Below are 42,919 nucleotides of genomic sequence, written 5' to 3'. Positions count from 1 at the left end.
CCTCTTTAGACTGGCTAAGATTTATGCATACCCCCAATGATTATCGGGTGAGCCCTCTTCCCAGTACATGTGTCAATCACCCTTTAATAACTGCCATTGGAGCAAGTTCCACCAATGGTTTCACCAAATCCCGCTCATTCGCTATCACTTGCGCAATATCTTTATAAGCTCCCGGCGCTTCATCCAATTCATCCTGCGAACGAAGTCCGTGAATGATTCCTTGCTGGTTCATTCGCTCTTTCTCTTCATCCAGTGACAAACGGCGACAAGCATCCTTTCGTCCCATCAATCGGCCGGCACCATGCGAACAGCTTTTGAAGCTCTCCGGATTACCCAGTCCTTCAACGATATAGGATTTAGTACCCATAGATCCGGGGATAATACCAATCTCACCTTCATAGGCACGCGTAGCTCCTTTTCGGTGCACAATCACATCCTGATCGAAATGGTTCTCCCAGGCTGCATAGTTGTGGGCAATATTAATCATAGGCTCAAAGTCCGCTTCAGGTTTCACTGCCTGGATGGCTTCACAAATACGGGTCATCATCAACTGACGGTTGGCAAAGGCAAAGGCCACACAGTAGTTCATTTCACGGAAATAATCCTTTGCCATCTGCGTCTCCATTGGCAGGTAAGCCAGTCCCGATACCATTTCAGAATACCATTTCTCATTCCAATATTGCGCAATCTTATTATAGTGATTGGCAACCTTCAAACCAATGTTACGGCTTCCGGAGTGAATCATCACCCACACATCAGACGTTTCGGTATCTTTCTGAATCTCAATAAAGTGGTTTCCTCCTCCCAAGGTTCCTATCTGCTTCAAACAAGCCTCGTACTGATTCTTCAATATAGGCATCTCCTCAAGGTCGAATCCTTGTGGAAGTAATTCCTGATCTTGCTTTTTAGTATGATGATCGAATCCCAAGGGAATGGCCGCACGAATCTTCGACATGATGGAAGTCAAATCCGTATAACTAAAATCGTCCGCTTTTCGATTGGTCTTAATCGCACACATTCCACAACCGATATCCACTCCCACAGCATTGGGAACAATCACACCCTTCGTAGCCAACACACCGCCAATTGGCATTCCTTTTCCCGCATGGGCATCAGGCATGATGGCGATATGTTTAAACGCAAAAGGAAGTGAAGTTAAATCCATAATCTGCGACATACAAGAGTCTTCTACTTCATTCAACCAAAGCTTAGCGGGCAAACGTGTTCCCATAATTACTTTTTCCATACTTCTTTTCTTTTATCCATTCATATAAATCTCGTTATCGGGAGCAAAGTAAGATGGGAAGTACGAAATCTATTTGCGCAATGGATATTATTTTCTATTTTTGTAGAAATATATGCAAAAAAGTCGTGTCTCCGCAATGATTGTATCATCAAAAAGTCCGGATATGGCGCCTTGATATCTATAACACTATATATAATAGAACCTAATGAAGAAGATATTGATTATCGGCGCCAATGGATTCACCGGACGCCAAATATTAAATGATTTGTCTGTTCATGCACAATATAAGGTAACGGGGTGCTCTCTGCATCCGGATATTTCTCCGAATGATGCAGGGAAATATCGTTTCATTGAAACAGATATACGGAATGAAGCGGACATTAAGCGTCTTTTTGAGGAGGTTCAGCCTGATGTGGTCATTAATTGTTCCGCCCTGTCCGTACCGGATTATTGCGAGACGCATCATGAAGAGGCTTATCTTACCAATGTGACCGCAGTGAGCCAACTGGCTGTTTTTTGCGAAGAATATAAAAGCCGGTTCATTCATCTATCGACGGATTTTGTTTTCGATGGAAAGATGTTTGTTTTCGATGAAAAGATAAATGAAGATGCCGGACTGTTGTACACAGAAGAAGACATCCCCGCTCCCGTCAACTATTACGGATATACCAAGTGGAAAGGAGAAGAGAAAGTGGCAGAAACTTGCAGCAGTTATGCTATTGTCCGTGTAGCAATCGTTTATGGCAGAGCGCTGCCGGGACAACACGGTAATATCGTCCAGTTGGTAATGAACCGTTTGAAAGCCGGGCAAGAAATCCGTGTCGTATCCGATCAATGGAGGACACCGACTTATGTTGGAGACGTATCGGATGGTGTACAGCGTTTGATAGCACATACAACGAACGGTATCTTTCACATTTGCGGAGATGAGTGTATGAGCATTGCGGAGATTGCTTATCAGGTAGCAGATTATATGGGACTGGATCACTCTTTTATCCATCCTGTCACGACAGAGGAAATGAATGAAACCACTCCCCGTCCTCGTTTTAGCGGAATGAGTATCGATAAAGCACGAACAATGCTTGGATACGAGCCACAGAAGCTAAAAGAAGTTCTTGCGAACTGGGAACATTTATAAGGAAGAGGACAGATTACCAATTATTCAAGGATTATCCATCATTTTACGTAAACAGAAAACTACAAGAGGAATTCTGTGGTTTCTATTTATATAATAAGAGAGTCCTCAAATGGTGAACAGTGGCTATTTACACAAAATGCGGGATAGTGCCCAAATTGAAGACAGTGGTAGAATTGGAAACAATACTACTTTTTACAACAATCTATTTCATTCCGAATAATTCTTTCGCTTCATTTATTGCATATTTATTTTGAAAATATGCAATAAGTTATTATCTTTGCACCAAAATCAAAAAAGACCAATGATGAATCAAACATTACAACTACATAACGCTAATCTTTTTCTTGCAGGAATACCGACTTTCTGTAAGTCTTGCTGCGTGCATGTACATTGGTTCAGTGGATTCATCTAAATTACCCTATTATTTCTTAACAGGAACTATCTGCTGACTTGTTTCACTATTCACAGCAGTATTCCTTTCCGATTTTCAAGCAGATGTATCATCTTCTTTGAAAATTCTCTTGTGTGTTGTCAATAATCAGTTTAACCTAACCAAAAATATATACATTATGTTCTCTATTATATCTACTATGTTTTTAGGAATCGGCATCGGTTATGTATTGCGTAACTGGAGTATCTTGCAAAAGACAGAAAAGACAATTTCTCTTACAATATTCTTGTTGCTCTTCATTCTCGGTGTGTCTATCGGTTCTAATAGCCTGATTGTAAACAATCTCGGTAAATTCGGATGGCAGGCAATTGTTCTTGCCGTGTCCGGTGTATTGGGAAGCCTGATCGCTGCCCGTTTGGTACTGCAATTGTTTTTTAGAAAAGGAGGCGAATAATAAAAAAAGGAGTCTGATTTCTTTTAAGAGGAAAAAAGACGCGTTTATTCAAGAAGGAGGTGAACAATGAAAGGAAGTTTGATCGTTATATTATTCTTTTGTGTAGGTTGTGTCATGGGAGCTTTCAACAAGTTCCAGTTTGATACGCACACAGTTTCAATGTATATACTTTATGCGTTAATGCTGCAAGTGGGAATCAGTATCGGTTCTAATAAGAACCTGAAAGCGATTGTTTCACATTTGCATCCTAAAATGCTGTTGATTCCGTTGGGAACGATTATCGGTACGTTGCTGTTTTCTGCTTTAGCAAGCCTGCTATTGCGCCAGTGGAGCGTGTTCGACTGTATGGCAGTGGGAAGCGGATTCGCATACTATTCGCTCTCTTCTATCCTTATCACCCAGTTCAAAGAGCCTTCTATCGGGCTGCAACTGGCTACGGAATTAGGAACTATCGCACTGTTGACTAATATTTTCCGTGAGATGATGGCACTTCTCGGTACTCCAATCATCAAGAAGTATTTCGGGAAACTGGCTCCTATTTCAGCGGCAGGAGTCAATTCGATGGATGTACTCCTGCCCTCCATCAGCAGATATTCGGGAAAAGAAATGATTCCCATCGCTATCTTACACGGTATTCTGATTGATATCAGTGTTCCTGTTTTCGTTTCATTTTTCTGTAATCTCTGATATTGCTTGCGATGGTTTGACAAGAGCAAGAATGAGCATTGTGAACGAAAGACAGAGATATTTTTATGTTTGGGGCTAGGTCCAGAGATAATTAGTTAATGCCCGGAAACAGCCAATACAAACTTTATATCAGCATAGGAGACATCGTCTCCTAATGCTGCCTTAATGGCAAATATTCCCATGTATTCATGTTCTTCCAGATGCTTACGAATCTTCGCCAGATTTTCAGCTTTCACTACTTTCTCCACTTTAATCTTTCCTAAACGGACATAATATTCCAAATGACCGGCAATGGTTCCCGATACCAATTCGCGAGCTTTGGCTATTTCATCTATGCTCATTCCCTGGCAGAACATTTCATAGCTGACTAATTTTGTATCTTTTTTCTTCTCCTTCTCCGCTTCTTTTTTCTGTTTCTCTGCTTCCTTCTTCTGTTTTTCTTCCTCTTTCCGTTGCTTCTGTTCTTCTTTCCGTTGCTTCAGCTCTTCCCGTCGGCTTGCGGCTTCCCTATTATCAGAGATGAGCATATCCATTATTTCCGGTCTTTCCAATTGATTTTCCGCCATATACTTACGGACAATGCCTAATATTTCAAGTCCATACCTTTCCACCCCTTTTGCTCCGAAATAGGGTATCGCTTCCAGAGCTCTTGGATTATCCGGTAGCAGATTCACAATTCCCATCAACGCTTTCTGCTGCATAATAACATACGCAGGAAGATTCACCTCACGTGTTTTGGCTGTCCTCCATTCAGACAGGGCGCGATAAAGCTCCGGATGCAAAATATCCGTAGGCACTTCCACTTTCACCTTTTCAGCACCGCTACGTGTACGCTCTTTCCGTTCCTTCCGCTCTTTCTTTTCTTTCAACGCTTTCGAAGAACCGGAAGAAGAAGAATCATCCTCAAGACTCAACATTACTTTAGCCTTCAACTTCAAATAATCCGTAATAGCGAATCTCTCTCTTGCAGACACAGCCTCCAACAAAGACTCTTTAATCCACAACGCATCATCCAACGCCTGCATACGTTCCGCCAACAGCTTTCTCAACTCTTTATTATCAAGAGGCATATTAGTCTTATTATACAAAGCCCGAATCGGCGCCAACTCTTTATGAAAATATCTGGCCCCGGAACGAATCCGCTCCTGTAACTCCTGATTCGTCGCATAGTCTTCACTCTCATGTATCAACCGGGTATACTGGTTACGAAAACGCTGGGACACTTCCACTATTTTCTCTTTGATGCGAGGTTCCAATGCCTTATATTCTGCCAACTGCTTCGGAAAGAGCTTATACAAATCTTCATCTATCAAACGAAGCAATCGTTTATAAGCCTGATCGATCGAATAGAAATTAAACAAATCACTCAACAAATCAAAGAAATACGCCTTTTGCATATCGTTCAACTGCTGACTGCCCGGCTTATTCTGCTCTACCGCTTTGGTGAAATTATCCACCGTAGCATCACTAATAATGGCTTCCCTCCGCAAAGGAGACTCCAACACCATCCCTTCCAAAGTCTTGCAACGGCTCAACGCTACATAAGTCTGTCCGTGCGCAAAAGAGTTACGCGCATCAATAATGGCACGCTCAAACGTCAACCCCTGACTTTTATGTATCGTAATGGCCCATGCCAGACGGATAGGATATTGACGGAACGTTCCTTCTATCACTTCCGTGATTTCCTTTGTTTCCTCATTCAGTACGTACTTATAATTTCCCCACTCTTCCGGCAACAACTGAAATTCTGATTTATTCCCCTTCCCCCGCACAATAATACCTGCATCATTAACAGTGACCACCTCACCAATCATACCGTTATAATATCGTTTCTCGGACGATGGATCATTCTTCAGGAACATAATTTGCGCTCCTTCCTTTATTGTCAGGAGTTCATCCGCAGGATAGGAATATTCGGGGAAATCTCCTTCTATCTCGGCACGAAAATGATACGCCTTGCCGGACAAAGATGCCAATTCACGGTCATTTACTTTCTGTGCCTGATAATTATGTGTCGTCAGCCGAATATATCCTTCTTCTTTTTGTGGCTGGAAACCGGGCTGATAACGACGGTTCAGTTCATTCAGCACTTCATCGTCAGCCTTATTTTCCCGGATTTTATTTAATAAAGACAGGAAGAATGTGTCACTCTGCCGGTAGACTTTTTTAAGTTCAATGGTCATATATACCGTTTCTTTCAACGCATGGCTCGCAAAGAAATAAGGGGTTTCGTAATGCTTCCTCAACAGTTCCCACTCATTATCTTTCACGACGGGAGCCAATTGCTGCAAATCTCCAATCATCAACAGTTGCACCCCGCCAAACGGTTTCTCTCTATCGCGATACCGCCGCAGAGTTGCATCCACCGCGTCCAACAAATCGGCACGCACCATACTGATCTCATCAATAACGAGCAAATCCATGCTACGAATTATGTTCCGCTTTTCTTTACTGTAACGGTAATGTGTTTGGGAAGAATTAAAGGTAGTTTCCGGCACAAAAGGGGCAAAAGACAACTGAAAGAAAGAATGAATCGTTACTCCTCCCGCATTGATGGCTGCGATCCCTGTCGGTGCTAATACAACCATGCGCTTAGGGGTGTGTTCTTTCAATCGTCTAAGAAATGTCGTTTTTCCGGTTCCGGCTTTTCCGGTAAGAAATAAATGTGTGCCTGTATTTTCTATGAACTGCCAAGCTAGCTGCAGTTCCGGGTTATTTTCCATGAAAGTTATATTGTTTTGTGCAAAGGTACAGAAAACTATATAGAGATTGAAATAAAAGTAGCAAACTTTTTCTGGTAGAGATGAGAAGCAATCGGATAAAAGAAAGTCCCGGTCGTTTTCATTAAATAACGACCGGGACGAGAGAACAATAAAAACACCAAATGTTGTGTTATATGCTTTGAGAGTTAATTTACATGATTGTTATACCAATCCGTATATTTTTCTCCTTTAGAATCTGCCCAAGCTTTAAAGTTAGGATATTCGGTATCAATACTCTTTTTTTCAGTTACTGAAATAAAGTTCAAGATAGGAATATCAATAGCAAACGGATAAGCTCCTTCTTTATCTATGTAATAAGCATCCTTTTGAGTACCTGCTAAAGACAAGTCCGCAAGAGATGTTGCCTCATGCTTAGGCAGATGCACTTCTGTACGACCTTTTTGCCCTTCGGCATACTTCACTATGATATAAGGATTATATGACTTTAAATCTTTCTTATTGAAAGAACCGCCTGTAAATTCACGGGTTATAGTATATACCTTTTGAATAGCTTGCTTCACATTCGGACAAACAATAATAGAAGATGTTGCAGATTCCGTATGTATCCCTTCCGTAGTAGCGGAAAAAGTCATTTTACCGAATTGTCCCTTATCTACCTGATAAGCAAAAGCATTCGCAAACACTGCACCATCATGTACAGGAGTAAATGTATCTACAATTTTAGTTACCTGGTTCTTTTTATCAAAAGATACGGCACGATTATATTCTACGATTACGTCATTCATATCATAATCTCCACCGCCAGGCCATATATCTTCAAAAGCTAATGTACCGGTCTTCGTTTCAGTTACATCCGGTTTTTCTGGTTCATTTCCATCATCCGGAGTTATAACAGGTCTGTCATTGGGTTCCTCAATAGTTTTTGATGCATTTACATAGAATAAAAGATCACAATAACTATTATTTGCCCCATCTTCTACTCCGATAATAACCTTGCCGCTTGTCTCGTCCTTTACAGATACAAAATTCTGTCGCTGCTGTCCCAACACCTGATTAGAAGCTAATAAATTAGAGAAACCTGATGCAACTTGTTTTGTTATATCAATTTCATTCTCACTCTGATTATATCCATCAGCATACATAAACCATCCTACCGTATAACCGGCTGGAAATTCCTCTTTAGCATTACCTTGTTCATCAAAATAGAGCAAACGTACTTTACTGCCACATTTCAAAATAGGCAACTGACCTCCATATACAGAGAAAGAAACATTTGGAAATATGATATACTTCTTCATATCTGACATTCCGCGCATATCAGGTTCCTTAGATGTTTTATAATAATAATACCCGAACGAATTATTATACATGGCATCCCGATTCAGGAAAATAACATCCAATGCAGTCCCATCTTGTGTTACCGTAATATTTGTAGTTCTGGATTGGGTGACTAAATTCATATTATCAACATTCGCTATTCCATCAGGATTAAAGAAATTCTTCAAACGTTGCGTCAAACTTCCAACCGTTTCATCACCAACGTTCTCTTCAAATGACATATATTTACTGTCAAGACTTCCTCCCTCTCCCCATTTACATAAGGAATACAGTTTATTATTTCCATTCAAGACATAAGGAACCGTCCCTTGAAAACCATAAGACCGTGTATTATTTTTTGCTTTTACAGTAGAAGCTCCTATATTTGACATATCAAAACTAACCATACCATCCTTTATTTCCAATGGCATACACCTTGGTAATCCCCAACTTTCCGTATATAGGTATATCGATTTTACAGAAGTAGGAATATTCATCTTTCCATTAAACTTTCCGCTTTCATCTGTGTAAATCTTGAATAAAGCTTCCACTCCTTGTTTTTTTACAGGTGTATTATCCACAATTTCCATCGGATCAATGTCATAGACTTCAATAAGAGCCGCAAATCCGGGTAATGCATAATTCACATCAAGCGACACATCTCCACGTGTTTCGAATCCAAAATATTCTTCAGGACCTTTTACAGGTTCTTTCCCATAATTAGGATCATACAAATCCTTTTCTGCACATCCTACTGCCACACCGATAAATACCGTTGCAACGAAAAAGTTCAATAAATGCTTAATTCTCATAATCTATATATATTTTTAAGTTTGTTTTGTCTAAGCATAAACCCATAATCAAGCCTAATTATGCCACAAATATATATACAAATATCCCATTTTTAAGGCTTATCTTAAAAATGGGATACCGAATCAAAAAATATTGTTATTAATCCTTGGAATCTATTTCATTGTCCCCCCTACAATATCCAGCAACTCATTCGTAATTGCTTGCTGACGACTCTTATTGTACTGCTTTGTCAAATCCTGAATCAGCTCGTTTGCATTGTCCGTAGCCACTTGCATAGCTAGGGTACGTGCAGCATGTTCCGATGCATTAGAGTCGACGGCAGCGGTAAAAATCTTCTGGCTCAATACTGTTGGTATTAAGCTGGCGATCAATTCTTCCGCGTTCGGTTCGATGATATAATCATTGGCAATTTCATGCTCCTCTACCTCCTCCTTATTCATTCTGTCCTCTTCACTTACCACATTCGTCATATCAATGGGGAGATACGTCTCCCGGAGAAGAATCTGTACCCCCATTGACTTGAAGTGATGATAGATTATTTCCACGCGGTCTACTTCTCCTGCCACATACATATCCATTAGTCGGTGAGCCAATTCGGCAGCCTCCTGATACGTCGGTTTGTCGGAGAGCGTCGGAGAAGTCTCCTGCGGTTTGAATCCCATTCGTTTGACCGCTTCATCCACCTTCTTGCCAATTGGGAATATCAAGATATTATCCTGTCCCAGGGTGCGGAACTCTCCGATCGTTTGCATCATCATTTTGATGACGTTGGCGTTGAAAGCACCACAAAGAGAAGTGTTTGAAGAAAAGACGACGATTGCTACACGTTTCACTTCACGCTCCTGCACATAAGGAGATTCGATGGGCAGGTCAGCGCTTAGGAAGTTGGTCAGAATCTTGTTCAACTTCTTCTGATAAGGCAGCATATTCTCAATGGCTCCTTGTGCCTTGTGTAATTTGGCAGAAGCCACCATCTTCATTGCTGAAGTGATTTTTCGGGTACTTTTTACCGAATTTATTCTGGTTTTTACTTCTTTCAGTGAAGCCATTTTTTTTAGTGGTTAGTGGTTAATTATTAATAGTTGGTGATAGTGATTAATAATTGGCGGTTAGTGGTTGGTGACAGTAAGCTAATCACTTATCACTAACCAACTAATCACTATTATAAGTACTGTTTCGCCACCATAGCGGCAGTCTCTTCGATAGCTTTAATCACGTTATCGTCGATCACGCCCGTTTTCAGTATGTCCAATACATCCTCCTGGTGGTTCAGTTGCAGAGATTCGATGAAACTGCGTTCAAAGTCCTGCACCTTATCCAATGGGACATCATGTAGAAGTCCGTGCGTACCACAGTAGAGGATAGCAATCTGCTGCTCTACGGGCATCGGGCTGTATTGCGGTTGAATCAATAATTGTCCGTTCTTACGTCCTTTATCAATAGTCAGGGCAGTAATCGGGTCCATGTCGCTGCTGAACTTAGAGAAGGCTTCCAACTCGCGATATTGCGCCTGGTCAATCTTCAATGTTCCGGCCACCTTCTTCATAGCCTTAATCTGCGCGTTACCACCTACACGGGATACGGAGATACCGACGTTGATAGCCGGACGCGTACCCTGGTTGAACAAGTCAGTCTCAAGGAATATCTGTCCGTCGGTGATAGAAATCACGTTCGTCGGGATATAAGCCGATACGTCACCTGCTTGCGTTTCGATGATAGGCAATGCTGTGAGCGAGCCGCCACCTTTCACAATCCCCTTCAGACTTTCCGGGAGATCGTTCATTTCGCGTGCCACTTCTTCCTGACTGATAATCTTGGCAGCACGTTCCAACAGACGGGAGTGCAGATAGAAGATATCACCCGGATAAGCCTCACGACCGGACGGACGGCGAAGAATCAGCGAAACCTCACGATAAGCCACCGCCTGTTTGGAAAGGTCATCATAAACCACCAACGCATGACGGCCGGTATCACGGAAATACTCGCCGATGGCAGCACCTGCAAACGGAGCGTAATACTGCAACGCAGCCGGGTCACCAGCCGTGGCAGCTACAACCACCGTGTAGTCCAGTGCTCCATACTCACGAAGCGTATTAACGATAGAAGCAACGGTAGAACCCTTCTGACCGATAGCTACATAGATACAATATACAGGGTCGCCTGCCAGGAAGTTAGTGCGTTGGTTGATAATCGTATCAATCGCAATGGCAGTCTTTCCCGTCTGGCGGTCGCCGATAATCAACTCACGCTGTCCGCGGCCGATAGGAATCATGGCGTCCACAGCCTTCAATCCGGTCTGCAACGGCTGGTTCACAGGCTGACGATAGATTACTCCCGGAGCTTTCCGTTCCAAAGGCATATCATACAGTTCGCCGCCAATCAATCCTTTGCCGTCGAGCGGTTCGCCCAGCGGGTCAATCACACGTCCCAGCATGCCCTCTCCTACACGGATGGAGGCGATACGTTTGGTACGCTTCACGACGAATCCTTCTTTGATTTTGTCCGTCGGGCCCAACAGTACAGCACCCACGTTGTCCTCTTCGAGGTTCATCACGATTGCTTTGATACCATTGTCAAACTCCAGCAATTCATTGGCCTCGGCGTTCCGTAGTCCATAGATACGCACTACGCCGTCACTCACCTGGAGCACCGTACCGATTTCGTCAAGTTGCACATTGGCATTGATTCCTTCGAGCTGCTTGCGCAATATATCGGATACTTCGCTTACTCTTATATTTTCAGACATTATACAATTCTCCTATTCTTATCAATAAATTGTTGTTTCACTCGCTTCAACTGCGTGGCAACGCTTGCATCCAACCGATAGTCGTTGATATCAAAGATAAACCCACCTTCGATAGAAGGATCTATCACCGTTTCCAGCTCCATCTGGGCATGCAGGATATGTGCGGCAGCCGACCGGATCCGGTCTTCCGTCTCTTTATCGACGGGAACGGCCGTAATCAATTTGCCGGTTCCGATATGTTTCAGCTTCCGGTAGAGATCCAGATACATCAGGCTAATAAATTGCAGATAGCCTTCACGCCTGTTTCGCAGTACCAAAGTGATAAAACGGACAAACTCTCTGGTCGATTTACCGTCACCATCGGCAGCTGTGCAGACTAACGCCAACTTTTCCTTGGTCGTGATGACGGGATTATCAAGCGCTTCGCGCAGACCGGGCTGTTCACAAAAGCTGTGCGACAGGGTCAGAAACTCCTGATACAACCTGTCTTCCAGACCTTTTTCCTGTGCGTATTCAATGATAGCTTTTGCATAACGCATTGAGAGTATTCCGACTTCCATCTTCCTTAGTTCTTATTCGGGGTTAGTACTTCATCCAGCATGCGGTCGATCATGCCCATCTGTGCATCCTTGTCCTCAAGACTCTTGCGGAGCACTTTCTCGGCGATGTCAACAGAAAGCACGGCCACCTGGCGACGGATGTCGCGAATTGCTTCGTCTTTCTCCATCTGGATTTGTTGTTTCACCGCATCAAGTTCTTTTTGTGCGGCAATTTCGGCTTGTTTACGGGCCTCGTGAACAATCTTGTCACGTTCTTCCATTGCTTCCCTCAAGATGCGTCCTTGCTCTTTGTTGGCGGCTGCCACCAATGCGTCGCCTTCTTGTTTCAGTTTAGACAACTGGGCATTAGCTTCCCTCGCCACCTCCAAAGACTGGTCGATATAGGTCTTACGGCCTTCCACCATCTTGATGATGACGGGGAAGCCGTATTTCGCCAATATCACGAACACAATCCCGAATGAGAGAAACATCCAGAACAGCAGGCCACTATCAGGTAATAGTAATGACATAATCTTTATTTACGATTTTACGATTTACAATTTACGATTTCGCGGCTGCTCATTGTATGAGGATCTCCCCCATTTAGAAACAGGGTTTTACGCCTGCGAAATTCGCTTGTTATATACCTGATTAGAGGAAGAACACCAACAGACAAACTACTACCGCCAACAGGGCCACACCTTCAATCAAGGCGGCGGCGATAATCATGTTCATACGAATGTCTCCCGATGCTTCCGGCTGGCGTGCGATAGCTTCCATTGCCGAACCACCAATCTTACCAATACCCAAACCAGCTCCGATTACTGCAAGACCTGCACCGATAGCTGCACCTAATTTACTAACTCCTACTGCTGCTGCAGTGGCTTGTAACAATACTGATAGTAACATAATTTTCAGTTTTAAAATGGTTTATATTTTCTCTTGTTTTTATTATTTAATTCCTCATTCCGCGCGTTTATTCCGTATTCGTTCAGTCACGTTTTCACCGCGTTTCATTGATTATTCTTCTGTTTTCACTCTGGCTCCTTCCTGTGCCAGTCCGATAAACACTGCCGACAACATCGTAAATACGTAAGCCTGGATGAAAGCCACCAGCAGTTCAAGCGCATTCATAAAGATGTTGAACAATACGGAAGCCACCGTGAGCGTGCCGTTCAGCGCAGGCCCCATGCTTGCCGAGATAAAGATCAGGCAGGTGAGCACCAGCATCGCCATGTGTCCGGCCAGCATATTGGCAAAAAGACGGATCATCAAAGCAAACGGTTTCGTAAAGATTCCGAAGAACTCGATGAACGGCATCATCGGCACAGGCACTTTCAGCCACCAGGGTACATCGGGCCAGAAAATATCTTTCCAATAATGTTTCGTACCGAAGATATTGACCGCGAGGAACGTGCAGACTGCCAGCACCATCGTGATAGCGATATTTCCCGTCACATTCGCGCCTCCGGGGAAAAACGGAATCAATCCCATCATGTTATTGATAAAGATGAAAAAGAACGCTGTCAGCAGATAGGGCGCAAACTTCCGGTAGTTAGGTCCGACACAACTCTTGATGATGTCGTCGTTCACCATCATGATGAACATCTCCATGAATCCGATAAATCCTCCCGGTGCTTTGGCTCCTTGCGGACGTTTCCTGTACCAATGTGCCACACACAACACGATAACGAGCAGCAATACGCTGTTGAACAACAAGGCAAACGTCACTTTCGTAATGGAAATATCCCAAGGGCGAACCTGTTCGCCTGCGGCGTCATACTCTACCAGTTTGCCTTCATACTTGCTTCCTGCGGGAGCGATGGAAAGTCCTTCATACGTACCTCCATTCTCTTCGAGACGGGAAGAAAGGAACGTATGCCAACCTGAAGTGCTACTATAAACAATAACAGGTAACGGTATAGTAATATGCGTGTTACCCCATGTTGTAATATGCCATTCGTAGGAGTCACCGATATGCCCGAACACAATTTCTTTCACATCAACCGTGTTCTCCTGTTCCTCCTTCGGAGTAATCTCGTCCTGCGTCTGCTGCGCCACCACTTCCCCCTCTTGCTCTTGCGCAAGAACCGGAAAACTGACCGCTGCCATCAGGCAGAACAGAATCAACGGAGCTACTATGTTATGCAACTGTTTCATGTTTCTTCTTATTTTTCTTTTTCCGTTTCTGGTTCATCTCAAAAGAGAAGAAAAACCAGGTTTCGAATATCAGATATATCAAATAGAACGAGATAAACGTCAGTAAAAAAGCTCTAGCTTCTTCGCGTACAGCAAGGCAATAAATCAAGACCAGAATCAGCGAAAGAATCATCTTTATCATCTTCATTGCCAAATACAACAGTAACAATCTCTGCGGAGCGTGCCGCCGGCAAGCGTCGAACATATAGATGCTGGCCAACCCGAAGAAGTAAAAATAAACCGGTATAAACGGATACCCTCCGAAATAATGCCCCGGCAGAGCGAAGTGTAGGATAACAGCTCCGAGCGCCGCACTAATCACTGCAAATAAGGTATGCCAACAGATAAAGCTCCGTTTAGTTTTACTAATATTCATCATGTTACTGTGTTTTTCTGTAAGGTTATTATCTCGTTTTTTTCAATCTTTAGATACTTGGTCTTTGTGCCGGAAGGCTTCCGTCAGGAAACACAGGCAGAAACCGTGCCGTCACTCATTTCAACAAAACCGCCCTGAATATCCATCGTGTGCTCTTCTCCCTCCATCGTCGTATAACTCAACGTTCCCGCTTTCAGCGACGATACAATGGGCGCATGCCCCGGCAGAATAGAAAACGAACCGATCATGCCCGGCAATGTGACAATCTTCACATCTCCGTCGAATATGCTCTTTTCGGGCGATACTATACTCAAATGCAGTTCTTTCATCACTCTATATTTTTATTTTTTCGCCTGTTCCAGCAATTTCTTACCTTTCTCTATTGCTTCCTCAATCGTACCGACATTCAGGAAAGCCTGTTCGGGAAGATAATCCACTTCTCCGTCCAGAATCATCTTGAATCCCTTGATGGTATCTTCAATACCCACCATCACACCCGGAACACCTGTAAACTGTTCGGCTACGGCAAACGGTTGCGAAAGGAAACGCTGCACACGGCGGGCGCGGTTCACTACCATCTTGTCTTCTTCCGAGAGTTCTTCCATACCGAGGATAGAGATAATATCCTGCAATTCCTTGTTACGCTGCAAGATTTGTTTTACGCGCTGCGCTATGTCGTAATGTTCCTGGCCTACAATGTGCGGGTCGAGGATACGTGACGTAGATGCCAACGGGTCGACAGCCGGATAGATACCCAGCTCGGTGATCTTACGGTCGAGTACGGTAGTTGCGTCCAAGTGGCTGAAAGTCGTTGCAGGAGCCGGGTCGGTCAAGTCATCGGCAGGCACATACACCGCTTGTACGGAGGTGATAGAACCTTTGCGGGTAGACGTGATACGTTCCTGCATCGCACCCATTTCCGTGGCCAGCGTAGGCTGGTAACCAACGGCGGAGGGCATACGTCCCAAAAGGGCGGACACTTCCGAACCTGCTTGCGTGAAACGGAAGATATTATCGATAAAGAACAGGATATCGCGTTTCTCACCTTCTTTACCGGCGTCGCGGAAAGATTCCGCTACCGTCAGTCCGGACAGTGCCACAGAAGCACGTGCGCCCGGAGGTTCGTTCATCTGACCGAAAATCAGCGACACTTGCGATTTCTCCAGTTCGTTATAATCTACTTTCGAAAGATCCCAGTGACCTTTCTCCATGCTTTCCTTGAATGCTTCGCCGTAGCGGATAACGCCGGATTCGATCATTTCGCGCAGCAAGTCGTTACCTTCACGGGTACGTTCACCTACTCCGGCAAATACGGAGAATCCGTTATGTTTCTTGGCGATATTATTGATAAGTTCCTGGATCAATACGGTTTTTCCCACACCGGCGCCGCCGAACAAACCGATTTTACCACCTTTGGCATACGGTTCGAGCAGGTCGATCACTTTGATACCCGTGAAAAGCACCTCTTGCACAGTTGTCAAATCCTCAAATTTAGGGGGGTCCCGGTGAATGGAATACGCACCGTCGCGGTTGAGTCCTTTCATACCGTCGATCGAATCACCGACTACGTTCATCAGTCGTCCTTTAATCTGTTCGCCTATCGGCATAGTGATCGGGCCTCCGGTGGGATACACTTTCATGCCTCTCTGAAGTCCGTCGGTACTATCCATCGCTACGGTACGCACCGTATTTTCGCCGATATGTTGCTGAACTTCTACAACCAGTATTTTGCCGTTTGGCCTCTTTATCTCCAGTGCGTCGTGGATGCTTGGCAGCACCAGTTCCGCATCCGTACCTTCAAAGTACACATCGACCACAGGGCCGATCACCTGCGAGATATGTCCGATAATCTGTGACATAAGCAATCTCTTTTATTTATATTATTCTTTTCTCTCCTTTTTGACCTTATAATATGATAAGGAATAAACATTTTCGCGTTTTACCTAATTTCAATATTATAATAAACAGTTGAATTAATTTTTTGTTCAACTATTTTCTATATCCTAGAAACTTCTACCACTAGAAATAGTTAAAGAAACAACTGCACAAATGTAGAAACAATTCCATATCGTTGTTACTCCTTTTTCATTATTTGTCGTTCGCTAACACTTATTAGACTAATAATAGCTACAGATTGACCAATTTAGGCGAATTTAGACTACAAATCAATAGCAAAATAGATTTTGAGATAATAATATATCAATAAACCGGATTTTCGCGTCCAGTTTCCTTTCTCTTTGTTTTAAATCAAGGATTTAGCCGTAATACAAAATAGTAGCACAGACAACTAGTTTTGTGCTCGAACACAGCGAACGCTGTTTTTTCATGTTTTCCTTAAGAAAGTTTAAAGCCGTATTTTCTATTTTTCTACGATCCATTTCTCTATATTTCGCGTCTCCGCACTAAAATTCACAGCAATTTTCAGGAGGTTCTGGTTGTCTTTTTCAAGGATACGCTTTTCAACTAAAGAAAACACCAAATCCTGCACGAAAGTTTTTCATGCAGGATTTACATTGCACCTTATATTATATAGAAGACTATTCCTTATTTATATAAAAGAGAAATATAATCAACGCCTATACAATTATTATCTCATTTTTTTGCTGTAATTTTGCACCACTAATATAAAACACTCAAAATGATGAAGAAAATACTGTTACTCGGTTCTGGAGAACTAGGAAAAGAATTTGTAATTTCAGCTCAACGTAAAGGTCAACACATCATTGCCTGCGACTCGTACGCGGGAGCACCTGCTATGCAAGTGGCTGATGAATTTGAAGTATTCGATATGCTGAACGGTGAAGAACTGGAGCGTGTCGTAAAGAAACACCAGCCGGACATTATCGTTCCGGAGATTGAAGCGATCCGCACAGAACGTTTGTATGACTTCGAAAAAGAAGGCATACAGGTAGTGCCCAGCGCCCGTGCCGTGAACTTCACGATGAATCGTAAAGCTATCCGCGACCTTGCCGCCAAAGAGCTCGGACTGAAAACAGCCAAATACTTCTACGCCAAAACATTGGACGAACTGAAAGAAGCTGCCGCTAAAATCGGTTTCCCTTGTGTCGTTAAACCGTTGATGTCATCCTCCGGTAAAGGACAGTCGCTAGTGAAGAGTGCCGACGAACTTGAACACGCCTGGGAATACGGATGCAGCGGAAGCCGTGGCGATATCCGCGAACTTATCATTGAAGAATTTATCAAATTCGACAGCGAAATCACCCTGCTCACCGTTACTCAAAAGAACGGTCCCACCCTGTTCTGCCCTCCTATCGGACACGTGCAGAAAGGTGGCGACTATCGCGAAAGTTTCCAGCCTGCACACATCGATCCTGCTCATTTGAAAGAAGCGGAAGAGATGGCAGAAAAAGTAACCCGCGCGCTGACAGGCGCAGGACTTTGGGGAGTTGAGTTCTTCCTAAGCCATGAAAACGGAGTCTATTTCTCCGAACTTTCTCCACGTCCGCACGATACCGGCATGGTGACTTTGGCAGGAACACAAAATCTGAATGAATTTGAATTGCACCTGCGTGCCGTGCTCGGTCTGCCTATTCCGGGCATCAAGCAAGAACGGATAGGCGCAAGTGCCGTCATCCTCTCTCCGATTGCCAGTCAGGAACGCCCTCAATATCGTGGACTGGAAGAAGTGACCAAAGAAGAAGATACCTATCTACGTATATTCGGCAAACCGTTTACACGCGTCAACCGTCGTATGGGTGTGGTGCTTTGCTACGCTACGCTCGATGCTGATTTGGATGCGTTGCGCGACAAGGCTAAGAGAATTGCAGAGAAAGTAGAAGTTTACTAAATAAGAAATTTAGAGATAAGATGAATAGAATCCGCCAAGTAAACCTGTCTGATATTCCAGCACTACAAGAGCTATATCAGCACACAGTTCTGACTGTGAACCGAAAAGATTATACAGCCGAAGAAGTAGCAGACTGGGCTTCGTGCGGAGACGATACATCACATTGGGGTGAGCTTTTCGAAGAGCAACATTATGTGGTTGCAGAAAATGAAGAAGGTGTGATTGTAGGCTTCGGCTCTGTCAACGATGACGGATATATGCACACGCTGTTTGTCCATAAGGACTTTCAGCATCAAGGCATTGCGACATCTTTGTATAAATATCTCGAAGCATACGCACGAGAAAGAGGTGCGAAAAGATTAACATCGGAGGTTAGCATCACGGCAAAACCGTTTTTCGAGAAACAAGGTTTTCAAGTTGATGAAGAACAAAAACGAAAAGCTAATCAATTACGTCTTATCAACTATAAGATGAGTAAACAGCTCTATTAGAAAATACGAGATAAAAAAGCCTACCAAAGAGGCCGTCTAACAAGTCTCTTTTTAACGATTTCACCCCTATCAGAATTTGAACTGACAGGGGTGATTTCTTTTTTCCGAACCTGTTAAGACAGCCTCTTTTCCTTTCAGACTTGGTTCCATCCGGTTTCAGCATCGAAGCAAGGACAAGCCTTGATCCATTCCTCCGGCTCTATCTCACCGTTCCCGTTCAGGTCAGGACTTAAATCCCGATGCCCGCATACCCGGCAACCCGGATAATCACGCAGCAACGTAAGAATCAGTACGCGCAGAGAGTGTTTCTGCCACTCTGTACGGGTATCTTTGGGCTGCCCTTCACAATCGAGTCCACCCTCATAACAGATACCTATACTTTCACTATTGAAGCCACGGACGTGCGCACCAATCTTCTCTATCGGCCGGGTAGATTTTATATCACCGTTCTTACGGATATAAAAATGATACCCCGTTCCATTAAATCCCCGCCTGCGATGGCAGACGTCCAAATCGTACTCCGTAAAACTCTTGTCCTCGCGTGTGGCGGAACAATGGATCACTATCAGGTTTATAGATCGCATCATACTATATGACATCTACCCCCCTTCAGGCTTCCAGCGCATTACGCTGTACACATTCCTTCTTGACGCACTGCAAAGCAGAAGCCTGCGCAAGTTGACCTCTCAACGAGAAAATCTCCGTATGCATCTCTTTCACTCTCGAACTAAGGTCGAAATAATCCTTCAACACCTTTTCCAATTGTTCCATTAGAAAAGAATATTGATCTTTCACCAGTTCGCTGAACTCTTTGACTTCCTGCGCCATTTCTTTGCGCTTCTTACGATTACCACCCAAGAAAGGCAAAATCGTCATTATAATATCGAGAATTTTATCTAACATGATTTTTTCTATTAAATGAAGAATGAAACATAAAAACGAATGAAACGAACGAAAAAAGAGAATTGAAAAAGAAGAAATCCCAATGAGGACAATAAAGCCTATGAAATCAATTAAGCCCATCAAGATAACAAAAAACAATAAAGACAACAAAGCCTACAAAACCCAAGAATCAAACCCATAAAGAAAGAGAACCGGAAACCATCCCCAAGCCTTTCATCCCTGGTTCCCAGTTCCCGATTCTCAATTCTTCATCCAGCCTTATGCCGCCGGGTCCGGGGCCTCTCCGCTTCCGCCGCCACCGGGATTTCCACTGCCGCCGGGATTTCCGCCCCCGTTCTCATCATCGGAGCCGTCCACCCCTTTTCCTGCAAGAACGAAATCCACATTATTCTCCCCCCGGGTCGTGGTATGACTGGTATTCACCAGACGAAGCGCCTTATCAGCGACGAAACGCACATTCACCCGGCGAATACTGCGCACCGTGCAATCCTTCTCCTTTTCTGTCCCCTCGCTGCTTAACGTGATATGAAAGGTTCCCAACCCATCAATCTTCACCTTATCACCTTGTGTGAGCGACAAACGCAACTGCTCCACAAAAGCCTCGATGGAATGTTTCACATCTCCTGCCGTCAGCGAAGAATTCGCCTCGATGGCATCCGCCAGCTTATTGACATCCATCACTCTCACTGTACCCGATTTCTGGCGTACATAATACAACATCTGCGAATCTTCCTGATTCACATACTTTCTGCGCTGATAGCGCTCCACCAATACATTCATAATTTAAAAAAGTTAAGGTTTAAGTAATAATATTTTCTCTTCTTTCGACATCACAAAGATACAAAATCAAACATCAAAAGTCAAGTTTTTACCCGTTTATTTTCTTCCTGATCACAACTAAAAATAGAAAGATAATTCTAAAATAATAGCGTATAAATATGCATCCTATTAGTCAAACAAAAGCACCAATCACTTGGCATGTTTCAGCAAATACTCCAAAGGCGGCACATAATCACCGATTTTCGTCATTTCCGGATTATGGTGAAAGTAGGCATTTCCTGTCTCCCCGTTGCGCTGCTTGGCCACAATCACCACGCCCAGTCCCTCCGTCGGGTAACCGCTATCCTTGTCCGTCGTGATACGAGCCTGTGCAGGACGATAGAGCAACATCACCACGTCCGCATCCTGCTCGATGGCGCCACTCTCGCGCAACTGGCTCAACTCCGGCCGCCGGTCGATATGCCCCTCTGCCAAACGATTCAACTGGCTCAACAGCACCACCGGCACATTCAACTCCTTAGCCAGCATCTTCGCTTTCCGAGTGGCTTGTGCCACCTCCTGCTCACGGTTACGGTTACTTTGCCCCGTCGTCATATCGCAAAGCTGCAAATAATCAACAAAAATCACGTCACACTCCCCCCGGCTTTTCAGCAACCGCGCGCTTGAGCGCACATGATCCATACTCACCACCGTACTGTCATCCACGTGTATCCGCAAGCGCGAAAGTTCTGCAGCCGCCGCACGTGCCTCCGACATCTCCTGCTCGCTGGGCACTCCTGTCCGCCAATGTCGCTGGTTGACTTCGCTCGCCGCCATCAACCACCGGTCTGCCAACCTCTCCCCCTGCATTTCCAAACTGTACACTACCACGGCACGCCCCGCCATCGCCGCGCTACGTGCCAAATGCAACGCTAAAGCCGTTTTCCCCACCGAGGGACGGGCAGCGAGAACCACCAGATCACCGTCCTGCCATCCGGAGGTCATACGATCCAAATCCGTCAGCCCCGTCGGAACACCTGTCACGCCGTTCACACTCCTGATGATACGCCGCTCGGCATCCTTCATCGTGTCCGCCATCAGCGTATCCATATCGCGCATACAGTCGTTATGCCCGAACTCACCCTCCAGACGGTCGAGCAAATTATGAGCATCTACCAGCGTATCGGCAATATCCAGCGTATCGTCCAGCGAACAGGCAAGCAACTTATTCAACCCCACAATCATCTCACGACGCAAATATTTCTCGTGCACGATCTGCGCATGATACTCGATATGCGCGGAGCTTGCCACCCTGCTGCTAAGCAAAGTGACCTGATACGCCCCGCCCGCTTCTTCGAGCGTCCCCCTGCGGAGAAGCTCTTCTTTTACAGTCAGAATATCCACCTTCGTACCCGCCTGGTACATTGCCAGCAAAGCCGAGAAAATCAGTCGATGGCGCTCCACGTAGAACATTTCCGGACGGAGCTTGTCCGCTACCAGCGGCAGAGCCTCCTGCTCTATCATACAAGCTCCTATGATGGCTTCCTCTATTTCGGGAGCCTGTGGCGAAACTCTATTTTCCGTATCCATCTTCCACCTCAATATTCGTTCAAGAATGCCTTGTTTGCCAAGTAAGAAGAGGCGTGCAAGAGAAAGTTGGCGTTCGTCTGATGGAAGTAATATTCCTCGATGTGCCCGACGGCCAGTTCCCGTTCCTTGTCGCTCAACTTCTTCCATTCGCGCTGCGCCTTGGCAATGTTCTCTTTGGGAAGCTGGGTGACGTTGTGATACTCGTTCCAAAAGAGGAGAAACTTCTCTTTAGCTTCCTTCTTCTGCCGCTTCACACTGTCGGGTTCGGCCTTAGGCACGCTCACCCAGCTCTCATAATCCACCACCCGGATATGCAGGGCGGAAGTGTCGTCGTGCGAAATAATTTCAATCACTCCTTTCGACTTCAAACCCTGCATGAAACGGTACGTCCTGCTGACAGACCAATGAAAAACATCGCTCCAACTCCGGTAGCTGCGCAGGCTTTCGCCTCTTTTACACACACTCTTCTTGCACCAGTAATCGGTATATTCCGTTTCGGAATAGTTCACTTTCATAAGCAATTTCAAGAAAGCCTCTATGTCGCCTTCATGGTTGTCGCAATTCTTCATATACTCTGCGAACATCAGTTTGGGAATAATAATATAACCGTTTCCGGACATTTGTTGAAGATTGAAATTCTGCATATCTAATGTTTTAAAATTTTCGGCAAAGGTATTCCATCCGGCATCAATCCCCTAATCGGATAGACGGTATCAGAGGTATTTGAATGTAAATCGTATGTTCGGAACTGTAAATATCTTCTTTACCAGACTTATACAAGCTCCCGGGAAGCGAAGGAAAAAAACAGAGACTCCGTTTGCCTGAAACGGAGTCTCTGTAAGTATCAAACGAAAGCTCTATCCGACAGATTCGGAGCCTCTGTCCGAAGGCTGAAAAACGACTTTTTAACGGAACGCATAGCGGAACACTTTCAAACAGCAGATAACTCACTATATCACAACCCGTTACCTACCATTTCCAAAAGACGTCCCGAACGCTATGCGGAACTATTATAAATATATAAATAATAAACTATATATTTAAAAATATATAGTTCGATTTTCCATTTTTGAAGATTAAAGTTTCTTTTCGTCAAACAGGGTCAGATAAATATGGGGCACTACAATATAGGGAGGTCCCAGGTACAGGACAATGATCTCCTGCATCTTCGGACTTAAATATGTGGTATGAGAAGTATAACCCAAAGCACTCAATTTTGCGGCGAGAGCTAAATCTTCATCAATTCTTTCACGCATTCTTTTTCTGGACAAATCAATTCCCGGATTGCCGGGAAAGTATTCCATTGCCAACTGGGAAAATGGTTTGAAACCATTAATAACGTAGCCCTCCTGGGCTATCTTTCTTTCATTCATTGTGTAAATGTTTAATTAATACATGACTCCTGTTCATCAGGTTCATATTTTTCGCAAAATTATAAAATTATTCCCATTAATTATAGATAAAATATTTTTATTTTTATACTTTAAATTGCAGATGTCCGATTATATTTACATTTTTGTTTTACTAATTTAAACAAATATGATAATTCGTAAATAATAATTATTAAAAAAAAACTGAATGAAGAAAGAAAATCTATTCTCGTTTATGAGGCAAGTGACTGCCGAATTGCAAGGAAGGGGAAATTTGGGGACTGCTCATGTATATAAAAGCACCTTGAATGCGATTCTCACTTTTCAGGGGTCCGAGAAGTTAATGTTCCGTCAGCTGACGTCCGAATGGGTGAAACGTTTTGAAATCAGTCTGCGCGAACGCGGATGCAGTTGGAACACGGTGTCTACGTATCTCCGAACGCTGCGGGCAGTTTACAACCGTGCCGTAGACCGGCGGAAAGCTGTGTATGTACCTCATTTGTTCCGATCGGTCTATACGGGTACACGTGCCGACCGCCAACGTGCGTTGGATGGTGAAGATATGAGAAAAGTATTCACCCGGCTGCCCCAGTCCCGCATCCCTCCTATGGTGGAGAAAGCACGCGATTGGTTTATCCTGATGTTTCTGCTTCGCGGATTGCCGTTTGTCGATCTGGCCTATCTCCGCAAGAATGATTTGCAAGGAAATGTGATTACTTACCGCCGCCGCAAAACAGGCCGTTCCTTGTCCGTGACGCTGACACCGGAAGCAATGTCCTTGTTGCAAAAACACATGAACCGCAACTCTGAATCGCCCTATCTCTTTCCCATCCTGCGAAGCAAAGAGGGAACGGAAGAAGCATATCGTGAATATCAGCTGGCATTGCGCAACTTTAACCATCAATTGGCATCATTGGGAAAAATGTTGGGACTTGAAGACAAGTTGAGTTCTTACGCCGCCCGCCACACGTGGGCTACCACAGCTTATTACTGCGAAATCCATCCGGGAATCATTTCCGAAGCAATGGGACATTCATCTATCACCGTGACGGAGACATACTTGAAGCCCTTTCATAGTAAAAAAATAGACGAAGCAAACAGACAGATTATAGATTTCGTGAAGCAGTTAACAGGCCACGCAATACACTAAGGAACAGACCGTTACTTTGTAGGTAACGGAAGAAATCGATGCCGCAAAGATGAGCACATTTCTTAAAATATCCAAATTAAATCGAACATTTTTTCTAATAAAACACTCAAAAACGGAATAATACAATCAGAACACGAGACTTCTTTGTATCAAGGCTTCATTAATGTCTGAATTTTAGCAAAAGAATCCCTCTCCTCTGCCGCTTGTCAGAAGCAGGGGTAAGATATTTTATTATCAAAATCGTCTTTCAGCATCGCGGCTACTCCCGAAAGAGCAGACACGAAGACTCTTCCGTTACCTACAAAGTAACGGATGTGGGAAATAGCTATATGTAGGTTGAACTAGAGGTACAATAATCTCAAAATACAATAAGATGCTAATGCGCAAATTTTATCTTTTACTTTTGTTTTTGCCGTTTCTACTGCCTGTCAGTTCTATGGCACAGAATCAGATTCCTGATACCGTTTATGTTTTTCGCTTTGTTTCCCATAAGGATATGTTCTATGTCCCGTGGAAAGATAACGAAACACAGTTGGATCATCTTTTGGCTGTGGTTGAAACCCACAAAGCTACCATTCTTAGTGGTGAAGTCCCTTTATTGATAGACGGCTATTGCGCTTCCGAGCCCACATCTGTCGAAAATCTAAAACTCGCCAGAGTCAGCAGCAACCGTGTGAAATCCGAACTGATCCTCGAAAAAGGCTTGAATGAATCCTGTTTTATCACTCACAACCACACTGCACCTTATGGGGATTTACGACATGTTGTTATCGTTCGTCTGCGTTTTCCTCAAGAAGAAGTAGAAGAAAAACCAATTGTCGAAGAAAAAGAAACGTTCATCATCGCACCGGAAAAACCGAAGCAGGAAACGCCCGCAGATTCAACATCCCCGACGGATACATCTTCGGAAATGACTGAAACTCCGTTGAAGGCATCCGACTTTCATCATCTCACTCTGCGTGCCAACCTGCTTCATTGGGCTACTCTTACTCCGGATTTAGGATTCGAATGGCGGATGAACCGTCATTTCGGTCTCTTGCTCAACGGTAGTTGGACCACATGGAGCTGGGACCATAAGAACCGTCGCTATGCCCTTTGGAAAGTCTCTCCCGAAGTGCGTTATTACCTGGGCAAACAAGGCAAAGGCTTTTTAGGTGTCATGTATCATACGGGCGAGTTTCATTATAAATTGGGCAAGACCGGCAAGCAAGGCAATTATCAAGGCGGAGGACTGACAGGCGGTTATATCTTCAACCTGAACCGTTCGCTTTCTCTCGACTTCCACGCCGGAGCAGGCTACACTTACGCTGACTATGACGAATACGCACTCATCAATGATGTCCGCGTCCACAAAGGCAGTAAGACAAAAAATTATTGGGGTATTAACCAACTAGGAATCACACTGATATGGAAACTAATAAAATAACCTCCCGCGCAGCCCTTTTTTGCGGGGTCGCCTTGATGCTGACCTCTTGCGTTAAAGACGATATTGATAACACGCCCCATCCTTCACAGGGAGCGATAGTGATTACAACAGATTGGAGCAGCCGTGCAGACCAGGCCGTGCAGCCTGTATCGTATACGCTTCGTGTGTCCGGCCAGTCCGGGCAAAGCGACGAACAGCCCGTGAAGGGAAACACGAATATTTTTCATTCTTTGCTTGCTCCGGCAGCTTACGAATTATTGGTTTATAACACCCCCGAAGCCATAACCGTCACCGGTGATGTTGCCACGATAGCTTCGACAGACGAAAATAACATAGAAGCTCTTCCCGGTTATCTCTTTTCCGCTACGCAGACATTGGACGTAGTAAAAGATGACACCTTATTTGTAACAGTGGGAATGTTGCAACATATTCGTCAGCTGACGTTGGTGCTGAAACTCAAAGAAGGAGATCACGACCGCATCACCAGTTTAAATGCCACATTGAGCGGCATTGCCTCCAGTATAAATCTCGCGACCGGAGCATGGGTTTCCCCGACAGGAGTATCCCTTTCTCCTGTTTTTGAAAAAACAGAAGAAAAGGACGGAACGCCGACACTGACCGCCACGATCCGTTTGTTGGGAATTATCGCGGAAGAAAAACAGGAGCTTAGAATAGCTGTTGCATTAAACAACCAATCGGTGTACACGATAAAGACAGACCTTACCGAAGTATTGCAGAAATGTTTCGACGGTTCGATGACTCCGCTGGTATTGGGGGCCAACTTTGACTTGCCTTCCCAAGGAGATTTTTCCGGTAATATAAATAGTTGGAATTCGGTAGAAGGCGGACATGTGGATATTCATTGATTGCACGTGTTGTAAACAGAACAGAATAATAACAACAAATAGATTGAAAGACAATGGTGAAAAAGAAATTAGTACTTTATGTTGCGTTGGCTGCCTTATGGGGAGCTTGCGGCAATGACAACGAATCTCAACCGACCGCTGCGCCCGACGGACGTACGGCATTGACTGTAAAGGGCGAGATCGGCACAAAAGGGGCTTCCGTAAGCCGTGCCATAGATACGGACTGGGGCAGCAATGATAAAATTGGAATTTTTATGGTGTATTCCGGAAACGGTGTAGGGCTTACGTCGGAGAATATTTGCGACGGAGCAGACAATAAATGTTACATAACCCCCAATGGCAATGGCAAATTTGAACCTTCTGTCACGCCGGAAGAACCGGGAGAAGTGAATACAAATAGAATCTATTTTCCGATTATCGGTACAGTGGATTTTTATGCTTATTATCCATTTGTCACTCCGTTGACGGATTATACTTGTTCTCTGAATATTGCCGACCAAAGTAATCAGGAGGCTATTGATTTCATGTATGCCGACAAAGCGGAAGGGTATACAAAAAATAATCCGGTAGTATCGTTCAATTTTAGCCATCAACTTTCCAAACTGGTGTTGACTATTACACCGGGAGACGGATTGACTGCTGCTGATTTAGAAAACCTTAGTGTCACTGTGGGCGGACAACACACCACAGCCACATTTAATCTTTCCGATGGTACTCTGACGGCGGGTGCGGAAACAACAGACATCACACTACTTACAACAAAGTCCGGTGCTTTGTGTGAAGCAATTTTATTACCCGACGCGACTACATCGCGCACGTTGACTTTCGATTTGAACAATGACAATGATCTTCCTTTCACTTGGGAAATGGATAAAGCATTGGCAGCAGGCAGTAAGTATACGTATGACGTGAAGTTGCATCGTACAAAAATAGAGATCACAGGAGCTACTATTACCGAATGGACTCCGGTGAACGGCGGCGGAGTAGATGCGCATTAATTAAGTAGATTAATAATAAATATAAACTAAAAAAAATACAGTTATGAGAAAAGTCTATTTTTTTGCAGCTGCCTTGGTTGCAACATTGACAGGGTGTGATAATAGTGAAATGAACAATATCACCGATAGCAAACAGGTGGCAGTGGAAGTGACAGCCGGAATTGAAGGAGTAACAACGCGTATGAAAAATACGACATGGCAGTCTGGAGACGAGATCGGCGTTTTTGGAACGAGCGGTAAAATGAGTTATTCGAATTACCGTTATCAGTGGACGAGTGGAAATGCTTTTAAACCATATTCGAATGTTATTTATTATGGTGATGAGGAAGGTCAGTTTACGGCATATTATCCGTATGCTGCTGCCAAGGATATTACAGATAATAAGATTACAAGGAAGCTGCTAGAACAGTATTCTACGTATTTGGACGACCAGATAGATTTCCTGTATGCTGAAGCAACAGGTACAAAAGACGATCCTCAAGTTGATTTTCAATTTAAACATAAAATGAGTAAGGTGGTCTTAAAGTTAGTGCCAGGAAATGGTTATAATTCCGCGAGTGGTTTTGCGTCGTGGTGGAACATCGTTTTTTCGAATTTACATTCTCAAGTTTCATTTAATATTAAGACAGGCGAGGTGGAACCGATTGGAAGTGCAGAAGAATTGAATTTTGCTTATTCTGCTGTTTGGGGATTTAGTGGAAATTATGTTGCGGCAGATAATGCGACTTATTATACTTTTATAGTATGTCCCGGCGAACGTGTTGATGGAGGTATGAAGGTGGATTTAGTGTATAATAACAAGTACGACGGATATACTCTTCATACAACATTATTTACTGGCAGTCAGGTTTTTGAAACCGAAGCCGGAAAGGAATATACGTATACTGTAACCGTAAACAAGACGGATCTAAAAGTGGAAAATGCTATTATTTCTCCTTGGGATCCTGTAACTTTACCTAATGATGGAAAAGTGGATACAACTCTGTAAAAAACATCTCCGGAGCAAAAATCCCCTAGTAATATGCTAGTATGCTGAAGATGTAATACAAGTTCCCTAGTCCTCCTATTATATTAAAAGAGAAAGTAGAAAGCTCGGACTTTCCCGGACTTTCTACTTTCTCTTTGTCTTTAAACATCTTAGGACTGTAAATGTGGTATATCAAATTAAGTAAGAGACCATAGGTAGAAGAAAACATTGTTCATAATCGATTGAGTAACAGAAATAATGATTATCTTTGTAGGTACGTTCATTATATAAAATCAAAAGATGGAAACAACTGATCGCTATATCAGATTTGATTGGGCCATAAAACGCCTTTTACGCCAGAAAGCCAACTTCGGGGTGCTCGAAGGGCTTCTCACTGTACTCCTGAACGAGAAAGTAGAAATCATCGAACTACTGGAAAGCGAAAGCAACCAGCAGACTATTGACGATAAATTCAACCGGGTAGATATTAAAGCAAAAAATAGTAAAGGGGAAATCATTATTGTAGAAATTCAAAATACCCGTGAGCTGTATTATCTGGAACGCATCCTGTATGGAGTTGCCAAAGCAATCACCGAGCATATTTCGCTAGGCGAACGATACTATGAGGTGAAGAAAATCTACTCCGTGAGTATTCTTTATTTCGACATCGGTATAGGTGATGATTATCTGTACCACGGACAGAATACGTTTTTAGGCGTACATACGGGAGATCAATTATTGGTCAGCACCAAAGAAAAGAATGCGATAGTGAGCAAGCTCCCCAGCGAAATCTTTCCCGAATATTTCCTTATTCGGGTGAACGAATTCGACAAGGTAGCTGTCACTCCCCTTGAAGAGTGGATAGAATACCTGAAAACAGGCCGCATCCGACCCGATACGCAAGCCCCCGGTCTTGCAGAAGCTCGCCGGAAACTCGTTTATTATAATATGAATCCCAAAGAACGTCATGCTTACGACGAACATCTGAATGCTATCATGATTCAAAATGATGTACTGGATGGAGCCAAACTGGAAGGACGAATGGAAGGATTGGCAGAAGGACTTGCAGAAGGTAAAGCAGAAGGTAAAGCAGAAGGACTAGCAGAAGGCGAAAAGAATAAGCAAATCGAGATAGCCCGTAAGTTCAAAGAAATAGGACTTAGCACTGAAATGATTATTCAAGGTACCGGATTATCTGCAGAAGAAATTAACGCCTTATAATACATTCATAAAATAAAGCCCTACCAAGAAACGGTAGCGGATTATAAATTTAAAAGCCCCGTTTTGTCTTTTGATAAAACGGGGCTTTAAGATATAATAGATCAATGAAAACTATCGTTTCTTACCCAAGAAACGTTTTGCCAAATATTTACGTATCGGTTCGTCATACAGTTTCAGACACAGATAAGCAAGCACGATACTCAAGACAAAGACGCACACGGCTACGTGCCAAGTCTCGCCCAACGTATAGAGCTTATTCTCAATCAGCCATGCATAGAACAGGTACATCAACGGATAATGGATCACATAAACCGGATAGGATATATCCCCCAGAAATTTGCATACTTTTGTCGATTGCACGTCCGTAGTGGTGCCCGACGCTCCTATCCAAAGAATGATAGGGAAAGCCACAATCACACAAAACGCTTCATAAATACCATTCATGCAAAGCGGCTCCATTCCTTCGAGATAAGGAACAGAGAACAGGGCAATCAGCGCAATGGTACAGATCCAAAACGCACCCTTCACCTTCATAGGCTTGAAGTTGCGCGACATCAGCATACCCAGTGAGAAAGGGAAAAGCATACGCAACGAGCCGCCCAGGAAGTTAACCCCGTCCAGCGTCCAGCCCACTCCTATGTTTCCATAAGTGGAGACATTGAAAACGGCAAACGCTGCCAATGCTGCACCCAGCAACACCACAAATACCGTCAGCGTCTTGTTGGACAAGCGGCGGATGAACAACGCATACAGGATATTACCGATATACTCGAAAAATAACGACCAGCAAGGGCCGTTCAACGGAAACATCTCACCATTGCCACGAACTTCATATCCCACACCCGGCATGGCAGGAATGAAGAATATCGTGCAAAGAAGAGACAACATAATCATGGAGATGGCTACATGCGTTCCATCCCATTGCACACAACCCTGAATACAGAATGTGATAACACCCAATACGGCACCCATAACGACCATCGGATGAAGACGTATCAAACGGCGTTTAAAGAAATCTTTCATGGTGAGACTCTTGCCCCAACGGTCGTCATAAGCGTAACCGATCACGAAACCCGAAAGGATAAAGAAGAAATCCACGGCAAGATAACCGTGGTTGAGAGTCTCGATATTGCCACCACCGGCAAAAGCGTAACCCTCGAATACATGATACCATATCACCATAAGAGCCGCTACCCCGCGAAGTCCGTCAAGAAGATCATAATGTGCTTTGGTGTCTGCAAAGGCTGAAGAAGAAATGTTCGACATCTGTTTTTCTATTAGTTAGTTAGTATTTTCAGATGGCAAAGATACGGTTTGCGAAACGAAGTTCTTTTGCTTAAAAGCAAAAAAGCCCTGCCGAAAACTATTTTTTAGCACGTACCCGGCTAAGCGTGTAGATGGAAATGCCCAAAAAGGCAGCCACATACTTCAGCTTCACCCGGTTTATCAGTCCGGGATAGCGACGGTTGAACTGTTCGTACCGCTCTTTGGGCGAAAGCTGGAGCCGTTCCACAAACATGTGGCTAAGCTCTTTGTTGACATTCTGATGCAGGATGCGCCCCCAGTTGGCTATATCGATATAGGTTTCGTAGAGCATATTCAGCTTGTCGATATGGATGACGTAGATTTTGCAATCGGAAAGCGTTTCAATGCTCTCCACCGACGGTTGCTGATAGTAGAGCGAATCCATGCCGAACGTAATGTCGCCTTCCAGCGTGAACCACGTAGTAGTATCCTGTCCGTTGTGATGGAATACGGAACGGGCAATGCCCTCTTCAATGAAATAAACCAGGCGGTCTGTTACCCCCGACTGGACGATATAGGTATCTTTAGGATAATATCGCAGTTCCATATTCGCCTGAAGCGCCTGAAGCGCTTCATCGGATACCGGATAGATTTCTCTGATTTTTTGAATAATGTTTTCCATTTTGAGATTCCTTACTTGATATTCGACAGGCCACCGGACGGACATTTCTAATGACGCACCTTAGGATACTTATTATTGAAACGGAATCCCAAGCCGAGCATCAGATAATTAGGTGTCTGAAAGTTTTGGAGATTGTAACCGATGTGAAGGAAAGAGCTACGTGTCACGTCTATCTTCAACGCAAAGACCTGATACAGCCCCCGCAAATCGCCACGTCCCAGCACATTCGTTCCCAAACCGACACCGATGGTGAAAAACGGCATTACATACTCCGCCCGTCCCGAAAGTCCGAGAGCAAGCTGATGCTGAATGCCCGGCACAAGAAACCTGCGTCCGGAAGTGCCGCTGCCTCCATCGTAATCGTACTCCACAATCCGGTCTTCGGTGTACACATTGGCACTACCGTCATAAACACCGTCCAGCGAGACGCCGAATCGCAGCTTATAGTTGAGGTTGTACATCGGGGCAAAGTTGAATCCCGCCACGGGGTAACTGCCCGGCGAAGCTATCTGCTTCCCGCTTTCTACGTACACGCCTTTCCGTCTCCACGAGCCGAACAACACAAGGTCGTAACTGATATGACGGGGAAAACGGGGAATATACGGCTTGACCAAGGACTTGGTCAGGTCGGATTCTTCACGGTTGAAGTTGTACACCAGACCGATTTTCGCTCCGGTGGTATTCACTCCTGCGTTGGGGAATTTAGTGTTGCCGTTGGAGAAATGCGTAAAATCTCCGCCGATGATAAAGTCGAAATAACGGGAAAGCGACCAATTGAGGTAGATACCTGCATTGAGATACGCATTCACCCGTGAACCTACCGCTCCGTTGTAGGAGTTGTAATCGTTATCGTATGGTTTCCATCCGGCAGAAAGGCCGAAATTCCACTCGTAATTGAGCGAAAGACGGGGATTGAAACGGGCGATGCGTGCGCCCTGAAAGACGTAGAACGTCACCGGATCACCGAGTTGCTTACGGTCGCCAAAGGTGGTGACGGCCAAGCCGAAGCCTTGGTAGGCTCCGCCGTAGATACGGTCGGCACAGGTGTTGGGACGAAACTTGAAGGAATATTTCAGATGAGCGGCAAAGGAACTTTGGATGGGCTTCCACCGTTCGTTCTCTCCTTGCAGGAAAGGATTGGTGGGGAACACGTATTGCGGCCGGGCTTCTATCCCCAACCGGTGAATGAACCGATGGGGAACGTAGGGAGCTACCGTGTCCATGCCACATTGCGGGAAACTGTTGCGCCGGAATCCATGAAGTTCTTCCTGCAATCTACGCACTTCTTCACGAAGTTCGCGGACGTCCTGCTGGAGTTGCTCCACGTCTTGCCTGACCTCTTTCACCTCCTGCCCCACTTCTTGCGCGCACAGCGAAGCAACGGGGAAAAGCAAGGCGGAACAGAATAGGATGATTTCCCGTCTGGGTATCTTTACTCTCATATAATAGTCTGGTTAGTCTTTTTTCAGAACGAAGTTTATAAATGGAGCTTCTCGATAAACTGCGCTACATGATAGCCATCCATCAATCCATGATGGCAAGTGACGGAAACGGGCATCATCAGCCTTTCTCCTTCGCGGAAGTATTTACCGGTGGAGATTTTGGGAACGCTGTCGCCCGAACGCATATTGGTGGGATGCTTCATATCGGTGAAAGAGAGCCACGGCACAGCCGAATAATGAATGGCGTTAGGATGAAACGTACCTCCTTTGTTGAGTCCCGTAGTGGCTTGCAGGCGTTCCATCTCGGCTTTTGCCCGACGAATAAAGACGAGTTCGTCCGGATCGTATTCAAAAGCGGCAAAAGAAAAGGTGTGGTCGGCACGGCCCACAGTGGCTTCGGGCAGAAGACTGTCATAACACACCACTCGATCGCCTTCGATACGGTAGCGGAACTCTTCCACGGCAGCCGCAGCAGTCACGATGCGGTGAAGGACGAGCAGGGAAAAGGAAACGCCTTTGTCTTTGGCCTCCTGATACGCACGCGTACAGTCTACGTTGACCGTCACTCCAAAAAACGGATCGTCAAAAGCACTGAAATGTTCGTAATGTTCTCTTCTGTTCCAAGTAGCAATATCAATGATCTTCTCTATCTGATTCATTCTAAACACTCTTTTTTAAGTTTCACCACAGATTACACAGATTAACACAGATTGAATTCGGATGCATCCTTTTTTCTTTTGTATCTCAACCATTATCGGTAATCAAGAATCTGTGTTAATCCGTGTAATCTGTGGTGAACATAGATATACAATTACTGATGTTGCTCACGCAACAAGTCATTCACTGTCTTCACCGGGTTAAAGGTAGAAAGAGGAACTTCTACAAAGACGGTATTCCAGTCGCTCATCGCACCATTCCACAAGCCGGGAAGTTCGAGGGCTTTCAGGTCTTTACCGTTCTTCGATTTGTAGGAGATGAAGCCGGTGGCTTTATCTACATATTTCACCAGGTCGAATTTATGTCCTTTATAATCACGCACAGCACATACAAGATCTACCGGATTGAAGTGCGTACCCTTCTCGAACATTTCTTTCTTCTCCGGATCGTCCATGTCGATCTGCGAGCTTTCGAGAATTTGCAGGGAGATGGTTCCGTCGCTATTGTAAGCAAGGAACGGACCGCCGCCGGGTTCGCCTACGTTCTTCACCATTCCGCAGACACGCATCGGGCGGTTGAACTTGTTTTTGAGGTAGATAGCCAGTACGGAGTCTTCGAGGTCTTTTGTTTCCGGATTCTTGCAGAAGAGTTTCTTTTGCAGGAATTGAAGCATTTCCATCATCTGGTCGTGCGTATACTTGCCGCTGTCGAGCAGCGTGAGGTATTCGAATACTTGTTTTTGTAGGGTCACGAGCACTCCGGCAATCAGTTTCTTATATGTAACGGTGTCGGCTTTCAAACGGTCGGGCACTACGTTGTCGATGTTCTTGATGAAGATGATGTCTGCGTCCAAGTCGTTCAGGTTCTCAATCAGCGCACCATGACCACCGGGACGGAACAGCAGTTTGCCGTTGTCGCGGAACGGTTGGTTGTCCATATCGGCAGCAATGGTGTCGGTACTTGGCTTCTGCTCGGAGAAGGTGATGTAATAGTCTACGCCGTAACGTTTGGCGAAGTCGTCCACTTTTTCCGTCACGAGCTTCTTGAAAAGTTCGCGGTGTTCGGTAGACACGGTGAAGTGTACGTTCACTTTGCCGCTCTTGCCGGCTGCATACAGAGCGCCTTCGGCAAGATGTTCCTCCATCGGAGTGCGGGAGCCTTCGGGATATTTATGGAATTTGAGCAGACCTTTCGGTAGCGCGCCATAGTTCAGTCCGGCAGTCTCCAGCAGGGCGGACACCACTGCTTTATAGTTGCCTTCTTCCATCAGTCCGGGAATGTCTTTTCCGGAGATACGCTGGCAGGCCACATTCAGATCGTCATAGAAAGCAAAATTCTTGATTCCGTCAAAGAAGGCCTGTTCGAACTTGGTAGTCGGCTGGTCATAATCGGCGGACAGAAACTCGAATAGATTCTTAAACATACGACTTGCAGCACCGGAGGCAGGCACGAACTTCACAACAGTCTTATCTGTGTTTGTATATGCATCCCAGGCGGCCAGATAAGCCTTCTGTTCTTCTGCGTCGGGAGCTAATATGCCCTTTTCGATGGAAGCTGCCGCATCCAGTTTTAAAAAGGGAAATCCCGTCTGGAAGCATGCTAATTGTTCTGCAATTTGCTCTTCCGTGATGCCTTTCTTGGCAAGCAACTCTTTGTCCTGTGTCGTTATCATAATATCTAATTTTATTAATTGATGCCCAAAAATACAAAATGTTATTTACTTCTTGCCGAATAACCGGAAAAAAAACTACTTTTACATCGAATTAACAAGATTGAATATGGACGACTTTTTTACATTGGAGGAAAAAAAGGAGCTTTTTTCACTCTATCGACATTTATTGCAGTCTGCCGGAGACAGTATTTTCTGGAGAGATTGCCAAAAGTTAAAGAAACATCTTATCAAGGCGGCCCAATGTAACGGTCTGCAACGCAATAACTTCGGGATGAATCCCGTTATCAGAGATTTACAAACAGCAGTGATCGTTGCCGAGGAAATCGGTATGAAAGGTTCGTGCCTGATCGGGATCATGTTGCACGAAATCGTGAAAGGTCATGTATTATCTATCGACGAGGTGAACGCCGAATATGGTGAAGACGTGGCAAGCATCATCAAGGGATTGGTGAAGACGAACGAGCTGTATGCCAAAAGCCCTGCCATCGAGTCGGAGAATTTCCGTAATCTGCTGCTGTCGTTTGCGGAGGATATGCGCGTAATCCTGATTATGATTGCCGACCGCGTGAACGTGATGCGCAAAATAAAGGATACAGGCAACGAGGAGGACCGGATCAAGGTGGCAAACGAAGCAGCATATCTGTATGCTCCGCTGGCTCACAAGCTGGGATTGTATAAGCTGAAATCGGAACTGGAGGATTTGTCTCTCAAATATACGCAGAAAGAGACATATTATTTCATCAAGGATAAGCTGAACGAAACAAAGGCTTCCCGCGACAAGTATATCGCCGCTTTTATCGAACCGATCCAAAAGAAGGTGGCGGAAGCGGGACTGAAGTTCGACATCAAGGGACGCACGAAGTCGATTCATTCGATATGGAACAAGATTCAGAAGCAAAAGACTCCTTTTGAGGGGATTTATGACTTGTTCGCCATCCGTATCATCCTGGATTCGGAACCGGACCCGGCGAAGGAGAAGCAGGAGTGCTGGCAGGTGTATTCGATTGTGACGGATATGTACCAGCCGAACCCGAAGCGTCTGCGCGACTGGCTTTCAATACCGAAGAGTAATGGTTACGAGTCGTTGCACATCACCGTGATGGGCCCGGAAGGGAAATGGGTGGAAGTGCAGATACGTACCCGACGGATGGACGAGATCGCGGAACGCGGACTGGCTGCGCACTGGAGATATAAAGGTATCAAAGGAGAAACGGGCTTGGACGAGTGGCTGACTTCCGTGCGGGAGGCATTGGAGAACGCGGACAACGACTCGATGAAGGTGATGGATCAGTTTAAGATGGATCTCTACGAGGATGAAGTGTTTGTCTTTACGCCCAAAGGGGATTTGTTCAAGCTAGCTAAAGGGGCTACGGTGCTCGATTTTGCTTTCCATATACATAGTAAGTTGGGATGCAAATGTATCGGCGCGAAAGTGAACGGCAAGAATGTGCAGTTGAAGCAGAAGTTGAACAGCGGCGACCAGGTGGAGATCATGACTTCAAACACCCAGACTCCGAAACAGGACTGGCTGAACATCGTGACGACTTCCAAAGCACGCACCAAGATACGCCAGGCACTCAAAGAGATGGTGGCACGCCAACATGCGTTTGCCAAAGAGACGCTGGAACGGAAATTCAAGAACCGCAAACTGGAGTATGATGAAGCGACCATGATGCGCCTCATCAAGCGTTTGGGATTCAAGAACGTGACGGAATTTTATCAACGGATTGCCGATGGCGGACTGGATGTGAACGAGATTCTGGATAAATACATCGAACAGCAGAAACGGGACAGCGATACACACGATGAAATTGTTTATCGGAGTGCCGAAGGGTATAATTTGCAAACCGCGCAGGAGGAAACGACATCTAAAGAGGATGTACTGGTGATTGACCAGAATCTGAAAGGACTGGAGTTTAAACTGGCTAAATGTTGTAACCCGATTTATGGCGATGATGTGTTCGGGTTTGTAACGGTGAGCGGCGGTATCAAGATACACCGGTCGGATTGTCCGAACGCGAACCAGATGCGCGAACGCTTCGGCTACCGCATCGTGAAGGCTCGCTGGGCGGGCAAGTCGGAAGGTACGCAATATCCGATCACGCTGCGCGTTGTAGGACATGATGATATTGGTATCGTGACAAATATTACTTCGATCATCTCGAAAGAGAATGGTATCACGCTACGTTCTATCGGTATTGATTCGAACGATGGGTTGTTCTCTGGCACACTGACGGTAATGGTGGGTGATACGGGGCGTTTGGAGGCTCTTATCAAGAAATTACGGACGGTGAAGGGAGTAAAACAGGTGAGCAGGAATTAAAGTTAAGACAGAAGAACAAAAGAACATATTTTTGGATACGTATGATGAAAATCAAAAAACAATCATCACTCCTGAAATATGTTCTTTTGTTCTTCTGTCTATTTTATCTTACCTTCTTCTTTATATAATAAGGATAAGTGACCAATACGAAGAACAGCAAAGCGATAGAAGCTACCATCTGTCCGGTATGGAGCATCTTGTCTGTATCCAATTCCATGTAGCATGCAGTAGCAATACCCAGGGAGATACCGACTTCGCTTGCCAATAAATGGGTAGTGTTGGCTGTTCCGCGTTGGCAATGATGGGATAGTTTCACAAATATCATCAGGAATTCCGGCATGGTTAGACCTAAACCCAATCCCAAGAGTACGGAAGAGATGCCTATCGAAAGGTCTGTGTTCAATAAGGACATGGCTACCATTTCCAACCCGATTCCTATAATGACCAAGCGCAGCGTTTTCTCTTTAAAGAAGAACAGGCGCGCAAAGAACAAGGAAGCAATGTATCCGAGGGCTGTGCCGATAAAGAACGGTACGGGGATTCCCATGTTTCCGAGTACGAAATCGTTTAGAAAAGGGTGTACCATTGGAATCAGTAAGCCCGGAACAAATGTTATCAGAATCAGATTGATAGCGGGAACCCATCCACGAAGCAATAAGAAACGGTCGAAGGAATAGAGTTTAGTGACAATCGGCGCACGGAAAGGTACATATACCCCCGACAGCATGAGGATTCCTACAGCTCCGGTTATGACAGATACAGTGAGCAGATTCTGGAATGATTGGCTTTGATAAAGCCACACTCCGAGGATAATTCCAAAGAGCATTCCCAAACGTGCCGTCCACGAGAAGCTGACATTTCCCGCGCTCCGCAGTGTGGAGTTGGTGATGTCGATAGCCAAGGTGATACCGGCAGTAGTGCCTATGCCAAAGGCCAGTCCTTGCACGGTACTCAACAGGATTAGTTCTGTGAAGTTCGTCACAAAGGCGTACCCAATCGTCGCCACTACCATCAGGGCAGCGGCAAACATACATACGTATTTACGTTTATAGGCATCTACCAGGTAAGCATGGAAAGGACCGATGAGGAACATCCCCAAGGTGAAAAAAAGAAAGATTACTCCTGTCTGTGCGGCCGGCACTCCGAGACGGTCGGCCATCTCTACGGAAAGTACCGGAAATAACACATACAAGGATATAAACAACAGCAAATTAGCTACACATATCCGCATAAAATGAACTGTCCACAATTTAACTGCCATATACTATCTTAATATTGTTCCTTCTCGTTGGGGAAGTAGCAATTCTTCACGTCGGAAACGTAACGGCTGATGGCGTCGGTCATCACCGTGTACAAGTCAGCATAACGACGTAAGAAACGCGGACGGAATCCGTTGTTCATGCCAAGCATGTCCTGAATAACCAATACCTGACCGTCTACGTGGCCGCCGGCACCGATTCCGATGATAGGAATAGTGAGTTCGGAAGCTACACGCTCTGCAAGGGTAGCGGGGATTTTTTCGAGTACAATGGCAAAACAGCCTGCTTCTTCCAATAAATGGGCGTCGCGAATCAGTTTGTCGGCTTCGGCTTCGTCTTTGGCACGTACGGTATAGGTTCCGTATTTGTTAATGGATTGAGGCATGAGTCCCAAATGTCCCATCACAGGGATACCGGCGCATACGATACGTTTCACCGTGTCAATGATTTCTTCACCGCCTTCGAGCTTCAATGCGTCAGCGTGACTTTCTTTCATGATGCGGATAGCGGAAGCAAGTCCCTCCATCTCATTGCCTTGGTAAGATCCGAAAGGCATATCAACTACCACCATCGCACGCTTTACACCACGTACTACGGATTTGGCATGATAAATCATTTGGTCGAGCGTGATAGGTAATGTAGTCACGTTACCTGCCATTACGTTAGAAGCGGAGTCGCCTACCAGGATTACGTCCATTCCCGCACCGTCTACAATCTGTGCCATTGTGTAATCATACGCAGTCAGCATAGATATTTTTTCGCCTCTCTGTTTCATTTCAACCAAGCGATGAGTAGTCACCTTTCTTGTGTCATCTGATATATAACCAGCCATGTCTTTTTAATTTATGATTTATGATTTATGAATTATGATTTATGTCATTGATGTCTGCGCATTTGAACGCTTTCAAAAATTGCGGCAAAGTTATAACATTTAATTCATAACTGGGAAAGAAAAGCAAAAAATCCTTTCAAATGCTTCGCTTGGATAGTTGGAAGGCATTTGAAAGGATGGGTGGGTCTCACTATTTTTATTTATCTCGGTTATTTTTCTTATTTCATTTATTAATATAATATAAGTGAGGTAACTATTTAAAAATAATGCCGTTATTTATGGAGAGAGAGCATTTTTTCGTATGTCATGCTGGTGAAGTCGTCTATTATATAATGGGCTTTTCCGGTGATGGCTTCGCGTGAGTTGGTGGTGGCAAGTCCGATCACGGTTGCCCCGGAAGTCATGCCGGCTTGCAGGCCGTGGAAAGAATCCTCAAAGACGTAGGAGTTTTCGGGGGTGGCTTCAAAGATTTCCATTCCCAACAGGAAACAGTCGGGAGCGGGTTTTGAACGGGCAAACATTTCTCCTGTCAGGATGCGGTCTACCATTCCTTTAAATTCGGGATGGGCATTGTAGACGTTTGCCATCTTCTCTTCGTTGGAGCTGGTGACTACGGCTATCTTTGCACCGTTCCGACGAAGATCGGCTATGAAGGCTTCTACTCCGGGGATGTATTCGTAGGACATCTTTTTCTCGTAAACATTGAGTTCAGCGCTTATTTCGAGCTGTGCTTCGGGTTTGTCCGCGAAATGCTTTTCATAGATTTGTAATAGCGTCTGTCCCTTGATACGGCGTCCGAAATCTTCTTCATTCAGATATTTCCGTCCTTGCTCGTCCCAAAAAACAGTGTACTGCGTTTCTGTATCCATGATGACACCGTCAAAGTCGAAAAGTGCTGCAATTGTTTTCGTTGTATTCATATTAAACTGTCTTTTTACCTAAAACGTTAAACCTTGTGTATCTATCGCCGCAAAGTTCCGAATAATCATCGAATCAGGCAAATAATTCGTACCTTTGCAAAGCTAAAAAAAACGTAACATACGTTTTTATCCAACAAAATCTACTGGCGCATGAGCAAGAACGACCCGCACATTTTAGGCAAAGAACGTATCGGCAAATTGCTGTTACAATATTCCATTCCTGCGATTATCGGAATGACGATTACTTCTATCTATAACATCATTGATAGTATCTTCATCGGACATGGCGTAGGACCGATGGCTATTGCCGGACTGGCTATCAGCTTCCCGCTGATGAATCTTGTTGTCGCTTTCTGTACACTGGTTTCGGCTGGTGGGTCTACCCTCGCCTCTATCCGTTTGGGACAGAAGGATATGAAAGGGGCTACGGAAATTTTGTCACATACGCTGATGCTTTGTATCACAAATTCTCTTTTCTTCGGTATTCTATCTTTTATCTTCCTGGATGATATACTGACTTTTTTCGGAGCCAGCGCCGACACCCTTCCGTATGCACGCAGCTTTATGCAGGTGATTTTGCTGGGAACTCCCATCACTTACACAATGATCGGGCTGAACAACGTGATGCGCGCTACCGGATACCCCAAAAAGGCTATGCTTACTTCAATGGTAACGGTGGTGGCTAACATCATCCTCGCTCCTATCTTTATCTTCCACTTCGAATGGGGAATGAGGGGTGCGGCTACGGCAACGGTTATCTCGCAGTTAATCGGTATGGTGTGGGTGGTGAGCCACTTCACCAAGAAAGACAGTACGGTGCATTTTGAAGGGAATATCTGGAAAATGAAACCGAGGATTGTAGAGAGTATCTTCGCCATCGGTATGTCTCCATTCCTGATGAATGTGTGTGCGTGTGCCATCGTGATTATCATCAATAACAGTTTGCAAAATTATGGGGGCGATATGGCTATCGGCGCGTATGGCATCATCAATCGGTTGCTGACGCTTTATGTAATGATTGTGTTGGGGCTGACTATGGGGATGCAGCCAATCGTGGGCTACAACTTCGGCGCACAAAAGATAGACCGGGTGAAACAAACGCTGCGACTGGGGATTATCTCCGGGGTAGTGATTACGAGCAGTGGGTTCGTGATTTGCGAGTTTTTCCCTCATGCCGTATCGGCTCTCTTCACTGATAGCGATGAATTGATTGATTTGGCGGTAGGCGGTATCCGGCTGACTGTGTTGATGTTCCCGTTTGTAGGGGCACAAATTGTAATCGGTAACTTTTTCCAAAGTATCGGCAAGGCAAAAGTCAGTATTTTCCTTTCGCTGACGCGTCAGTTGCTTTATCTTTTGCCTTGCTTATTACTTTTCCCTAACTGGTGGGGATTGGAAGGAATTTGGATCAGTATGCCGGTATCGGATGCGCTGGCGTTTATTACAGCCGTTGTCAGTCTGATGATTTACATCAAGAAGGTTTCCAAACAGCATCCGGTAGTAGCAGAATAAGGCGGTGTATGCCCTATTCTGCCATTTATTCTATTTGGCTTATTCTGCTTTAATGCTATTGACCGGATTCTCGTTCGCGATATGCCATGCTTTCAGAACAACACAGATTACAATCAGTAATTGGACGAACAAGGCCGTAGCAGCAAAAAGCAATGGATTCAAATCAATCTGCTCGGCAAATTGGTCGAGCCATGCCT

39 protein-coding genes are annotated in these 42,919 nt (G+C 44.8%); 13 read left to right on the top strand and 26 right to left on the bottom strand.

The features are described from left to right. Window positions 1-76: 76 nt before the first annotated feature. Window positions 77-1,246, bottom strand: a complete 1,170-nt coding sequence (locus KTR06_RS21395) for an RtcB family protein (protein ID WP_049702690.1) — start codon at window positions 1,244-1,246, stop codon at window positions 77-79. 205 nt (window positions 1,247-1,451) lie between these two features. Here KTR06_RS21395 and KTR06_RS21390 point away from each other — a divergent pair, with 205 nt between their 5' ends. The 3 genes from KTR06_RS21390 to KTR06_RS21380 all read left to right on the top strand — a co-directional run bounded on the left by KTR06_RS21390 (window position 1,452) and on the right by KTR06_RS21380 (window position 3,916). Further along, window positions 1,452-2,384 carry an SDR family oxidoreductase gene (locus KTR06_RS21390; RefSeq protein WP_049702689.1) on the top strand — a complete coding sequence of 311 codons (933 nt, stop codon included), beginning with the start codon at window positions 1,452-1,454 and terminating at the stop codon, window positions 2,382-2,384. Window positions 2,385-2,953: 569 nt separating this feature from the next. Next, window positions 2,954-3,229, top strand: a complete 276-nt coding sequence (locus KTR06_RS21385; RefSeq protein WP_004315294.1) for a LysO family transporter — start codon at window positions 2,954-2,956, stop codon at window positions 3,227-3,229. A 66-nt stretch (window positions 3,230-3,295) separates the two neighbouring features. Further along, window positions 3,296-3,916, top strand: coding sequence for a lysine exporter LysO family protein (locus tag KTR06_RS21380; protein ID WP_004315295.1), 621 nt, complete (start codon window positions 3,296-3,298; stop codon window positions 3,914-3,916). Window positions 3,917-4,011: 95 nt separating this feature from the next. Here KTR06_RS21380 and KTR06_RS21375 read toward each other — a convergent pair whose 3' ends face one another. The 11 genes from KTR06_RS21375 to atpD form a co-directional block, all read right to left on the bottom strand. Then, entirely contained in the window at window positions 4,012-6,639 is a 2,628-nt protein-coding gene (locus tag KTR06_RS21375; protein ID WP_008022599.1) for a helix-turn-helix domain-containing protein, read from the bottom strand. A gap of 185 nt (window positions 6,640-6,824) precedes the next feature. Next, entirely contained in the window at window positions 6,825-8,768 is a 1,944-nt protein-coding gene (locus KTR06_RS21370) for an LruC domain-containing protein (RefSeq protein ID WP_008639992.1), read from the bottom strand. Between the two features lie 153 nt (window positions 8,769-8,921). Beyond that, window positions 8,922-9,818 (bottom strand): F0F1 ATP synthase subunit gamma, encoded by an 897-nt coding sequence (locus KTR06_RS21365; RefSeq protein WP_008022604.1) that lies wholly within the window; start codon window positions 9,816-9,818, stop codon window positions 8,922-8,924. Window positions 9,819-9,931: 113 nt separating this feature from the next. Continuing rightward, on the bottom strand, window positions 9,932-11,515 hold the full coding sequence (gene atpA / locus KTR06_RS21360) for a F0F1 ATP synthase subunit alpha (RefSeq protein ID WP_004315299.1): 1,584 nt from the start codon (window positions 11,513-11,515) through the stop codon (window positions 9,932-9,934). Beyond that, window positions 11,515-12,075, bottom strand: a complete 561-nt coding sequence (locus KTR06_RS21355) for a F0F1 ATP synthase subunit delta (RefSeq protein ID WP_004315300.1) — start codon at window positions 12,073-12,075, stop codon at window positions 11,515-11,517. The genes atpA and KTR06_RS21355 overlap by 1 nt, the downstream gene beginning before the upstream one ends. Before the next feature lie 5 nt (window positions 12,076-12,080). Beyond that, complete coding sequence (atpF, locus tag KTR06_RS21350; RefSeq protein WP_004315301.1) at window positions 12,081-12,584, bottom strand: F0F1 ATP synthase subunit B; 504 nt, start codon at window positions 12,582-12,584, stop codon at window positions 12,081-12,083. A gap of 121 nt (window positions 12,585-12,705) precedes the next feature. Next, entirely contained in the window at window positions 12,706-12,963 is a 258-nt protein-coding gene (atpE, locus tag KTR06_RS21345) for an ATP synthase F0 subunit C (RefSeq protein ID WP_004295758.1), read from the bottom strand. Window positions 12,964-13,074: 111 nt separating this feature from the next. Continuing rightward, window positions 13,075-14,214 (bottom strand): F0F1 ATP synthase subunit A, encoded by a 1,140-nt coding sequence (atpB, locus tag KTR06_RS21340; RefSeq protein ID WP_049702688.1) that lies wholly within the window; start codon window positions 14,212-14,214, stop codon window positions 13,075-13,077. Next, a complete protein-coding gene (locus KTR06_RS21335; RefSeq protein ID WP_004315303.1) occupies window positions 14,198-14,632 on the bottom strand; it encodes a hypothetical protein in 435 nt (144 codons plus the stop codon). The genes atpB and KTR06_RS21335 overlap by 17 nt, the downstream gene beginning before the upstream one ends. 80 nt (window positions 14,633-14,712) lie before the next feature. Continuing rightward, on the bottom strand, window positions 14,713-14,958 hold the full coding sequence (gene atpC, locus KTR06_RS21330) for an ATP synthase F1 subunit epsilon (protein WP_004315304.1): 246 nt from the start codon (window positions 14,956-14,958) through the stop codon (window positions 14,713-14,715). A 12-nt stretch (window positions 14,959-14,970) separates the two neighbouring features. Continuing rightward, window positions 14,971-16,488: a F0F1 ATP synthase subunit beta gene (atpD, locus tag KTR06_RS21325; protein ID WP_004315305.1), complete on the bottom strand. Its 1,518-nt coding sequence runs from the start codon at window positions 16,486-16,488 to the stop codon at window positions 14,971-14,973. 782 nt (window positions 16,489-17,270) lie between these two features. On the opposite strand from atpD, the gene purT reads away from it, so the two are divergent. After that, entirely contained in the window at window positions 17,271-18,437 is a 1,167-nt protein-coding gene (gene purT / locus KTR06_RS21320; protein ID WP_008022613.1) for a formate-dependent phosphoribosylglycinamide formyltransferase, read from the top strand. A gap of 20 nt (window positions 18,438-18,457) precedes the next feature. Further along, entirely contained in the window at window positions 18,458-18,928 is a 471-nt protein-coding gene (locus tag KTR06_RS21315; RefSeq protein WP_217290788.1) for a GNAT family N-acetyltransferase, read from the top strand. 134 nt (window positions 18,929-19,062) lie between these two features. On the opposite strand, the gene KTR06_RS21310 is transcribed toward KTR06_RS21315, so the two are convergent. The 6 genes from KTR06_RS21310 to KTR06_RS21285 form a co-directional block, all read right to left on the bottom strand. Continuing rightward, window positions 19,063-19,512: an N-acetylmuramoyl-L-alanine amidase gene (locus tag KTR06_RS21310; RefSeq protein ID WP_120068638.1), complete on the bottom strand. Its 450-nt coding sequence runs from the start codon at window positions 19,510-19,512 to the stop codon at window positions 19,063-19,065. 25 nt (window positions 19,513-19,537) lie between these two features. Beyond that, on the bottom strand, window positions 19,538-19,831 hold the full coding sequence (locus KTR06_RS21305; protein WP_049702687.1) for a hypothetical protein: 294 nt from the start codon (window positions 19,829-19,831) through the stop codon (window positions 19,538-19,540). Window positions 19,832-20,089: 258 nt separating this feature from the next. Then, entirely contained in the window at window positions 20,090-20,611 is a 522-nt protein-coding gene (locus KTR06_RS21300) for an HU family DNA-binding protein (protein ID WP_120068640.1), read from the bottom strand. Between the two features lie 189 nt (window positions 20,612-20,800). After that, window positions 20,801-22,180 (bottom strand): replicative DNA helicase, encoded by a 1,380-nt coding sequence (dnaB, locus tag KTR06_RS21295; protein ID WP_217290787.1) that lies wholly within the window; start codon window positions 22,178-22,180, stop codon window positions 20,801-20,803. A gap of 8 nt (window positions 22,181-22,188) precedes the next feature. After that, entirely contained in the window at window positions 22,189-22,824 is a 636-nt protein-coding gene (locus KTR06_RS21290; RefSeq protein ID WP_049702686.1) for a hypothetical protein, read from the bottom strand. Window positions 22,825-23,256: 432 nt separating this feature from the next. Continuing rightward, window positions 23,257-23,553 carry a DUF4248 domain-containing protein gene (locus KTR06_RS21285; protein ID WP_049702685.1) on the bottom strand — a complete coding sequence of 99 codons (297 nt, stop codon included), beginning with the start codon at window positions 23,551-23,553 and terminating at the stop codon, window positions 23,257-23,259. A 205-nt stretch (window positions 23,554-23,758) separates the two neighbouring features. Between KTR06_RS21285 and KTR06_RS21280 the strand changes: the two genes are divergently transcribed. The 6 genes from KTR06_RS21280 to KTR06_RS21255 all read left to right on the top strand — a co-directional run bounded on the left by KTR06_RS21280 (window position 23,759) and on the right by KTR06_RS21255 (window position 30,178). Then, window positions 23,759-24,700 (top strand): site-specific integrase, encoded by a 942-nt coding sequence (locus KTR06_RS21280; RefSeq protein ID WP_120068647.1) that lies wholly within the window; start codon window positions 23,759-23,761, stop codon window positions 24,698-24,700. 379 nt (window positions 24,701-25,079) lie between these two features. Beyond that, complete coding sequence (locus tag KTR06_RS21275) at window positions 25,080-26,126, top strand: DUF3575 domain-containing protein (RefSeq protein WP_317236647.1); 1,047 nt, start codon at window positions 25,080-25,082, stop codon at window positions 26,124-26,126. Beyond that, complete coding sequence (locus KTR06_RS21270) at window positions 26,108-26,992, top strand: FimB/Mfa2 family fimbrial subunit (RefSeq protein WP_120068653.1); 885 nt, start codon at window positions 26,108-26,110, stop codon at window positions 26,990-26,992. The genes KTR06_RS21275 and KTR06_RS21270 overlap by 19 nt, the downstream gene beginning before the upstream one ends. 53 nt (window positions 26,993-27,045) lie before the next feature. Continuing rightward, window positions 27,046-27,990: a fimbrillin family protein gene (locus KTR06_RS21265; RefSeq protein ID WP_120068657.1), complete on the top strand. Its 945-nt coding sequence runs from the start codon at window positions 27,046-27,048 to the stop codon at window positions 27,988-27,990. 43 nt (window positions 27,991-28,033) lie between these two features. Next, window positions 28,034-28,978 (top strand): fimbrillin family protein, encoded by a 945-nt coding sequence (locus tag KTR06_RS21260; RefSeq protein WP_049702681.1) that lies wholly within the window; start codon window positions 28,034-28,036, stop codon window positions 28,976-28,978. 279 nt (window positions 28,979-29,257) lie between these two features. Further along, entirely contained in the window at window positions 29,258-30,178 is a 921-nt protein-coding gene (locus tag KTR06_RS21255; protein WP_120068660.1) for an Rpn family recombination-promoting nuclease/putative transposase, read from the top strand. Window positions 30,179-30,289: 111 nt separating this feature from the next. On the opposite strand, the gene KTR06_RS21250 is transcribed toward KTR06_RS21255, so the two are convergent. The 5 genes from KTR06_RS21250 to KTR06_RS21230 form a co-directional block, all read right to left on the bottom strand. Further along, window positions 30,290-31,444 (bottom strand): acyltransferase, encoded by a 1,155-nt coding sequence (locus KTR06_RS21250; RefSeq protein ID WP_120068663.1) that lies wholly within the window; start codon window positions 31,442-31,444, stop codon window positions 30,290-30,292. 97 nt (window positions 31,445-31,541) lie between these two features. Next, a complete protein-coding gene (locus tag KTR06_RS21245) occupies window positions 31,542-32,105 on the bottom strand; it encodes a Crp/Fnr family transcriptional regulator (RefSeq protein ID WP_004315309.1) in 564 nt (187 codons plus the stop codon). A gap of 47 nt (window positions 32,106-32,152) precedes the next feature. Then, window positions 32,153-33,547, bottom strand: coding sequence for an acyloxyacyl hydrolase (locus tag KTR06_RS21240; RefSeq protein ID WP_212135034.1), 1,395 nt, complete (start codon window positions 33,545-33,547; stop codon window positions 32,153-32,155). 35 nt (window positions 33,548-33,582) lie between these two features. Then, window positions 33,583-34,206, bottom strand: coding sequence for a chloramphenicol acetyltransferase (locus KTR06_RS21235; protein WP_049702678.1), 624 nt, complete (start codon window positions 34,204-34,206; stop codon window positions 33,583-33,585). A 152-nt stretch (window positions 34,207-34,358) separates the two neighbouring features. Further along, a complete protein-coding gene (locus tag KTR06_RS21230; RefSeq protein WP_015531024.1) occupies window positions 34,359-35,876 on the bottom strand; it encodes a DUF4301 family protein in 1,518 nt (505 codons plus the stop codon). A 106-nt stretch (window positions 35,877-35,982) separates the two neighbouring features. Between KTR06_RS21230 and KTR06_RS21225 the strand changes: the two genes are divergently transcribed. Then, a complete protein-coding gene (locus KTR06_RS21225) occupies window positions 35,983-38,199 on the top strand; it encodes a bifunctional (p)ppGpp synthetase/guanosine-3',5'-bis(diphosphate) 3'-pyrophosphohydrolase (protein WP_004316962.1) in 2,217 nt (738 codons plus the stop codon). Window positions 38,200-38,302: 103 nt separating this feature from the next. Here KTR06_RS21225 and KTR06_RS21220 read toward each other — a convergent pair whose 3' ends face one another. The 3 genes from KTR06_RS21220 to KTR06_RS21210 all read right to left on the bottom strand — a co-directional run bounded on the left by KTR06_RS21220 (window position 38,303) and on the right by KTR06_RS21210 (window position 41,210). Further along, on the bottom strand, window positions 38,303-39,460 hold the full coding sequence (locus KTR06_RS21220; RefSeq protein ID WP_055234628.1) for an MFS transporter: 1,158 nt from the start codon (window positions 39,458-39,460) through the stop codon (window positions 38,303-38,305). Between the two features lie 8 nt (window positions 39,461-39,468). Next, the gene (gene panB / locus KTR06_RS21215) at window positions 39,469-40,290 is read right to left on the bottom strand and encodes a 3-methyl-2-oxobutanoate hydroxymethyltransferase (protein ID WP_004316964.1); all 822 of its coding nucleotides are present in this window, start codon (window positions 40,288-40,290) and stop codon (window positions 39,469-39,471) included. A gap of 272 nt (window positions 40,291-40,562) precedes the next feature. After that, window positions 40,563-41,210: an HAD family phosphatase gene (locus KTR06_RS21210; RefSeq protein WP_120068666.1), complete on the bottom strand. Its 648-nt coding sequence runs from the start codon at window positions 41,208-41,210 to the stop codon at window positions 40,563-40,565. A 150-nt stretch (window positions 41,211-41,360) separates the two neighbouring features. On the opposite strand from KTR06_RS21210, the gene KTR06_RS21205 reads away from it, so the two are divergent. Continuing rightward, window positions 41,361-42,722, top strand: coding sequence for an MATE family efflux transporter (locus tag KTR06_RS21205; protein ID WP_087318722.1), 1,362 nt, complete (start codon window positions 41,361-41,363; stop codon window positions 42,720-42,722). Window positions 42,723-42,919: the final 197 nt, after the last annotated feature.

The organism is Bacteroides sp. MSK.20.12 (assembly GCF_019052435.1).
GTDB lineage: Bacteria > Bacteroidota > Bacteroidia > Bacteroidales > Bacteroidaceae > Bacteroides > Bacteroides xylanisolvens.
This window is presented reverse-complemented; position numbering and strand designations above follow the sequence as displayed.

Coding starts and splice junctions, on each gene's coding strand:
- KTR06_RS21395 (WP_049702690.1), bottom strand. CDS start 1,246: ATGGAAAAAGTAATTATGGGAACACGTTTGCCCGCTAAGCTTTGGTTG.
- KTR06_RS21275 (WP_317236647.1), top strand. CDS start 25,080: ATGCGCAAATTTTATCTTTTACTTTTGTTTTTGCCGTTTCTACTGCCT.
- KTR06_RS21225 (WP_004316962.1), top strand. CDS start 35,983: ATGGACGACTTTTTTACATTGGAGGAAAAAAAGGAGCTTTTTTCACTC.
- KTR06_RS21365 (WP_008022604.1), bottom strand. CDS start 9,818: ATGGCTTCACTGAAAGAAGTAAAAACCAGAATAAATTCGGTAAAAAGT.
- KTR06_RS21250 (WP_120068663.1), bottom strand. CDS start 31,444: ATGTCGAACATTTCTTCTTCAGCCTTTGCAGACACCAAAGCACATTAT.
- KTR06_RS21210 (WP_120068666.1), bottom strand. CDS start 41,210: ATGAATACAACGAAAACAATTGCAGCACTTTTCGACTTTGACGGTGTC.
- KTR06_RS21235 (WP_049702678.1), bottom strand. CDS start 34,206: ATGAATCAGATAGAGAAGATCATTGATATTGCTACTTGGAACAGAAGA.
- KTR06_RS21315 (WP_217290788.1), top strand. CDS start 18,458: ATGAATAGAATCCGCCAAGTAAACCTGTCTGATATTCCAGCACTACAA.
- KTR06_RS21230 (WP_015531024.1), bottom strand. CDS start 35,876: ATGATAACGACACAGGACAAAGAGTTGCTTGCCAAGAAAGGCATCACG.
- KTR06_RS21380 (WP_004315295.1), top strand. CDS start 3,296: ATGAAAGGAAGTTTGATCGTTATATTATTCTTTTGTGTAGGTTGTGTC.
- KTR06_RS21260 (WP_049702681.1), top strand. CDS start 28,034: ATGAGAAAAGTCTATTTTTTTGCAGCTGCCTTGGTTGCAACATTGACA.
- atpA (WP_004315299.1), bottom strand. CDS start 11,515: ATGTCTGAAAATATAAGAGTAAGCGAAGTATCCGATATATTGCGCAAG.
- KTR06_RS21370 (WP_008639992.1), bottom strand. CDS start 8,768: ATGAGAATTAAGCATTTATTGAACTTTTTCGTTGCAACGGTATTTATC.
- KTR06_RS21285 (WP_049702685.1), bottom strand. CDS start 23,553: ATGAATGAAAGAAAGATAGCCCAGGAGGGCTACGTTATTAATGGTTTC.
- KTR06_RS21390 (WP_049702689.1), top strand. CDS start 1,452: ATGAAGAAGATATTGATTATCGGCGCCAATGGATTCACCGGACGCCAA.
- KTR06_RS21265 (WP_120068657.1), top strand. CDS start 27,046: ATGGTGAAAAAGAAATTAGTACTTTATGTTGCGTTGGCTGCCTTATGG.
- KTR06_RS21305 (WP_049702687.1), bottom strand. CDS start 19,831: ATGTTAGATAAAATTCTCGATATTATAATGACGATTTTGCCTTTCTTG.
- KTR06_RS21270 (WP_120068653.1), top strand. CDS start 26,108: ATGGAAACTAATAAAATAACCTCCCGCGCAGCCCTTTTTTGCGGGGTC.
- KTR06_RS21300 (WP_120068640.1), bottom strand. CDS start 20,611: ATGAATGTATTGGTGGAGCGCTATCAGCGCAGAAAGTATGTGAATCAG.
- KTR06_RS21355 (WP_004315300.1), bottom strand. CDS start 12,075: ATGGAAGTCGGAATACTCTCAATGCGTTATGCAAAAGCTATCATTGAA.
- atpD (WP_004315305.1), bottom strand. CDS start 16,488: ATGTCACAGATTATCGGACATATCTCGCAGGTGATCGGCCCTGTGGTC.
- atpF (WP_004315301.1), bottom strand. CDS start 12,584: ATGTCATTACTATTACCTGATAGTGGCCTGCTGTTCTGGATGTTTCTC.
- KTR06_RS21310 (WP_120068638.1), bottom strand. CDS start 19,512: ATGCGATCTATAAACCTGATAGTGATCCATTGTTCCGCCACACGCGAG.
- KTR06_RS21220 (WP_055234628.1), bottom strand. CDS start 39,460: ATGGCAGTTAAATTGTGGACAGTTCATTTTATGCGGATATGTGTAGCT.
- KTR06_RS21245 (WP_004315309.1), bottom strand. CDS start 32,105: ATGGAAAACATTATTCAAAAAATCAGAGAAATCTATCCGGTATCCGAT.
- KTR06_RS21280 (WP_120068647.1), top strand. CDS start 23,759: ATGAAGAAAGAAAATCTATTCTCGTTTATGAGGCAAGTGACTGCCGAA.
- panB (WP_004316964.1), bottom strand. CDS start 40,290: ATGGCTGGTTATATATCAGATGACACAAGAAAGGTGACTACTCATCGC.
- KTR06_RS21335 (WP_004315303.1), bottom strand. CDS start 14,632: ATGATGAATATTAGTAAAACTAAACGGAGCTTTATCTGTTGGCATACC.
- KTR06_RS21290 (WP_049702686.1), bottom strand. CDS start 22,824: ATGCAGAATTTCAATCTTCAACAAATGTCCGGAAACGGTTATATTATT.
- atpC (WP_004315304.1), bottom strand. CDS start 14,958: ATGAAAGAACTGCATTTGAGTATAGTATCGCCCGAAAAGAGCATATTC.
- atpE (WP_004295758.1), bottom strand. CDS start 12,963: ATGTTACTATCAGTATTGTTACAAGCCACTGCAGCAGCAGTAGGAGTT.
- KTR06_RS21255 (WP_120068660.1), top strand. CDS start 29,258: ATGGAAACAACTGATCGCTATATCAGATTTGATTGGGCCATAAAACGC.
- KTR06_RS21240 (WP_212135034.1), bottom strand. CDS start 33,547: ATGAGAGTAAAGATACCCAGACGGGAAATCATCCTATTCTGTTCCGCC.
- KTR06_RS21375 (WP_008022599.1), bottom strand. CDS start 6,639: ATGGAAAATAACCCGGAACTGCAGCTAGCTTGGCAGTTCATAGAAAAT.
- atpB (WP_049702688.1), bottom strand. CDS start 14,214: ATGAAACAGTTGCATAACATAGTAGCTCCGTTGATTCTGTTCTGCCTG.
- KTR06_RS21385 (WP_004315294.1), top strand. CDS start 2,954: ATGTTCTCTATTATATCTACTATGTTTTTAGGAATCGGCATCGGTTAT.
- KTR06_RS21205 (WP_087318722.1), top strand. CDS start 41,361: ATGAGCAAGAACGACCCGCACATTTTAGGCAAAGAACGTATCGGCAAA.
- dnaB (WP_217290787.1), bottom strand. CDS start 22,180: ATGGATACGGAAAATAGAGTTTCGCCACAGGCTCCCGAAATAGAGGAA.
- purT (WP_008022613.1), top strand. CDS start 17,271: ATGAAGAAAATACTGTTACTCGGTTCTGGAGAACTAGGAAAAGAATTT.